The 57,671-nt window shown below is 53.7% G+C and carries 48 protein-coding genes, 4 tRNA genes, 3 rRNA genes and 1 riboswitch (2 of these 56 running past the window's edge); of the genes, 24 read left to right on the top strand and 31 right to left on the bottom strand.

What is annotated here, in order from left to right:
- The 5 genes from ilvD to ilvL form a co-directional block, all read right to left on the bottom strand.
- Positions 1 to 1,552, bottom strand: partial view of a dihydroxy-acid dehydratase gene (ilvD, locus tag GJ746_RS00815; RefSeq protein WP_154678517.1) — the 5' portion only. It extends 299 nt beyond the left edge of the window; 1,552 of the gene's 1,851 nt are visible here — the first part of the coding sequence; its start codon is at positions 1,550 to 1,552; the stop codon falls past the left edge of the window.
- 61 nt (positions 1,553 to 1,613) lie between these two features.
- A complete protein-coding gene (locus GJ746_RS00810; RefSeq protein WP_154678516.1) occupies positions 1,614 to 2,543 on the bottom strand; it encodes a branched-chain amino acid transaminase in 930 nt (309 codons plus the stop codon).
- Positions 2,544 to 2,559: 16 nt separating this feature from the next.
- Positions 2,560 to 2,817 carry an acetolactate synthase 2 small subunit gene (ilvM, locus tag GJ746_RS00805; protein WP_154678515.1) on the bottom strand — a complete coding sequence of 86 codons (258 nt, stop codon included), beginning with the start codon at positions 2,815 to 2,817 and terminating at the stop codon, positions 2,560 to 2,562.
- A complete protein-coding gene (gene ilvG / locus GJ746_RS00800) occupies positions 2,814 to 4,460 on the bottom strand; it encodes an acetolactate synthase 2 catalytic subunit (RefSeq protein ID WP_154678514.1) in 1,647 nt (548 codons plus the stop codon). The genes ilvM and ilvG overlap by 4 nt, the downstream gene beginning before the upstream one ends.
- Positions 4,461 to 4,599: 139 nt before the next feature.
- Positions 4,600 to 4,698, bottom strand: coding sequence for an ilv operon leader peptide (gene ilvL, locus GJ746_RS00795; protein WP_001311244.1), 99 nt, complete (start codon positions 4,696 to 4,698; stop codon positions 4,600 to 4,602).
- A gap of 350 nt (positions 4,699 to 5,048) precedes the next feature.
- Here ilvL and GJ746_RS00790 point away from each other — a divergent pair, with 350 nt between their 5' ends.
- Positions 5,049 to 6,569, top strand: a complete 1,521-nt coding sequence (locus GJ746_RS00790) for a YifB family Mg chelatase-like AAA ATPase (protein ID WP_154678513.1) — start codon at positions 5,049 to 5,051, stop codon at positions 6,567 to 6,569.
- Positions 6,570 to 6,592: 23 nt separating this feature from the next.
- On the opposite strand, the gene GJ746_RS00785 is transcribed toward GJ746_RS00790, so the two are convergent.
- On the bottom strand, positions 6,593 to 6,931 hold the full coding sequence (locus GJ746_RS00785) for a DUF413 domain-containing protein (protein WP_004097464.1): 339 nt from the start codon (positions 6,929 to 6,931) through the stop codon (positions 6,593 to 6,595).
- A 118-nt stretch (positions 6,932 to 7,049) separates the two neighbouring features.
- Here GJ746_RS00785 and hdfR point away from each other — a divergent pair, with 118 nt between their 5' ends.
- Complete coding sequence (gene hdfR, locus GJ746_RS00780; protein WP_154678512.1) at positions 7,050 to 7,871, top strand: HTH-type transcriptional regulator HdfR; 822 nt, start codon at positions 7,050 to 7,052, stop codon at positions 7,869 to 7,871.
- A gap of 87 nt (positions 7,872 to 7,958) precedes the next feature.
- On the opposite strand, the gene GJ746_RS00775 is transcribed toward hdfR, so the two are convergent.
- From GJ746_RS00775 to btuB, 9 genes are all read right to left on the bottom strand, one after another.
- Positions 7,959 to 8,034, bottom strand: a tRNA-Trp gene (locus tag GJ746_RS00775).
- A gap of 53 nt (positions 8,035 to 8,087) precedes the next feature.
- A tRNA-Asp gene (locus tag GJ746_RS00770) sits at positions 8,088 to 8,164 on the bottom strand.
- A 55-nt stretch (positions 8,165 to 8,219) separates the two neighbouring features.
- Positions 8,220 to 8,335, bottom strand: a 5S ribosomal RNA gene (gene rrf, locus GJ746_RS00765).
- A 190-nt stretch (positions 8,336 to 8,525) separates the two neighbouring features.
- Positions 8,526 to 11,425: ribosomal RNA gene (locus GJ746_RS00760) — 23S ribosomal RNA — on the bottom strand.
- Positions 11,426 to 11,595: 170 nt separating this feature from the next.
- Positions 11,596 to 11,671, bottom strand: a tRNA-Ala gene (locus GJ746_RS00755).
- 108 nt (positions 11,672 to 11,779) lie between these two features.
- A tRNA-Ile gene (locus tag GJ746_RS00750) sits at positions 11,780 to 11,856 on the bottom strand.
- Positions 11,857 to 11,928: 72 nt separating this feature from the next.
- Positions 11,929 to 13,467: ribosomal RNA gene (locus GJ746_RS00745) — 16S ribosomal RNA — on the bottom strand.
- The 16S, 23S and 5S rRNA genes sit together here with 4 tRNA genes alongside, the layout of an rRNA operon.
- Before the next feature lie 379 nt (positions 13,468 to 13,846).
- Positions 13,847 to 14,701, bottom strand: a complete 855-nt coding sequence (gene murI, locus GJ746_RS00740) for a glutamate racemase (protein WP_154678511.1) — start codon at positions 14,699 to 14,701, stop codon at positions 13,847 to 13,849.
- Positions 14,646 to 16,502 (bottom strand): TonB-dependent vitamin B12 receptor BtuB, encoded by a 1,857-nt coding sequence (btuB, locus tag GJ746_RS00735; protein WP_154678510.1) that lies wholly within the window; start codon positions 16,500 to 16,502, stop codon positions 14,646 to 14,648. The genes murI and btuB overlap by 56 nt, the downstream gene beginning before the upstream one ends.
- Positions 16,503 to 16,566: 64 nt before the next feature.
- A riboswitch (cobalamin riboswitch) is annotated at positions 16,567 to 16,748 on the bottom strand.
- A gap of 116 nt (positions 16,749 to 16,864) precedes the next feature.
- On the opposite strand from btuB, the gene trmA reads away from it, so the two are divergent.
- Positions 16,865 to 17,965, top strand: a complete 1,101-nt coding sequence (gene trmA / locus GJ746_RS00730) for a tRNA (uridine(54)-C5)-methyltransferase TrmA (RefSeq protein WP_154678509.1) — start codon at positions 16,865 to 16,867, stop codon at positions 17,963 to 17,965.
- Positions 17,966 to 18,011: 46 nt separating this feature from the next.
- Here trmA and GJ746_RS00725 read toward each other — a convergent pair whose 3' ends face one another.
- Together GJ746_RS00725 and fabR are read right to left on the bottom strand one after the other, a co-directional pair.
- Positions 18,012 to 18,371 (bottom strand): YijD family membrane protein, encoded by a 360-nt coding sequence (locus tag GJ746_RS00725; protein ID WP_154678508.1) that lies wholly within the window; start codon positions 18,369 to 18,371, stop codon positions 18,012 to 18,014.
- A 15-nt stretch (positions 18,372 to 18,386) separates the two neighbouring features.
- Positions 18,387 to 19,022: an HTH-type transcriptional repressor FabR gene (gene fabR / locus GJ746_RS00720; protein WP_154678507.1), complete on the bottom strand. Its 636-nt coding sequence runs from the start codon at positions 19,020 to 19,022 to the stop codon at positions 18,387 to 18,389.
- Between the two features lie 196 nt (positions 19,023 to 19,218).
- On the opposite strand from fabR, the gene sthA reads away from it, so the two are divergent.
- Positions 19,219 to 20,619 (top strand): Si-specific NAD(P)(+) transhydrogenase, encoded by a 1,401-nt coding sequence (sthA, locus tag GJ746_RS00715; protein ID WP_154678506.1) that lies wholly within the window; start codon positions 19,219 to 19,221, stop codon positions 20,617 to 20,619.
- Here the strand turns inward: sthA and oxyR are convergent.
- The 4 genes from oxyR to argC form a co-directional block, all read right to left on the bottom strand.
- Entirely contained in the window at positions 20,602 to 21,519 is a 918-nt protein-coding gene (gene oxyR / locus GJ746_RS00710; protein ID WP_154678505.1) for a DNA-binding transcriptional regulator OxyR, read from the bottom strand. The two genes, sthA and oxyR, sit on opposite strands and share 18 nt — an antisense overlap.
- Positions 21,520 to 21,787: 268 nt before the next feature.
- Positions 21,788 to 23,161, bottom strand: coding sequence for an argininosuccinate lyase (gene argH, locus GJ746_RS00705; protein ID WP_154678504.1), 1,374 nt, complete (start codon positions 23,159 to 23,161; stop codon positions 21,788 to 21,790).
- Positions 23,162 to 23,237: 76 nt separating this feature from the next.
- Complete coding sequence (argB, locus tag GJ746_RS00700) at positions 23,238 to 24,014, bottom strand: acetylglutamate kinase (protein ID WP_154678503.1); 777 nt, start codon at positions 24,012 to 24,014, stop codon at positions 23,238 to 23,240.
- A 6-nt stretch (positions 24,015 to 24,020) separates the two neighbouring features.
- Entirely contained in the window at positions 24,021 to 25,025 is a 1,005-nt protein-coding gene (gene argC / locus GJ746_RS00695; RefSeq protein ID WP_154678502.1) for an N-acetyl-gamma-glutamyl-phosphate reductase, read from the bottom strand.
- A 184-nt stretch (positions 25,026 to 25,209) separates the two neighbouring features.
- Between argC and argE the strand changes: the two genes are divergently transcribed.
- Together argE and ppc are read left to right on the top strand one after the other, a co-directional pair.
- Complete coding sequence (gene argE, locus GJ746_RS00690; protein WP_154678501.1) at positions 25,210 to 26,361, top strand: acetylornithine deacetylase; 1,152 nt, start codon at positions 25,210 to 25,212, stop codon at positions 26,359 to 26,361.
- 255 nt (positions 26,362 to 26,616) lie between these two features.
- Complete coding sequence (ppc, locus tag GJ746_RS00685) at positions 26,617 to 29,268, top strand: phosphoenolpyruvate carboxylase (RefSeq protein ID WP_154678500.1); 2,652 nt, start codon at positions 26,617 to 26,619, stop codon at positions 29,266 to 29,268.
- 90 nt (positions 29,269 to 29,358) lie between these two features.
- Here the strand turns inward: ppc and zinT are convergent, their stop codons facing one another.
- Positions 29,359 to 30,006, bottom strand: coding sequence for a metal-binding protein ZinT (zinT, locus tag GJ746_RS00680; RefSeq protein ID WP_154678499.1), 648 nt, complete (start codon positions 30,004 to 30,006; stop codon positions 29,359 to 29,361).
- A 650-nt stretch (positions 30,007 to 30,656) separates the two neighbouring features.
- Here zinT and GJ746_RS00675 point away from each other — a divergent pair.
- From GJ746_RS00675 to GJ746_RS00655, 5 genes are all read left to right on the top strand, one after another.
- On the top strand, positions 30,657 to 31,064 hold the full coding sequence (locus GJ746_RS00675) for a DUF1090 domain-containing protein (protein WP_154678498.1): 408 nt from the start codon (positions 30,657 to 30,659) through the stop codon (positions 31,062 to 31,064).
- Positions 31,065 to 31,367: 303 nt separating this feature from the next.
- Complete coding sequence (locus GJ746_RS00670) at positions 31,368 to 32,231, top strand: helix-turn-helix transcriptional regulator (protein WP_154678497.1); 864 nt, start codon at positions 31,368 to 31,370, stop codon at positions 32,229 to 32,231.
- Positions 32,232 to 32,436: 205 nt separating this feature from the next.
- Positions 32,437 to 33,099 carry a fructose-6-phosphate aldolase gene (gene fsa / locus GJ746_RS00665; protein WP_154678496.1) on the top strand — a complete coding sequence of 221 codons (663 nt, stop codon included), beginning with the start codon at positions 32,437 to 32,439 and terminating at the stop codon, positions 33,097 to 33,099.
- 56 nt (positions 33,100 to 33,155) lie between these two features.
- A complete protein-coding gene (gene gldA / locus GJ746_RS00660; protein ID WP_154678495.1) occupies positions 33,156 to 34,259 on the top strand; it encodes a bifunctional L-1,2-propanediol dehydrogenase/glycerol dehydrogenase in 1,104 nt (367 codons plus the stop codon).
- A gap of 106 nt (positions 34,260 to 34,365) precedes the next feature.
- Entirely contained in the window at positions 34,366 to 34,521 is a 156-nt protein-coding gene (locus GJ746_RS00655) for a DeoR family transcriptional regulator (RefSeq protein WP_227852731.1), read from the top strand.
- A 90-nt stretch (positions 34,522 to 34,611) separates the two neighbouring features.
- Here the strand turns inward: GJ746_RS00655 and GJ746_RS00650 are convergent, their stop codons facing one another.
- Together GJ746_RS00650 and metF are read right to left on the bottom strand one after the other, a co-directional pair.
- Complete coding sequence (locus GJ746_RS00650) at positions 34,612 to 35,499, bottom strand: DMT family transporter (protein ID WP_195908834.1); 888 nt, start codon at positions 35,497 to 35,499, stop codon at positions 34,612 to 34,614.
- A gap of 135 nt (positions 35,500 to 35,634) precedes the next feature.
- Positions 35,635 to 36,522, bottom strand: a complete 888-nt coding sequence (gene metF, locus GJ746_RS00645) for a methylenetetrahydrofolate reductase (RefSeq protein WP_154678494.1) — start codon at positions 36,520 to 36,522, stop codon at positions 35,635 to 35,637.
- 383 nt (positions 36,523 to 36,905) lie between these two features.
- Between metF and GJ746_RS00640 the strand changes: the two genes are divergently transcribed.
- Both GJ746_RS00640 and malI read left to right on the top strand, forming a co-directional pair.
- The gene (locus GJ746_RS00640) at positions 36,906 to 38,405 is read left to right on the top strand and encodes a PTS transporter subunit EIIC (protein ID WP_154678493.1); all 1,500 of its coding nucleotides are present in this window, start codon (positions 36,906 to 36,908) and stop codon (positions 38,403 to 38,405) included.
- A 91-nt stretch (positions 38,406 to 38,496) separates the two neighbouring features.
- The gene (malI, locus tag GJ746_RS00635) at positions 38,497 to 39,507 is read left to right on the top strand and encodes a Mal regulon transcriptional regulator MalI (RefSeq protein ID WP_154678492.1); all 1,011 of its coding nucleotides are present in this window, start codon (positions 38,497 to 38,499) and stop codon (positions 39,505 to 39,507) included.
- Here malI and GJ746_RS00630 read toward each other — a convergent pair.
- The gene (locus GJ746_RS00630) at positions 39,484 to 40,404 is read right to left on the bottom strand and encodes a LysR family transcriptional regulator (protein ID WP_154678491.1); all 921 of its coding nucleotides are present in this window, start codon (positions 40,402 to 40,404) and stop codon (positions 39,484 to 39,486) included. The two genes, malI and GJ746_RS00630, sit on opposite strands and share 24 nt — an antisense overlap.
- 91 nt (positions 40,405 to 40,495) lie before the next feature.
- Between GJ746_RS00630 and GJ746_RS00625 the strand changes: the two genes are divergently transcribed.
- Positions 40,496 to 40,867 carry a carboxymuconolactone decarboxylase family protein gene (locus GJ746_RS00625; protein WP_154678490.1) on the top strand — a complete coding sequence of 124 codons (372 nt, stop codon included), beginning with the start codon at positions 40,496 to 40,498 and terminating at the stop codon, positions 40,865 to 40,867.
- A 39-nt stretch (positions 40,868 to 40,906) separates the two neighbouring features.
- Here GJ746_RS00625 and GJ746_RS00620 read toward each other — a convergent pair whose 3' ends face one another.
- Together GJ746_RS00620 and metB are read right to left on the bottom strand one after the other, a co-directional pair.
- Positions 40,907 to 43,339 (bottom strand): bifunctional aspartate kinase/homoserine dehydrogenase II, encoded by a 2,433-nt coding sequence (locus tag GJ746_RS00620; RefSeq protein ID WP_154678489.1) that lies wholly within the window; start codon positions 43,337 to 43,339, stop codon positions 40,907 to 40,909.
- Positions 43,340 to 43,341: 2 nt separating this feature from the next.
- Positions 43,342 to 44,502 (bottom strand): cystathionine gamma-synthase, encoded by a 1,161-nt coding sequence (gene metB, locus GJ746_RS00615; RefSeq protein ID WP_154678488.1) that lies wholly within the window; start codon positions 44,500 to 44,502, stop codon positions 43,342 to 43,344.
- A 390-nt stretch (positions 44,503 to 44,892) separates the two neighbouring features.
- On the opposite strand from metB, the gene metJ reads away from it, so the two are divergent.
- Positions 44,893 to 45,210: a met regulon transcriptional regulator MetJ gene (gene metJ / locus GJ746_RS00610; protein WP_004107547.1), complete on the top strand. Its 318-nt coding sequence runs from the start codon at positions 44,893 to 44,895 to the stop codon at positions 45,208 to 45,210.
- Positions 45,211 to 45,308: 98 nt separating this feature from the next.
- Here metJ and rpmE read toward each other — a convergent pair whose 3' ends face one another.
- Positions 45,309 to 45,524 (bottom strand): 50S ribosomal protein L31, encoded by a 216-nt coding sequence (gene rpmE / locus GJ746_RS00605; protein ID WP_004107543.1) that lies wholly within the window; start codon positions 45,522 to 45,524, stop codon positions 45,309 to 45,311.
- A gap of 223 nt (positions 45,525 to 45,747) precedes the next feature.
- Here rpmE and priA point away from each other — a divergent pair, with 223 nt between their 5' ends.
- The 7 genes from priA to rraA all read left to right on the top strand — a co-directional run bounded on the left by priA (position 45,748) and on the right by rraA (position 53,850).
- Complete coding sequence (gene priA / locus GJ746_RS00600) at positions 45,748 to 47,943, top strand: primosomal protein N' (RefSeq protein ID WP_154678487.1); 2,196 nt, start codon at positions 45,748 to 45,750, stop codon at positions 47,941 to 47,943.
- 150 nt (positions 47,944 to 48,093) lie between these two features.
- Positions 48,094 to 49,122 (top strand): DNA-binding transcriptional regulator CytR, encoded by a 1,029-nt coding sequence (cytR, locus tag GJ746_RS00595; protein WP_154678486.1) that lies wholly within the window; start codon positions 48,094 to 48,096, stop codon positions 49,120 to 49,122.
- A gap of 90 nt (positions 49,123 to 49,212) precedes the next feature.
- Entirely contained in the window at positions 49,213 to 50,187 is a 975-nt protein-coding gene (gene ftsN, locus GJ746_RS00590) for a cell division protein FtsN (protein ID WP_154678485.1), read from the top strand.
- 90 nt (positions 50,188 to 50,277) lie between these two features.
- The gene (gene hslV / locus GJ746_RS00585; RefSeq protein ID WP_139537292.1) at positions 50,278 to 50,808 is read left to right on the top strand and encodes an ATP-dependent protease subunit HslV; all 531 of its coding nucleotides are present in this window, start codon (positions 50,278 to 50,280) and stop codon (positions 50,806 to 50,808) included.
- Between the two features lie 9 nt (positions 50,809 to 50,817).
- Positions 50,818 to 52,152: an HslU--HslV peptidase ATPase subunit gene (gene hslU, locus GJ746_RS00580; protein WP_004107529.1), complete on the top strand. Its 1,335-nt coding sequence runs from the start codon at positions 50,818 to 50,820 to the stop codon at positions 52,150 to 52,152.
- A 193-nt stretch (positions 52,153 to 52,345) separates the two neighbouring features.
- Complete coding sequence (gene menA, locus GJ746_RS00575; RefSeq protein WP_154678484.1) at positions 52,346 to 53,272, top strand: 1,4-dihydroxy-2-naphthoate polyprenyltransferase; 927 nt, start codon at positions 52,346 to 52,348, stop codon at positions 53,270 to 53,272.
- Positions 53,273 to 53,364: 92 nt separating this feature from the next.
- Positions 53,365 to 53,850 carry a ribonuclease E activity regulator RraA gene (gene rraA, locus GJ746_RS00570; RefSeq protein ID WP_154678483.1) on the top strand — a complete coding sequence of 162 codons (486 nt, stop codon included), beginning with the start codon at positions 53,365 to 53,367 and terminating at the stop codon, positions 53,848 to 53,850.
- 58 nt (positions 53,851 to 53,908) lie between these two features.
- Here rraA and pfkA read toward each other — a convergent pair whose 3' ends face one another.
- The 3 genes from pfkA to cpxP form a co-directional block, all read right to left on the bottom strand.
- Positions 53,909 to 54,871 (bottom strand): 6-phosphofructokinase, encoded by a 963-nt coding sequence (gene pfkA / locus GJ746_RS00565; RefSeq protein WP_154678482.1) that lies wholly within the window; start codon positions 54,869 to 54,871, stop codon positions 53,909 to 53,911.
- A gap of 202 nt (positions 54,872 to 55,073) precedes the next feature.
- Positions 55,074 to 55,970 carry a CDF family cation-efflux transporter FieF gene (gene fieF, locus GJ746_RS00560; protein ID WP_154678481.1) on the bottom strand — a complete coding sequence of 299 codons (897 nt, stop codon included), beginning with the start codon at positions 55,968 to 55,970 and terminating at the stop codon, positions 55,074 to 55,076.
- A gap of 150 nt (positions 55,971 to 56,120) precedes the next feature.
- Positions 56,121 to 56,624, bottom strand: coding sequence for a cell-envelope stress modulator CpxP (gene cpxP, locus GJ746_RS00555; RefSeq protein ID WP_154678480.1), 504 nt, complete (start codon positions 56,622 to 56,624; stop codon positions 56,121 to 56,123).
- Positions 56,625 to 56,773: 149 nt separating this feature from the next.
- Between cpxP and cpxR the strand changes: the two genes are divergently transcribed.
- Entirely contained in the window at positions 56,774 to 57,472 is a 699-nt protein-coding gene (cpxR, locus tag GJ746_RS00550) for an envelope stress response regulator transcription factor CpxR (protein WP_139537287.1), read from the top strand.
- A protein-coding gene (gene cpxA, locus GJ746_RS00545) for an envelope stress sensor histidine kinase CpxA (protein ID WP_154678479.1) crosses the window boundary here: on the top strand, positions 57,469 to 57,671 show its beginning. 1,171 nt of this gene lie beyond the right edge of the window; 203 of the gene's 1,374 nt are visible here — the first part of the coding sequence; it begins with the start codon at positions 57,469 to 57,471; its stop codon lies beyond the right edge, outside the window. Before cpxR ends, cpxA begins: the two co-directional genes overlap by 4 nt.

Here is a 57,671-nt window from a genome sequence, read left to right as displayed (position 1 = left end):
CGGAGAAACGACCGTCGGTAATCAACGCGCAGGCTTTACCCAGGCCCATAGATTTCAGGAAAGTCGTCGGGTAGAGCATCTCCTGCATACCCGGACCACCTTTCGGCCCTTCGTAACGAATGACCACTACGTCACCCGCAACCACTTTACCGCCGAGGATCGCATCCACGGCCGCTTCCTGGCTTTCGTATACCTTAGCCGGACCGGTAAATTTCAGGATGCTGTCATCCACACCCGCCGTTTTCACGATGCAGCCATTCTCGGCAAAGTTGCCGTACAGAACGGCCAGGCCGCCGTCTTTGCTGTAAGCGTGTTCCAGCGAGCGGATACAGCCTTCTGCGCGATCGTCATCCAGCGTATCCCAACGGCAATCCTGAGAGAAAGCCTGCGTCGTGCGGATACCCGCTGGCCCCGCGCGGAACATCTTTTTCACCGCTTCGTCCTGCGTAACGGTGATATCGTACTGCTCCAGCGTCTGCGGCAGGCTCAAGCCAAGTACGTTTTTCACATCGCGGTTCAGCAGCCCGGCACGATCCAGCTCGCCTAAAATGCCCAACACGCCGCCCGCACGATGAACATCTTCCATATGATATTTCTGCGTGCTTGGGGCGACCTTACACAGCTGCGGCACTTTGCGGGAAAGTTTATCGATATCGCTCATGGTGAAGTCGATTTCAGCTTCCTGCGCCGCCGCCAGCAGATGCAGCACGGTATTAGTGGAACCGCCCATAGCGATATCCAGCGTCATAGCGTTTTCGAACGCCGCTTTGTTAGCGATATTACGCGGCAGCGCAGAGGCATCGTCCTGCTCGTAATAGCGTTTAGTCAGCTCAACGATACGTGAACCCGCATTGAGGAACAGCTGCTTACGATCGGCGTGAGTCGCCAGCAGCGAGCCGTTACCTGGCTGCGACAGGCCCAGCGCTTCGGTCAGACAGTTCATGGAGTTGGCGGTGAACATCCCGGAGCATGAGCCACAGGTTGGACAGGCGGAGCGTTCAACCTGATCGCTTTGGTCATCAGAAACCTTCGGGTCAGCGCCCTGGATCATCGCATCGACCAGGTCGAGCTTGATAATTTGATCGGAGAGTTTAGTTTTCCCGGCTTCCATCGGACCGCCGGAAACAAAAATAACCGGAATATTCAGGCGCAGAGACGCCATCAACATCCCTGGGGTGATTTTGTCGCAGTTGGAGATACAGACCATCGCATCAGCACAGTGAGCGTTAACCATGTACTCCACCGAGTCGGCGATCAGTTCGCGGGATGGCAGTGAATAAAGCATACCCCCGTGCCCCATGGCGATCCCGTCATCCACCGCAATGGTGTTGAATTCTTTGGCGACGCCGCCAGCAGCTTCGATTTGTTCGGCAACCAGCTTACCGAGATCGCGCAGGTGAACGTGGCCCGGCACGAACTGGGTGAAAGAGTTCACCACGGCGATAATCGGCTTACCAAAATCATCGTCGGTCATTCCAGTGGCGCGCCACAGCGCGCGGGCCCCCGCCATATTACGGCCATGAGTGGTTGTGGCGGAACGGTACTTAGGCATGCTTTAGTTACTCCCAGTTTTTGTTAAATGGGGCGCTGCGTGTCGCCCCATCTTTATATGCTTAGTTATTAACCTGATCCAACCAGCCCCATTTATCCTCGGTTTCACCGGTGAAGAGGCCAAAGAATGCTTGCTGAATACGTTTGGTGACCGGGCCGCAGCGGCCTTCACCAACCTGAATGCCATCAACGCTGCGTACTGGAGTGATTTCTGCGGCAGTCCCGGACATAAAGACTTCGTCAGCCAGGTACAGCGACTCGCGGGACAATACCTGTTCGCGTACTTCCAGACCCAGATCTTTCGCTAGCTTGATGATTGCATCACGGGTGATCCCCGGCAGCGCGGAAGAAGTGAACGGCGGAGTAAACAGCACGCCATCCTTCACTTCAAACAGGTTTTCACCGGCGCCTTCAGAGATATAGCCGTTAACGTCCAGCGCGATACCTTCCTGATAACCATGACGGCGCGCCTCGCTGCCGACCAGCAGAGAAGAAAGATAGTTACCGCCAGCTTTAGCCGCGGTGGGAATCGTGTTCGGCGCTGCGCGATTCCAGGAAGAAACCATCGCATCGATCCCCTGGTCCAGAGCTTCGGCACCCAGGTAGGCTCCCCACGGGAACGCCGCGATGATCACGTCAGTGTTGTAACCCGGAGGCGGGTTGACGCCCATGCCAACGTCGCCAACGAACACTAACGGACGAATATAGGCGCTGGTCAGATTGTTTTTACGGATAACTGCGCGGCAGGCTTCCATCAGCTCATCAACGCTTTGTGAAACCGGAAAACGGTAGATTTTGGCTGAGTCATGCAGACGCTGCATATGTTCGCGATGGCGGAACACGACCGGCCCCTTGTGAGAGTCGTAGCAACGGATGCCTTCAAAGACGGAAGTCCCGTAGTGCAGCGCATGGGACATCACGTGAACTTTCGCCTCACCCCACGGAACCATCTCGCCATTGAACCAAATGTAATCAGCTTTTTTCGTCGTCATTGTTCTTCCTTTGCGCTCAGGCGCGAATTTGTTGTGATGTAGGTTGCTGGATCTCGACGCGGGCGACGTCCACCAGTTTGCTTAATTGACTAAACAGTAATTCGACGGGCCGTTGGCTGGCAACGGTCAGTTCAATATTAATATTTCGCGCATCTGCAGCGGTTTCCATATTCATCGCGCAAATCTGGAATCCGCGGTGGCGCACAACGCGCAACACACGTTCTAACGTTTCCGGATTAAAGCGAGCCTGCAAGGCGACCTGATGTTGCATCATGATAATTTCTCCAGCATTTCTGCATTACTGGCGCCAGGCGGCACCAACGGCCAGACATTCTCAAGTTCGTCTATTGAGACATGAAGCAGATAGGGCCCCTGGCTCGAAAGCATGGTGTCGAGTGCCGCTTCAACCTGGTCTTTACGGGTGATGTGTTGACCAGGGATGCCGAAGGCGCTGGCCAGAGTAAGAAAATCGGGATTATCGGTAAGGGTGGTTTCGCTATAACGTTCCTGGAAAAACAGCTGCTGCCATTGACGAACCATTCCTAAGCGCTGATTGTCCAGTAAGACGATCTTCAACGGCAGCTGCTTGCGTTTTACGGTGCCCAGCTCCTGCACGTTCATCATGAAGGAGCCGTCACCGGAGATACAGATAACCGTATCATCAGGGCGGGCCACCTGTGCGCCTACCGCTGCGGGCAAGCCGAATCCCATGGTTCCTAATCCGCTGGAAGTGATGAAATTCTCCGGACGCGTATAGGTCATATGCTGGGCGGACCACATCTGATGCTGGCCCACATCGGTCGTCACAACGCAATTTGCTGGTTTGCGCTCGGAAAGCTGCTTCAGCAACAGAGGTGCATAGATAGCGTCACCCGGATGATCGTAGCGCCAGGCATGCTCCGCGCGCAGTTCAGCATTACGTTGACGCCAGACGTCGATTGCTAACGGTTGCTGCAGCGCCGGCAGCAAAACATTCATATCGCCCGTCAGGGCGATATGCGCCTGGCGGAGTTTGTTCAGTTCGGCCGGGTCGATATCCATATGAATAACTTTGGCATGCGGGGCGAAAGTATTCAGTTTACCGGTCACACGGTCGTCAAAACGGGCCCCTACCGCGATGAGCAGGTCGCATTCTTGTACCGCCAGGTTAGCAGCTTTTGTCCCGTGCATCCCCAGCATACCCAGATAGTAAGGATAATCCGCTTCCACCACGCCCAGCCCTTTCAGGGTGGAAGTGACAGGCATTTGCGTTACCGCAAGAAATTCCCGCAGTGCTGGTACCGCCTGCGCCATACCCACGCCGCCGCCAACGTATAACATTGGCTTCTGTGACTCAGCCAGCATCTGCAAAGCGTATTCGATATCCGCATATGGGAAAGCAACGTCATCAGCTACCATGGAAAAATGCGGGTCGAGCTCGCCCTGAGCCAGCTGGATGTCTTTAGGGATATCGACCAGCACAGGTCCAGGACGCCCTGAGTTCGCCACATGGAAAGCTTCGGCAATGATGCGCGGCAGTTCCTCCAGCGACTGCACCAGGAAACTATGCTTGGTGCATGCCAGCGATAGTCCAAGGACATCCACCTCCTGAAATGCATCGGTGCCGATGAACGGGGCGGCAACCTGGCCGGTGATGGCCACAACGGGAACGGAATCGAGCAGTGCGTCGGCGAGACCAGTGATCAGGTTCGTAGCGCCGGGTCCCGAAGTGGCAATACACACGCCGGTTTTTCCTGTCGCTCTGGCATAGCCGATAGCCGCCATAGCCGCGCCTTGTTCATGCCGGCACAGTAAGTGTTCCACGCCACCGTCATACAATGCATCGTAAACCGGCATAATTGCGCCACCCGGGTAGCCAAAAACAGTATCAACTCCCTGTGCTCGCAAAGCATGTACTACCCACCGCGCCCCATTCATAGTTACTTCCCCGTTGTAGATCGAGAGAAACAGAATTTTATGCTACTAACCATCGCCTGCTCCTCTTTTCTGTTTTAAAGTTATAAAAAAACCCCCGGACCTTTCGGTGCGGGGGTCTTAGTTCGTTAAGGCTTGTTTTTTAAGCCTTTCCTCGTCCAAGTGCAGCCCCGCACGGTGGGATAATAATCACCACCACGCTAATCACGACCAGGCTAATCACTCGTAGAAGGGCTGTCATTTTATGTTCTTTCTGGCTTCATGTTCGAAGGAATACCTAAAGAGGTACCACAGACATTGCATCAAATACAAGATTTTTTTATGACCACATTTCTTATCATGCTAACCATTTAAGAAAAAACAATTGTTTTTAATAGAAAAAATATGAAATGAAAATATTTCAATTTGTGGTGCACTCCACAGCGTTTTTTCATACCTCTGGCTAACAGCAGTCATCTGCGAATCAGCATCCAAAACGAATGCAACGTGAAACTCGTCAGAAAATTTGCTGGAAGCAAGCATCTGAAATCCCAAGTTGCTGCATTACTCAACAAAAAATACACGACATAATCCCGGACCTCAGGAGGTTTTATGTCACTCGCCATCGTTTATACCCGCGCCGCTCTCGGGATCGGCGCTCCGCTTGTCACGATTGAGGTTCATATCAGTAACGGACTCCCTGGCCTGACAATGGTGGGGCTTCCTGAAACAACGGTTCGAGAAGCTCGTGACCGGGTACGAAGTGCGATTATCAACAGCGGCTACGCTTATCCGGCGAAAAAAATCACTATCAATCTGGCGCCAGCCGATCTGCCAAAAGAAGGCGGAAGATATGATTTACCTATCGCTATCGCGCTTCTGGTGGCGTCAGAACAGCTAAATGCAGCCAGGCTGAATCAATATGAGTTTGTCGGTGAATTGGCGCTTACAGGTGCTTTACGCGGCGTTCCTGGTGCCATTTCCAGCGCGATGGAGGCTATAAAGGCAGGTCGAAAAATTATTGTCGCGGATGAGAACGCTATGGAAGTGGGCTTGATCGACGGTAAAGAGTGTCTTATCGCAGGGCACCTGCAGGAGGTATGTGCTTTTCTCGAAGGAAAAAACCATCTCGATCATCCCCCACCAGAGGGGGTGTATTCGGATGAGTCACAGGCTGACTTGCGTGATGTGATTGGCCAGCGGCAGGGGAAGCGAGCGCTGGAGATTATTGCTGCCGGTGGACATAATTTGCTCATGATAGGCCCGCCCGGCACGGGCAAAACGATGCTCGCCAGTCGTCTACCGGGACTTCTACCACCGTTAAGCAACCAGGAGGCTCTGGAAAGCGCGGCGATACTTAGTCTGCTCAATTCCAGCCAGGCAACAAAAAATTGGCGTCGCAGGCCGTTCCGCGCTCCGCACCATAGCGCTTCCCTGACGGCCATGGTGGGTGGCGGCGCAATCCCGGCTCCTGGAGAGATCTCCCTTGCCCATAATGGTGTCCTGTTCCTTGATGAGCTGCCTGAATTCGAACGCAGGGTACTGGATGCGTTACGAGAACCGATTGAATCTGGAGTCATTCACATCTCTCGTACGCGTGCCAAAATCGATTATCCAGCCCGTTTTCAGCTTATTGCAGCAATGAATCCCAGCCCGACGGGGCATTATCAGGGCCGGCACAATCGCACATCCCCAGAACAGACGCTACGTTATCTGGGTCGTTTATCTGGCCCATTTCTTGACCGATTCGATCTGTCTCTGGAGATTCCACTCCCACCGCCGGGAGTGCTAAGCCAGGGAACAAACGAAGAAGAGAGCAGCGCCTGCATACGCCAACGCGTTTTGGCCGCACGCGAAAAGCAACTATCGCGACAGAGTAAACTCAATGCTCATCTGGGTAATGACGAGATGAAAATCTGGTGTCAACTGCGTGAAGATGATGCTATCTGGCTGGAAGAGACTTTAACGCAGCTAGGGCTTTCAATTCGCGCCTGGCAACGCCTGCTTAAAGTTTCCCGAACCATTGCCGATATCGAGGGTGTCGATCGCATTCAACGCCATCATCTACAGGAGGCTCTCGGTTATCGGGCAATTGACAGAATGCTGAGCCATCTACAAAAAATGATGGCGTAAAAAAAGGGCTTACGCCCTTTTTCTTAATCATCGCTTTCTGTGTAATCTTCCGTACCTTCCACCTGCGGCTTACCGCCGGAAAGCGTATGGAAGCGCTTCGGACGCTTAATACGAGCCATATACTTAATCCAGACGCGTTCTGCTTCCGTTGCAGGCTCACGTTCACCACGGCATACCGATACAAACTGTTTTTCATCGTCGGTGACAGGTTCGCGTTTACCTAGTTCGAGTTCATTAAAGGCATAACCATGACGTTCCAGCAGTTGCGCCTCTTTGATGGTGAAATCTCCATGACGGGAAAACCCGCGCGGATAATTTTTATTGTCGAAAAAACGATTAGTTGTCGTAAAGCTTTCCGCCATCCTACACGCTCCTGATTCTTTGGCCGAGCTATTTATGGCGCGGAGTATTAGTTACGCTTGACAGAGCGTCAAACAAAACATTTAAATCATCACGACAAATAATTTTGCGGAGAAGAGTGTGGATACGGAATTGCTGAAGACTTTCCTTGAGGTGAGCAGAACTCGCCACTTTGGCCGAGCCGCAGAGGCGCTTTATCTGACCCAGTCAGCAGTTAGCTTTCGTATTCGTCAGCTGGAGAACCAGCTGGGGGTGAATCTTTTTACCCGCCATCGTAATAATATCCGTCTGACTTCAGCCGGAGAGAAACTACTGCCCTATGCCGAAACGCTGATGAATACCTGGCAAGCTGCGCGCAAGGAGGTTGCGAATGCTTCCCGGCATAACGAATTTTCGATCGGGGCCAGCGCTTCACTATGGGAATGCCTGCTAAACGAATGGCTAGGGAAGCTCTATACAGAACCCTATAATCTTCAGTTTGAGGCGCGGATCTCACAGAGGCAATCGCTGGTCAAGCAGCTGCACGAACGTCAGCTTGATCTACTGATCACGACAGAATCGCCGAAGATGGATGAATTAAGCAGCCAGTTACTGGGTAATTTTATGCTAGCGCTTTACTGTGCATCACCGGCTAAAAACACAAATGAATTGAATTATTTGCGCCTGGAATGGGGGCCTGATTTCCAACAAAATGAAGCTGGATTGATCGGAAATGACGATATTCCTCTGCTAACAACCAGTTCTGCCGAATTAGCATATCGACAGCTAAGCGCGCTTAAGGGCTGTACATGGTTACCTGTACTTTGGGCTCAGGGGAAACAGAACCTGCATACGGTGACTGACAGCGCAACGCTTTCAAGGCCTCTCTATGCGATTTGGCTACAAAACAGCGATAAACAAGCGCAGATTCGTGAGATCCTGAAGAATAATATATTGGGATAAGGTCAATCCTCCAGGGATGGGGGAATGATTTCAGGAGAGGAAATTAGAAGCAAAAAAAATCCTTTGCCTGAGCAAAGGATTATTATATGGCAGGGGCGGAGAGACTCGAACTCGCGACACCCGGTTTTGGAGACCGGTGCTCTACCAACTGAGCTACGCCCCTAAAGTTTCTTATCATTAAGCCTGCTTAATCAGCAGGCTTAACTTTCTAATAAGTGGCGGAACGGACGGGACTCGAACCCGCGACCCCCTGCGTGACAGGCAGGTATTCTAACCGACTGAACTACCGCTCCACCGAATACTTCTGTAACCACCGGATTTACGCACCGGCTTACTACTTAATTTGATGCCTGGCAGTTCCCTACTCTCACATGGGGAGACCCCACACTACCATCGGCGCTACGGCGTTTCACTTCTGAGTTCGGCATGGGGTCAGGTGGGACCACCGCGCTGTTGCCGCCAGGCAAATTCTTTGTGCTCGTCCTGTGTCTTTTACGCTCATACTGCGTTGGCTGCTCTCGCGAATGTCAGTCACATACTTCAGTATGCTCCTTCCATCGCTTCGCTTGCCGCCTTGTCTCAGCGTAAAATCCTTCGGACTCTGAATCAGAGCTGAAAATCGTCTCAAATCCGCCAAAACATCTTCGGCGTTGTAAGGTTAAGCCTCACGGTTCATTAGTACCGGTTAGCTCAACGCATCGCTGCGCTTACACACCCGGCCTATCAACGTCGTCGTCTTCAACGTTCCTTCAGGACTCTCAAGGAGTCAGGGAGAACTCATCTCGGGGCAAGTTTCGTGCTTAGATGCTTTCAGCACTTATCTCTTCCGCATTTAGCTACCGGGCAATGCCATTGGCATGACAACCCGAACACCAGTGATGCGTCCACTCCGGTCCTCTCGTACTAGGAGCAGCCCCCCTCAATTCTCCAGCGCCCACGGCAGATAGGGACCGAACTGTCTCACGACGTTCTAAACCCAGCTCGCGTACCACTTTAAATGGCGAACAGCCATACCCTTGGGACCTACTTCAGCCCCAGGATGTGATGAGCCGACATCGAGGTGCCAAACACCGCCGTCGATATGAACTCTTGGGCGGTATCAGCCTGTTATCCCCGGAGTACCTTTTATCCGTTGAGCGATGGCCCTTCCATTCAGAACCACCGGATCACTATGACCTGCTTTCGCACCTGCTCGCGCCGTCACGCTCGCAGTCAAGCCAGCTTATGCCATTGCACTAACCTCCTGATGTCCGACCAGGATTAGCTGACCTTCGTGCTCCTCCGTTACGCTTTGGGAGGAGACCGCCCCAGTCAAAACTACCCACCAGACACTGTCCGCAACCCGGATTACGGGCCCACGTTAGAACACCAGCCATTAAAGGTGGTATTTCAAGGATGGCTCCATGCAGACTGGCGTCCACACTTCAAAGCCTCCCACCTATCCTACACATCAAGGACCAGTGTTCAGTGTCAAGCTATAGTAAAGGTTCACGGGGTCTTTCCGTCTTGCCGCGGGTACACTGCATCTTCACAGCGAGTTCAATTTCACTGAGTCTCGGGTGGAGACAGCCTGGCCATCATTACGCCATTCGTGCAGGTCGGAACTTACCCGACAAGGAATTTCGCTACCTTAGGACCGTTATAGTTACGGCCGCCGTTTACCGGGGCTTCCGATCAAGAGCTTCTCCGCGAGGATAACCCATCAATTAACCTTCCGCACCGGGCAGGCGTCACACCGTATACGTCCACTTTCGTGTTTGCACAGTGCTGTGTTTTAATAAACAGTTGCAGCCAGCTGGTATCTTCGACTGAGTTCAGCTCCATGAGCAAGTCACTTCACCTACCATCAGCGTGCCTTCTCCCGAAGTTACGGCACCATTTGCCTAGTTCCTTCACCCGAGTTCTCTCAAGCGCCCTGGGTATTCTCTACCTGACCACCTGTGTCGGTTGGGTACGATTTTCGTGTTACCTGATGCTTAGAGCTTTTCCTGGAAGCAGGGCATTTGTCACTTCAGCACCGTAGTGCCTCGTCATCACACCTCAGCGTTTAATTAAGGTTCCGGATTACCTGGAGCCTCCGCCTACATGCTTAAACCGGGACAACCGTCGCCCGGCCAACATAGCCTTCTCCGTCCCCCCTTCGCAGTAACACCAAGTACAGGAATATTAACCTGTTTCCCATCGACTACGCCTTTCGGCCTCGCCTTAGGGGTCGACTCACCCTGCCCCGATTAACGTTGGACAGGAACCCTTGGTCTTCCGGCGTGCGGGTTTTTCACCCGCATTATCGTTACTTATGTCAGCATTCGCACTTCTGATACCTCCAGCAGCCCTCACAGGCCACCTTCAACGGCTTACAGAACGCTCCCCTACCCAACAACACATCGTGTCGCTGCCGCAGCTTCGGTGCATGGTTAGCCCCGTTACATCTTCCGCGCAGGCCGACTCGACCAGTGAGCTATTACGCTTTCTTTAAATGATGGCTGCTTCTAAGCCAACATCCTGGCTGTCTGGGCCTTCCCACATCGTTTCCCACTTAACCATGACTTTGGGACCTTAGCTGGCGGTCTGGGTTGTTTCCCTCTTCACGACGACGTTAGCACCCGCCGTGTGTCTCCCGTGATAACATTCTTCGGTATTCGTAGTTTGCATCGGGTTGGTAAGTCGGGATGACCCCCTAGCCGAAAACAGTGCTCTACCCCCGAAGATGAGTTCACGAGGCGCTACCTAAATAGCTTTCGGGAGAACCAGCTATCTCCCGGTTTGATTGGCCTTTCACCCCCAGCCACAAGTCATCCGCTAATTTTTCAACATTAGTCGGTTCGGTCCTCCAGTTAGTGTTACCCAACCTTCAACCTGCCCATGGCTAGATCACCGGGTTTCGGGTCTATACCCTGCAACTTAACGCCCAGTTAAGACTCGGTTTCCCTGCGGCTCCCCTATACGGTTAACCTTGCTACAGAATATAAGTCGCTGACCCATTATACAAAAGGTACGCAGTCACCCCACATGGAGGCTCCTACTGCTTGTACGTACACGGTTTCAGGTTCTTTTTCACTCCCCTCGCCGGGGTTCTTTTCGCCTTTCCCTCACGGTACTGGTTCACTATCGGTCAGTCAGGAGTATTTAGCCTTGGAGGATGGTCCCCCCATATTCAGACAGGATACCACGTGTCCCGCCCTACTCTTCGAGTTCACAGCATGTGCATTTTGGTGTACGGGACTATCACCCTGTACCGTCGGACTTTCCAGACCGTTCCACTAACACACACGCTGATTCAGACTCCGGGCTGCTCCCCGTTCGCTCGCCGCTACTGGGGGAATCTCGGTTGATTTCTTTTCCTCGGGGTACTTAGATGTTTCAGTTCCCCGGTTCGCCTCGTTTGACTATGTATTCATCAAACGATAGTGCAACGAATTGCACTGGGTTTCCCCATTCGGACATCGCCGGTTATAACGGTTCATATCACCTTACCGACGCTTTTCGCAGATTAGCACGTCCTTCATCGCCTCTGACTGCCAGGGCATCCACCGTGTACGCTTAGTCGCTTAACCTCACAACCCGAAGATGTTTCACTTCTGATTGCGAAAATTTGAGAGACTCGAACACACTTTAACTGTGTGTCGTTTCAATTTTCAGCTTGATCCAGATTTTTAAAGAGCAAAACTTCGCAGTGAACCTTTTCAGGTACACTCTGAAGTTTTCTTGTTTTTTGCAGTAATGATGGTGGAGCTATGCGGGATCGAACCGCAGACCTCCTGCGTGCAAAGCAGGCGCTCTCCCAGCTGAGCTATAGCCCCATCGTAGTTAAAATCTCATCAACCTTAATTCGTTTTCGGGCGCGGCGTGGTGAAGCGAAGCATACTGAAGTATGCGAGCTTTGCCACAACAAAGCACGGAGACGAATTTGGTAGGCCTGAGTGGACTTGAACCACCGACCTCACCCTTATCAGGGGTGCGCTCTAACCACCTGAGCTACAAGCCTGCAGAGATTTTCTTACTGCTTATTTTTCATCAGACAATCTGTGTGAGCACTACAAAGGCAGGTTCTTTCAGGTAAGGAGGTGATCCAACCGCAGGTTCCCCTACGGTTACCTTGTTACGACTTCACCCCAGTCATGAATCACAAAGTGGTAAGCGCCCTCCCGAAGGTTAAGCTACCTACTTCTTTTGCAACCCACTCCCATGGTGTGACGGGCGGTGTGTACAAGGCCCGGGAACGTATTCACCGTGGCATTCTGATCCACGATTACTAGCGATTCCGACTTCATGGAGTCGAGTTGCAGACTCCAATCCGGACTACGACATACTTTATGAGGTCGCTTGCTCTCGCGAGGTCGCTTCTCTTTGTATATGCCATTGTAGCACGTGTGTAGCCCTGGTCGTAAGGGCCATGATGACTTGACGTCATCCCACCTTCCTCCAGTTTATCACTGGCAGTCCTCCTTTGAGTTCCCGGCCGGACCGCTGGCAACAAAGGATAAGGGTTGCGCTCGTTGCGGGACTTAACCCAACATTTCACAACACGAGCTGACGACAGCCATGCAGCACCTGTCTCACAGTTCCCGAAGGCACGTTCTCATCTCTGAAAACTTCTGTGGATGTCAAGACCAGGTAAGGTTCTTCGCGTTGCATCGAATTAAACCACATGCTCCACCGCTTGTGCGGGCCCCCGTCAATTCATTTGAGTTTTAACCTTGCGGCCGTACTCCCCAGGCGGTCGACTTAACGCGTTAGCTCCGGAAGCCACTCCTCAAGGGAACAACCTCCAAGTCGACATCGTTTACAGCGTGGACTACCAGGGTATCTAATCCTGTTTGCTCCCCACGCTTTCGCACCTGAGCGTCAGTCTTTGTCCAGGGGGCCGCCTTCGCCACCGGTATTCCTCCAGATCTCTACGCATTTCACCGCTACACCTGGAATTCTACCCCCCTCTACAAGACTCCAGCCTGCCAGTTTCGAATGCAGTTCCCAGGTTGAGCCCGGGGATTTCACATCCGACTTGACAGACCGCCTGCGTGCGCTTTACGCCCAGTAATTCCGATTAACGCTTGCACCCTCCGTATTACCGCGGCTGCTGGCACGGAGTTAGCCGGTGCTTCTTCTGCGGGTAACGTCAATTGCTGCGGTTATTAACCACAACACCTTCCTCCCCGCTGAAAGTACTTTACAACCCGAAGGCCTTCTTCATACACGCGGCATGGCTGCATCAGGCTTGCGCCCATTGTGCAATATTCCCCACTGCTGCCTCCCGTAGGAGTCTGGACCGTGTCTCAGTTCCAGTGTGGCTGGTCATCCTCTCAGACCAGCTAGGGATCGTCGCCTAGGTGAGCCGTTACCTCACCTACTAGCTAATCCCATCTGGGCACATCTGATGGCAAGAGGCCCGAAGGTCCCCCTCTTTGGTCTTGCGACGTTATGCGGTATTAGCTACCGTTTCCAGTAGTTATCCCCCTCCATCAGGCAGTTTCCCAGACATTACTCACCCGTCCGCCACTCGTCACCCGAGAGCAAGCTCTCTGTGCTACCGTTCGACTTGCATGTGTTAGGCCTGCCGCCAGCGTTCAATCTGAGCCATGATCAAACTCTTCAATTTAAGTTTGATGCTCACAGAATTAAACTTCGTAATGAATTACGTGTTCACTCTTTGAGACTTGGTATTCATTTTTCGTCCGAAGACGTTAAGAATCCATGTCACTTTGAGTGCCCACACAGATTGTCTGATAAATTGTTAAAGAGCAGTGCAACGCGGCTTTCGCTCACCGTTGCGAGGTCCCGTATAATACGGTTTCCTCATGCAGAGTCAAGCGTTTAATTTCGCTTTTCTCTGCCGGCATTCATCGCTGAATCCCGCTGACCCGGCGGCTTGCGTGCCGTTGTTCCGTGTCAGTGGAGGCGCATTATAGGGAGTTCTGAGACGTTGACAAGCCCTGTTTTCAAAAAATCTTTCAACCGTCTCTTTTTTGTGCAAAACGCTATGAAAGCGGTAATTTTTCCAGCGATTCGAAGCCGTAGCGCCGCAAAACGTCCAAAAGCTGTTCAGTTTCAGCCGTCAGCGCCATGCAGTATGCAATATTGGCATCACTCGATTTTGCATCAGGCGCTTCATGTTCTAATAGCCAGGCTGTTCGACGCGCAATCGCCGCCCCGGAGTCGATCATTCTCGTCCCTTCCGGCAGAACCTGCTGCAATTCCTCTTGTAGTAGAGGGAAATGCGTACAACCCAGCACAACCGTATCGGGCGGTTCCTGCATTCGCAGCCAGGGACGCAGGATACGTTGCAGCTCCTCCAGCGGAACCGGTTCGCCGTGCAGCTTGGCTTCTGCCAGCTCCACCAGCTCTGCTGACCCGAGCATCTCTATTTTGCATTCATTCGCAAAACGAGCGATCAGTTCGCGCGTATAGGGACGTTTGACCGTCCCGCGCGTCGCCAGCAGGCCAACAACGCCATTCGCTGTTAAGCGTGCTGCGGGTTTTATCGCAGGAACAACGCCGACAACCGGGAAGGCAAATTTGTCGCGCAATGCGGGGAGGGAAACGGTACTTGCGGTATTACAGGCAATGACGGCCAGCGCCAGAGGATAACGCTGCTGAACTGCGGTAACAATCTCGAGGACGCGCTCAACAATAAACTCTTCGCTCTTCTCGCCGTAGGGGAAAGCGACGTTGTCGAAAGCGTAGATATAATGCAGATTCGGCAGCAGTTGCCGAATCTCATTGTAAACCGACAGCCCACCGACGCCGGAATCAAACACCAGCACGGTGGGACGTGGATCAGAAGGTGTAGCTGCCAGACAAGTAGTATTCTCGTCCTGCAGTTTGGTAGCCATAAGCTGTCTCGTAATCTTTATCGAACAGGTTAGCTATTTTACCACGAACTGTCAGATGTGAGGTGACCGGATAAGACAAACCGACATCCCAAAGACTGACTCCCCCCATTTTTACATCACGAGAGTTATCGTAGTCATTATCATAACGCTCGCCGATATATTGATAGGCAACATTCCAGCCAAGATCGTAAACCCGCCCGCTTAACTCGTACTTCACCTGCTGTTTTGCTCGCCGGTAGAGAACTTTGTCGGTTTGATCATCACGAGGGTCAACATATTGCAAAGTCAGACGATGCTCAACCAGCCCCGTGGTGACATTTCCCGTCCATTCCAGGCCCTTAATTGTCGCCGACTTCACGTTGACATACTGATTGTTTTTGTAGCTGATCAGATTTTGAATCTCGTAACGATATGCCGAGAGACGCCAATCCAGCAGCCCCGTTAATCCTTCGAGCCCAACTTCCCACTGTTTAGACTCTTCCGGCTTCAGGTTCGGATTAGCAGAAATGCCAGGCCCAAAAGATGAAGCAAAGCGCGTTGCCCCATATTGCTGGCCAAGCGATGGTGCCAGAAAACCAGTACCATAGGAGAGAATAGCCCGATAACCATCAACAAACTCCCAGCCTGCAGCAGTTTGCCAGGTACCATGCCAGCCAAACTGCTCATCATGATCTTCTCGACCCGAGGCTTCCAGGGTTACAGTATCAATTTGCTGTTGCCCGGTTAGATAAAGCCCGGTGGTATCACGCTTGTAACTGTCTGATAATGAGGTGCTTTTTGATTTCAGCTTTTCCTGTTTCCAGTCAATCCCGGCACTAATCGCCCCATGGCCAACCTCTACGTTATTACCCCACTGGATATAACGCTGCTCCATGTTATCCAGTGTGGCGTCTCCAGCATAACGGCCAAGATCGCTACTGTAGTTATAGTTTTTAAGATGCTGGTAATTAGCAAGCAGCTGAGAGGAATAGATACCGGAGCTATAACGCAAACCGGTATCCCAAGACTGAGTATAATTCTGCGCTTCGTCATTACCACCAGCATAACCATACGAGCCCTGATCGTAATCATTATTCGCGGTATACCCATAACCACGAAAGAAACCGGAAAAGTTATTGTCAAATTTATGTTGCACTCCTCCCCAAAAAAGCTTGTTGCGATAGCCGTCGCGATCCTGGTCATCGCGATAGGGGGAGTCAGGCTGGACATTAAAGCCTTTTGTGGTCTGGTAAGCGCCAGCAGCCGTTAACAGCGTGTCGCCAAAGCGTTTATTCACCGCTCCATCGTAGGTCTGATAGCCATTTGTTCCTACCCCGGCATTAACCTGCGCACGCTCGTCGTCGCTCATTGTAATGATATTGACTACACCACCAATTGCGCCGGAGCCATAAACAGCCGATCGTGGGCCGCGGATATATTCGACACGCTGCACCAGGGATACCGGAATCTGACCAACATCAATGGAATTACTAATACCAGCGCGTGCCATCGGAATACCGTCAATCAGCACCAGAACATGGCGAGATTCGGTTCCACGAATGTGCATCGAAGAAGTCTGCCCAATTCCCCCATATTGTGAAATATCCACACCTGGTAATCGGCGCATCACATCATTCAAATCTTTCGCCTGCCAGCGCTCGATATCTTCCCGCGTAACAACATCGGCTGGCGCAAGAACCGTATTGACCGGCTGTTGAAAACGGTTTGCTGTGACCACTAACGTATCTGAATTGCTGTCCTGCGCCCAGCCGGAAAATGCCGTGACGGAGAGCGCCGTCATCAGCGAAGCTTTTTTAATCATTTTAAAGCATCCGTAATAAATAAAGGATGCCGCCGGCTCTATCAGTAGCACGCGATGATAGAAACCAAATGCGACGTATTCCGGCAGGTCTTCGGGCTTGGGGTGTTTAATGAATGAGGACTTCCCGCGAAAAACCGCAGTGTCTGCACAAGGCGCTCATCCCACTTTTCCTTACCGCTGCGCGTCAGCTCCAGATTTTCACTGGATTCCCTATTAACTCATAGGACCGGTGGCACGATGCTATAATCAGAACCATATAGATGTCCAGACTTCTATCGTTATATTTCCTTATATCATCAGGGCTGGACATCCCCGACGCTTTCCCTACAATCCCCGCGTACTTATTTTATTCAGGATACATCATGACCCCCGAACACCTTCCTACCGAACAATATGAAGCGCAGCTGGCAGAGAAAGTCGTCCGTTTGCAGAAAATGATGGCGCCTTTCAGCGCTCCGGTTCCGGAAGTGTTTCGTTCGCCGGTCAGCCACTATCGCATGCGCGCAGAGTTTCGCCTGTGGCACGATGGCGATGACCTGTACCACATTATGTTTGATCAGCAGACCAAATCCCGCATTCGCGTCGATACCTTTCCGGCCGCCAGCGAGCTGATTAATCAGCTGATGACCGCCGTGATTGAGGGCGTCCGCACTAATCCGGTGCTGCGCCATAAGCTGTTTCAGGTCGATTATCTGACCACGCTGAGCAATCAGGCCGTTATATCGCTGCTGTACCATAAAAAGCTCGACGACGAATGGCGTCAGCAGGCGGAGCTTTTCCGCGATGCGCTGCGGGCGCAAAACCTCAATGTGCATCTGATTGGCCGCGCAACAAAGACTAAAATCGAGCTGGATCAGGACTATATCGATGAGCGCCTGCCGGTAGGCGGGCGTGAAATGATCTATCGCCAGGTTGAAAATAGCTTCACCCAGCCAAACGCAGCGATGAACATTCAGATGCTGGAGTGGGCTATCGATGCCACGAAAGGCGCAACCGGCGATTTGCTTGAGCTGTACTGCGGTAACGGCAACTTTTCGCTGGCGCTGGCGCGTAATTTCGATCGCGTGCTGGCAACGGAGATAGCCAAACCGTCCGTAGCGGCGGCGCAATACAATATTGCCGCGAATCACATAGATAACGTGCAGATTATCCGCATGTCGGCGGAAGAGTTTACCCAGGCGATGAACGGCGTGCGGGAGTTTAACCGGCTACAGGGAATCGACCTGAAGAGCTACCGGTGCGAGACGATTTTTGTCGATCCACCGCGCAGCGGTCTGGATAGCGAAACAGAGAAAATGGTGCAGGCCTATCCGCATATTCTGTATATCTCCTGCAATCCGGAGACCTTATGCCAGAATCTGGAAACGCTCAGTGAGACGCATGAAGTGACGCGACTGGCGCTGTTCGACCAGTTCCCGTATACCCATCATATGGAGTGCGGCGTGCTGTTAACGAAGAAGTAAAACGTTGGCAGGAAACCCGGCAACAGCGCTGTTGCCGGGCGATACATTATTCAGAAGCCGTATTCTTACGATTACGTACCTTGCAGCCAATCCAGAACACCATAATCACCGAAAGCACCGCCGGGAAGAAGTTAGAGCCGATGTCCGGATACTCCGCGCGTACAACGGTGCTATAAACCAGCACGCCCAGGATAAAACAGCCAGCGGCAAGTCCCGGTAAACCCACGGGCATACTACGATTCTGATAGCGCTGATGCAGACAGTAAACCGTCAGCACCAGCGACAAAATAGGGAAGATGGAAAAAGGGACAATTGAGCTGAACAGCGCAGCAAAGGTTCCATTAATGGATAGACCCGCGATCAGTGCCAGCAGTAGCGTACCTCTATCTTGTTCTGAATGTTTCATTGCTCGTCCTTCACGTTATTCGGAATGATTTGATATTTTTTCTTGTTCACGGCGATACCAGTAATATGCGCCTTTCGAGATCATTCTAAGCTGCAGCACCAGGCGTTCTTCCAGCTGTCGACGCTGCTCAAGACTCACATCCAGGGCCTCGGCGCCAGCGTTAAAAACGATGGTGACCATAGCTTCAGCCTGCGCTTCGGTAAAGGCGCGCGGCATATGATTTTCGATTTCTAAATAGTCGGCAAGTTCCGCGATGAAATGCTGAATTTCACGCGCCACGGCGGCACGAAACGCCGCAGAAGTCCCCGACCGTTCACGCAGCAACAGTCGGAAGGCGTTCGGGTTATTACCAATGAATTCCATAAAGGTGGAAACAGAGGTGCGAATGACGCTGCCGCCTTTCGCGATACGCTGACGCGCCTGACGCATCAGCTGACGGAGCATGAGCCCGCTTTCATCAACCATGGTCAAACCAAGTTCATCAACATCACGAAAATGTCGATAGAAGGACGTTGGGGCAATCCCCGCTTCCCGCGCAACCTCACGCAGGCTTAAGCTGGCAAAACTCCGTTCAGCACTTAGCTGACTAAATGCTGCTTCCACCAGCGAACGCCGGGTTTTTTCTTTTTGTTGCGCTCTTACGCCCATCACGATGTCTGAATCCTTCCATAAGCTCTTCCGGCACTATACCAGAGATTAGAACTAATCGGTTTACACTGGATTGTGAATGATTGTTTACGAGCCGTTTCTGCTTTTATGCCGCAAAAAAGCACAACGATAATTGGGTTAAAGCGCGCCGAATGTTATCATCGTGTTTATTTTATGTATAAAACAGGTGAGTAATGCCATGTCACACTCTTGGGATTATGATGCAATTGTGATTGGTTCCGGTCCTGGCGGAGAAGGTGCCGCCATGGGGCTGGTGAAACAGGGAGCACGCGTTGCCGTCATTGAGCGCTACCATAACGTCGGCGGCGGTTGTACCCATTGGGGTACCATCCCGTCAAAAGCCCTCCGCCATGCCGTCAGCCGTATTATCGAGTTTAACCAAAACCCTCTCTACAGCGACCATTCCCGTCTTCTTCGTTCCTCCTTCGCCGACATCCTGAACCATGCCGACAGCGTCATTAACCAGCAAACCCATATGCGTCAGGGTTTCTATGAGCGTAACCACTGCGAAATCCTGCAGGGCAATGCCCATTTTGTTGATGAACACACGATCGCGCTGGAATGCCACGACGGTACTGTGGAAACGATCACGGCGGAAAAATTTGTGATTGCCTGTGGTTCGCGCCCGTACCATCCGGCAGACGTGGATTTCCACCACCCGCGTATTTATGACAGCGACTCGATTCTTAGCCTGCATCATGAACCGCGCCACGTGATTATCTACGGCGCCGGGGTGATCGGCTGTGAATATGCGTCGATCTTCCGCGGGATGGAGGTCAAGGTTGATCTGATCAACACCCGCGATCGTCTGCTGGCGTTCCTCGATCAGGAGATGTCCGACTCGCTCTCCTATCACTTCTGGAACAGCGGCGTGGTCATCCGCCACAATGAAGAATACGAAAAGATTGAAGGCGTTGATGACGGCGTCATCATGCATCTGAAATCCGGCAAAAAGCTCAAAGCGGACTGCCTGCTGTACGCCAACGGCCGCACCGGGAATACAGATTCTCTGGCGCTGGAAAATATTGGCCTGCAGACCGATAGCCGCGGTCAGCTAAAGGTCAACAGCATGTACCAGACCGCCCTGCCGCATATTTATGCCGTCGGCGATGTCATTGGCTATCCAAGCCTGGCCTCTGCTGCCTACGATCAAGGGCGCATTGCGGCCCAGGCGTTGGTGAAAGGCGAAGCATCTGCGCATCTGATTGAGGATATTCCTACCGGGATTTACACCATTCCGGAAATTAGCTCCGTCGGTAAAACCGAGCAGCAGCTGACGGCAATGAAAGTGCCTTATGAGGTAGGACGCGCGCAGTTCAAACATCTGGCACGAGCGCAGATTGTTGGGATGAGCGTCGGTACGCTGAAGATCCTGTTTCATCGCGAAACCAAAGAGATCCTCGGGATTCATTGCTTTGGCGAGCGCGCGGCCGAGATCATTCATATCGGCCAGGCGATCATGGAGCAGAAAGGCGGCGGTAACACCATTGAGTACTTCGTTAACACCACCTTTAACTACCCGACCATGGCGGAAGCCTATCGGGTAGCGGCGTTAAATGGCTTAAACCGCCTGTTTTAACGCGGCGTCGAAATGGCCATCCATCTTACCGCGGATGGCCTCCGCCAGATGCTCATAACGGCTACGCAGCGGGGAGCCCGGACGATAAACCAGCCCAACGGTACGTCTGGGTTCCGGCTTGATGCAGGGCACATAGACCACGCCATCGCGCTTTCTCTCCTGCGGCACGGCTAAGGCCGGTAGTAGAGTAATGCCGCTGCCGGCAGCCACCATGTTACGCAGCGTTTCGAGGCTGGTCGCGCGAAAGTGGGTATCCTCATCGGCACCAGCTTCAAAGCAGAAGCCCATCGCCTGATCGCGCAGGCAGTGGCCATCTTCCAGCATCAGCAGCTTTTCACCCGCCAGGTCCGACATCGGTACGCACTCGCGGTTAGCCCATGGATGATCTTCGTAAACAGCCAGCATCATTGGCTCATCAAACAGCGGCACTTCAATAAAAGCTTCGCTCTCTTTAACCAGCGCCAGAATCGCGCAGTCGAGCTTACCGCTATCTAGCTGCGCCAGCAGCTGATGGGTCTGTGCTTCATGCAGATACATTTCCAGCTTAGGAAAGGTCTGGTGCAGCATTGGGATAATCAACGGCAACAGATAAGGGCCAATAGTCGGGATCAGTCCGATATGCAGCGGCCCTGACATCGTCTCTCCCTGCTGGCTTGCCATTTCCTTAAGCACTTTGACTTCGCGTAACACGGTACGCGCTTGATCCACCAGCAGCAGCCCTGCCTGGGTGAACAGAACCTTACGGCTGGTGCGCTCCAGCAACATCACGCCGAGTTCATCCTCCAGCTTGCGGATTTGTCCGCTGAGCGTAGGTTGGCTGACGTGACAAGAATCCGCCGCGCGGCGGAAGTGGCGGTGTTCGGCTAGCGCTACCAGATATTCAAGATCGCGAATATTCATTATTCATCCTCCATCGCCACGATAGTCCATGGCGATAGATAGAATAGCAACGAACGATTATCCCTATCAAGACTTCTGTTCAATAATAAACCCATAAATGAGGAAAACTTCATAAAATCATCGAGGTTCCTCATCAATATCTCTACCCGGATAACTAAAGCCAACGTGAACTTTTGCGGACCTTGTGTCCGCTTTTTTTTGCATAAAAAAGCCCGGGGATTGCCCGAGCTTCATTGATTAACCGCCCTGAAGGCGGAACGGCTAAGATTTAGACCAGACGCTGTTTGGCCTCAGCAATTGCGCGGGCAACCTGCTGCGGAGAAACGCCACCTTTAGCCGCACGCTTATCCAGACACGACTGCAGCGACAGGATTGGATAGACGTCATCAGCAATAACGCTGCTAAACTTCTGCAAATCGGTCAGCGGCAGTTCTTCCAGCGGCTTGCCCTGGGCTATGGCCTCAACCACCGCTTCGCCGACAATATGGTGCGCTTCACGGAACGGCACGCCTTTAGCTACCAGATAATCCGCCAGCTCGGTCGCATTCGCGTAGCCCTGCTGCGCCGCCTCTTCACAACGCGGGCGTTTTACCTGAATACCGTCAAGCACCAGAGCCGCCATATGCAGGCAGTCGAGCCAGGTATCAAGCGCGTCAAACAGCCCTTCTTTATCTTCCTGCATATCTTTGTTGTAGGCCAGAGGCAGCCCCTTGAGGGTCATCATCATGCCGGTAAGCGCGCCCTGTACGCGACCGCATTTACCGCGGATCAGCTCCAGCGCATCCGGGTTTTTCTTCTGCGGCATCAGGGATGAGCCGGAGGTTACGCGGTCAGAAAGCTCAATAAAGCCCGCTTCACCGGTATTAAAGAAGATCAGATCTTCGGCAAAGCGCGACAGGTGGACCATGCCGATTGAAGCATCGGACAGCAGTTCGAGCACGTGATCGCGATCGGACACGCTGTCCAGGCTATTGCGGGTAGCCGAAGCGAATCCCAGCCAGCCGGCAAGCTGTTCACGATCGATTTCATAGGCGGTACCCGCCAGCGCGCCGCAGCCCAGCGGGCTGACGTCCAGACGCTTCAACGCATCCTGCAGACGGCTTTCATCACGCGCCAGCATTTCGACATAGGCCAGACACCAGTGGGCAAATGTTACCGGCTGCGCGCGCTGCAGGTGGGTATAGCCCGGCATCACCGCGTCCTGATTAGCCTCCGCCGTCTCAACCAGCGCGCTTTGCAACTGGCGATTCGCCGACAGCAGCTCCACCACGGTGTCTTTGCACCATAGCTTCAGATCTGTCGCGACCTGGTCATTACGGCTACGCCCGGTATGCAGCTTTTTCCCCAGCTGGCCGACCTTGTCGATCAGTTTACCTTCCACCCAGCTGTGAATATCTTCCGCATCGCTTTCGAGGATCTGCTGCGGATTCGCCCGCACCTCTTCCAGCAGAATATTCAGCGCCTCTTCCAGCTGCAGTTGTTCATCAGCGGTCAAAACGCCAACCGTCACCAGCGCTTTGGACCAGGCAACAGAGCCAACGATATCCTGCTCCGCCAGGCGATAATCAAAGCGCAAAGAGTCGTTGAACTGTTTGAACCGCTGATCCGCTGCCTGAGTAAAACGCCCACCCCAAAGTGCCATAACATGCTTCCTTAATATCTTTGAATTTTATTGCCCGGTGCGCTGCACCTACCGGGCCGACAAAATGATTATTTGATTATGCCAGAATACGCGTGCCGATCGGCGTACCGTTAAACAGCGCAGGCAGCTGTTCCGCGTGGCGCCAGGAGGCGATATCCACCGGACGACCTAATGTCCGCGCCGCGTCCAGAGCCGCATTCACCTTGACGATCATTCCGTCGGTAATGATGCCCTGTTCAATCAGCTGCTCAGCCTTCGCCGCGGTCATTTCAGCAATACGCTGGCCTTTGCCATCGAGAATACCGCTTACGTCAGACAGCAGAATCAGATCGGCACCGAGCGTTGCCGCCAGCGCGGTGGCCGCCTGGTCGGCGTTAACGTTCATCAACTGGCCCTCATCGGTGACGCCGATAGAGCTCACGACCGGCAGATAGCCACCCGCCAGCAGCGTGTTAATCAACGCCGGAGAACCTGGCTGAGCGAATCCGACATGACCAAGCTCTTCATCTAGCTGCGTCACTTTGACGCTATCGCCATCGCCGAGGAATAGCCCAACGGAAGCCAGGCCGTGCTTTTTCGCCCAGGCCAGCAGCGTTTTATTGGCGGTACCCGCCAGCGCGCCGGTAATAATATCGATCTGATCCGCCGGCGTGACCCGCAGACCATTTTTCTTTTTCACCGGCAGGTTGAGCTGCTTCATGAGTTCATCCACCACGCAGCCGCCGCCGTGCACAATAATCAGCGGGCGCTGATGCGACTCGCGGTAGTTCACCAGCGCCGTAAACAGGCGCTCCAGCGCTTCTTCGCTATCCAGCAGGACGCCGCCGAGTTTGATAATTAAAGGATTCATCATCACACCTTAAATAAGAGACTGCGTCTCAGCGAAGCCGAAACGAATATTAGCGCACTGAACGGCCTGCGCGGCCGCGCCTTTCAGCAGGTTATCTTCCGCCGCCACCACGATGATATGTTCATCCTGGACCGCAAAACCGATATCACAGAATGGCAGACCGACCACATTTTTCAATGCAGGGACGCCTTTGTCGTATAAACGTACCAGCGGTTTATCCGCGTAGGCCTGCTGGAATACCGCCGCAACCTGCTCTTTGCTAACGCCTGGCTTCAGACGGCAGGTGATGGTTTCCAGAATCCCACGTTTAAAATTGCCCAGATGCGGGGTAAAAATAACCTCCGCGCCCAGGTGGGTTGAAATTTCCGGGTGATGACGATGGTTGAAAACGCCATAGGGTTGCAGGCTAACTTCGCAGAAGCTATTACCGATAGAGGCTTTACGCCCGGCGCCGCTGACTCCACTGGTGGCGTTGATCACCGGCCACTGGCTAAGATCTAATAACCCCGCGTCGATCAGCGGTTTTAACGACAGCTGGGCCGCCGTCGGATAGCAGCCCGGTACGGCGATCAGATTCGCCTCTTTCAGTTTATCGACGCTCCACTCGGCCAGGCCGTAAACCGCCTGCTCCAGCAGCTCAGGGTGCTGATGAGTAAAACCGTAATATTTTTCATAGAAGGCGCCGTCATTCACGCGAAACGCCCCGGAGAGATCGAACACCACGCAGCCTGCGGCAAGAAACTGTGGTGCAAGGTCATGGCTAACCTCATGCGCGGTGGCGAGAAAAACCACGTCCACTCCGGCGCTAAACTCGCTGATATCGGACATCGGCTGCAGCGGCAGATCGACAATGCCTTTCAGCTGCGGATGCAAATCGGAAACTAATTTTCCCGCATCATTGCTTTGCGCGGAGACCGTCAAAGCGGTTATGGTCATATGAGGATGGCGATTTACATAGGCCACTAGCTCTGCGCCGGCATAGCCGCTGGCGCCCACAATCAGCGTGTTCAACATTGGGGCTCTTCACCTTCTTGCTTACGTATATTTGCCCTGGAAGACCGTGGCCTTCCCCACCCTGTTGAGCCGTAAGAGCATCATCCTTACATTCGATGGGTTTTCTTACGCTCAACGATAATGTATTTTTATTCACAAATAATGCATGAATATTGATACTATCATGACCCGAGGTGTGTCAACAATGAAAAACAATTTACCGCCCTTTATCGAGATTTACCGCGCGTTGATCGCCACACCTTCCATCAGCGCGACCGAAGAGGCGCTGGATCAAAGCAATGAGTCTTTAATCAATTTATTGGCAGGCTGGTTCCGCGATATTGGCTTTAACGTTGAAGTTCAGCCGGTACCGGACACGCGGAACAAATTCAATCTGCTGGCCAGCACTGGTCACGACGCGGGCGGCCTGCTGCTCGCCGGACATACCGATACCGTGCCGTTTGATGATGGCCGCTGGACCCGCGATCCTTTTACCCTGACCGAGCACGACAATAAGCTATACGGCCTTGGCACCGCCGATATGAAAGGCTTCTTCGCTTTCATTCTCGACGCCCTGCGTGACGTTGATGTCACTAAACTGAAAAAGCCGCTCTATATTCTGGCAACGGCCGATGAAGAAACCAGTATGGCCGGCGCCCGCTATTTCGCCGAAACAACCCAGCTACGACCAGACTGCGCCATTATCGGCGAACCGACTTCGCTGCAGCCGGTGCGCGCACACAAAGGTCATATATCCACCGCGGTTCGCGTCCTGGGGCAGTCTGGCCACTCCAGCGACCCGGCGCGCGGCGTCAACGCCATTGAGCTGATGCACGATGCCATCGGCCGCATCATGCAGCTGCGCGATGACCTGAAAGAGCGTTATCACTACGCCGCGTTTACCGTCCCGTATCCCACGCTTAACCTCGGGGCAATTCACGGCGGCGATGCCTCCAACCGCATTTGCGCCTGCTGTGAACTGCACATGGATATTCGCCCACTGCCCGGCATGACGCTCAACGATCTTAACGGGCTGCTGAACGAGGCGCTGGCACCGGTGAGCGAACGCTGGCCCGGACGCCTGACCGTATCTGAACTGCATCCGCCGATCCCTGGCTACGAATGCCCACCGGACCATAAGCTGGTCGAGGTGGTCGAGAAACTACTCGGCGCGCAAACCGAAGTGGTGAACTACTGTACCGAAGCGCCGTTTATTCAGACCCTGTGTCCGACGCTGGTATTGGGTCCAGGCTCTATTAATCAGGCCCACCAGCCTGATGAGTACCTGGAAACGCGTTTTATTAAGCCAACTCGCGAGCTTATCACTCAGGTGGTCCATCATTTTTGTTGGCACTAAAACGCGCACCCTTCCGCTCAATTCTGCCTGTGTGGAAGGGTGGCACTTATCACATTTTCATAAGCAACACTTATCAAGCGACCTCTGATTTAAATTTGGCAAATTGCCGCGATTTATTCGTTTGCTGAACCGATTTCGCAACAATTGACGTGGGGGTTTTTACGTGGCTTTATAAAAGACGGTTGCTTATCCACCGCTCAAATTATCGAGCGCCGGATATAACAAAATAAAATGAGATGGGGTGTCTGGGGTAACATGAACGAACAATATTCCGCTTTGCGTAGTAATGTCAGTATGCTCGGTAAGGTGCTGGGCGACACCATCAAGGATGCGCTAGGAGAGAACATTCTTGATCGTGTCGAAACTATCCGTAAGTTGTCCAAATCTTCTCGCGCCGGCAATGAAGCCAATCGCCAGGAGCTGCTCACCACGCTGCAAAACCTGTCTAACGACGAGCTGCTGCCGGTGGCGCGCGCTTTTAGCCAGTTTCTGAACCTGGCGAATACCGCTGAGCAATACCACAGCATTTCGCCCAAAGGCGAAGCGGCCAGTAATCCTGAAGTGATTGCCCGCACCCTGAGAAAGCTCAAAGACCAACCCAATCTCAACGAAACAATTATTAAACAAGCAGTTGAATCTCTGTCGCTGGAACTAGTTCTCACCGCGCACCCGACCGAAATCACGCGTCGTACGCTGATCCACAAGATGGGTGAAATCAATAACTGCCTGAAACAGCTCGATAACAACGATATTGCTGACTATGAGCGTCATCAGGTTATGCGCCGTCTGCGCCAGCTGATCGCCCAGTCCTGGCATACCGATGAAATCCGCAAGCATCGCCCAACCCCGGTAGATGAAGCCAAATGGGGCTTTGCAGTAGTCGAAAATAGCCTGTGGGAAGGCGTACCAAACTATCTGCGCGAGCTGAATGAACAGCTGGAAGAAAACCTGAACTATCGACTGCCGGTCGATTTTGTGCCGGTTCGCTTTACTTCCTGGATGGGCGGCGACCGCGACGGTAACCCAAACGTGACCGCAGACATCACCCGCCACGTCCTGCTGCTCAGCCGCTGGAAAGCAACCGATCTGTTCCTGAAAGACGTGCAGCTGCTGATTTCCGAACTGTCGATGGTCGAGTGCACCGACGAGCTGCGCGAACTGGCTGGCGCGGAAGGCGCTCAGGAACCCTATCGCTACCTGATGAAAAAACTGCGTTCGCAGCTGATGGAGACTCAAGCCTGGCTGGAAGCGCGTTTGAAAGGGCAGAAACTGCCAAAACCTGCGGGCCTTATCACGCAAAATGAGCAGCTGTGGGAACCGCTCTATGCCTGTTATCAGTCGCTACAGGCCTGCGGAATGGGCATTATCGCCAACGGCGAGCTGCTGGATACCCTGCGTCGCGTAAAAGCCTTTGGCGTACCGCTGGTACGTATCGATATCCGCCAGGAGAGCACCCGCCACACTGAAGCGCTGGGCGAGATGACCCGCTATCTCGGCATCGGCGACTACGAAAGCTGGTCAGAAGCCGATAAACAGGCTTTCCTGATCCGCGAACTGAACTCCAAACGTCCTCTGCTGCCGCGCCAGTGGGAACCGAGCGAAGAAACCCGCGAAGTGCTTGAGACCTGTAAAGTCATCTCCGAAGCGCCACGCGGCTCTATTGCGGCTTACGTCATTTCGATGGCCAAAACGCCGTCAGACGTGCTGGCTGTACATTTGTTGCTGAAAGAGGCCGGTATCGGCTTCGCGCTGCCGGTCGCCCCGCTGTTCGAAACCCTTGACGATCTGAATAACGCCGACGACGTGATGACCCAGTTGCTGAATATCGACTGGTATCGCGGCTTTATCCAGGGCAAGCAGATGGTCATGATTGGCTATTCTGACTCGGCAAAAGACGCAGGCGTCATGGCCGCCTCCTGGGCGCAGTATCAGGCTCAGGACGCATTAATTAAGACTTGTGAAAAAGCCGGTATCGAGCTGACTCTGTTCCACGGTCGCGGTGGTTCTATCGGTCGCGGCGGCGCGCCGGCGCACGCGGCTCTGCTCTCTCAGCCTCCGGGAAGCCTGAAAGGCGGCCTGCGCGTCACCGAACAGGGCGAGATGATCCGCTTTAAATACGGCCTGCCGGAAGTCACCATCAGCAGCCTGTCGCTCTACACCAGCGCGATTCTGGAAGCCAACCTGCTGCCGCCGCCGGAGCCAAAAGCGCAATGGCGCGACATCATGGCCGAGCTGTCCGACGTCTCCTGCGAGATGTACCGCGGCTACGTGCGTGAAAATAAAGATTTCGTTCCTTACTTCCGTTCCGCTACGCCGGAGCAGGAGCTGGGTAAACTGCCGCTGGGCTCGCGCCCGGCCAAACGTCGCCCCACCGGCGGCGTCGAGTCGCTGCGCGCCATTCCGTGGATCTTCGCCTGGACGCAAAACCGCCTGATGCTGCCAGCCTGGCTGGGTGCCGGCGCCGCGCTGCAAAAAGTCGTCGAAGGCGGCAAGCAGAGCGAGCTGGAAAGCATGTGCCGCGACTGGCCGTTCTTCTCTACCCGCCTCGGCATGCTGGAGATGGTCTATTCAAAAGCCGACCTGTGGCTGGCGGAATATTACGATCAGCGCCTGGTGAAACCTGAACTGTGGAAATTGGGTGAAGAGCTGCGCGAACTGCTGTCTGCCGATATCAACGTGGTGCTGGCCATCGCCAACGACTCCCACCTGATGGCTGACCTGCCATGGATCGCGGAGTCCATCCAGCTGCGTAATATCTATACCGACCCGCTGAACGTACTCCAGGCTGAGCTGCTGCATCGTTCACGCCTGGCGGAAGAGAAAGGCGAAAAACCGGATCCGCGCGTTGAACAAGCGCTGATGGTCACCATCGCAGGCGTTGCGGCAGGTATGCGTAACACCGGCTAGTTCGCCTTGAGAAACCTGTTGCCCGGCTAAGCGTAGTGCGCCGGGTTAAAATCTCCAGCTCCGCTAAGCATCACGCTTAGCGGAACTTTTTTAGTGGTGCAGCATTTCGTCGACAATCTGCTCTTTATGCAGCGCGTAAGGGTAGTAGGTCGGCCAGTTATCCATCTCTTTCAGCAACGCTTCCTGCGACTCATTGCCCATAAAGATATGGAAATGTTGGGATTTGCGCGGCGCAATAGTGTGATCGCTAAACTGGACGAACTTTGGCGCTTTTGAATCCGCCTGCTGGCATTCAAACAGGTAGCGCACGCCTTTTTTACCGGATGCGTAGGTCAGGATTTTGTAACCGGAATAGGCGTACTTACAGGCATACACGGTTTTTCCGATGTGAAACTCCATGACGTTATCTTCGATACCAATCTGCTCCACATCGGTGGCATAGCCCTTTTTATAGTACTCCCGATATTTCGCCACGCTTTTACCGGCTTTTTTGGCCTTCTGCTCCAGCACGGCATCTAAATCGCCGTTCAGTAGATAGGGATTTACCGACTGCCAGATACCGTCCCAGTCGCTCAGCTCCCTGCCCTTAACATCCTGGTCGGCAAAAATGCCTTCACTCGCCTTTTGTTCCGCGTCGGTCAGCGCCGGGCCATGACTATGGTGACCGTGGGCAACAGCCTGACCATTCGCCAGTACCAGACTAATACTAAGCGCAAACGCCGAAATCTTTATGGTCATCACTCTCTCCTGAGCTTATGCTTGCAATTAAATGTTACGATATAACATATCAAACGTGTTATGCAACACCCTTTCTGCCTTTTCCTTTTACGATACCCAATACGCAAAAGGGAAAGCCGGATTGGAGAAACTGGTCCCGGAAATCTTATTTAGTGAACAGGTTTTCTCGGTACTGAAAAAAGGCCATATCTTGATATAATAGATGAAAAGTATCCCTGGAGTTCATTTATTCATCGATAGTGGTGCGGAATGTACCCTGAGGGAAATAAATCATCCACCAAACAAATAAAACATCATAGATGTTCGCTTGATCGGTAAAAAATAAATAATAGTTTTTGTTAAAAAATAATCTTTTAAAATATTTATATTTTCCGCGATGATGGTACGACACCCTCATCGGAAATCGTATCGCATAGGATTTTTCCTGATGATTCAGTCTGTTGATAGTGGTTTTTACCTTGCAAACTGCAGGCGGATATTATTTTTTTATGAAAAATAACAGCCTGAAATTAGCAGCAAAAAAACCAGAATAATTATAAGACTAATCTTACCGAACGGTTATTGACTACGCACCACCTCTCAAATAACATTAAAAATTAAATAACTACAAACCGCTCTGCTTTAATGTTTAAATTGATAAAGGATTTATCATGAAGTATATAATAAAACCACTTGCCTGCCTTATATTCCTGAGCCCTTTATTTTCTGGCATAGCCACTGCATCTAATAAATGGTCTGGCTGCGCAGAAAAAGAATATCACATCCAAAAACAGCTGGAGTATGCCAAAGCGTACGGAAATATACATCGAGTCAGAGGGCTGGAAAGAGCACTGACAAAAGTACAACTCTACTGTACGGACGGTAAAATCACCTCTGACTGGCAGGAGAAAGTTGCAGACAAAGAGAGAAAGGTCCGTGAACGAGTAGTAGAACTACAGCATGCACAGGCTTCAGGCGATCCTGAAAAAATCAGAAAGAAAGAAAAGAAACTACAGGAAGCCAAAAATGAGCTTATGGAAGCGCAGTCTGGTCTCAATCTGTCGCTGACCAGGCAATAAAGAAAAGAGACTGGACTAACCATCGTGGTTAAGCCAGCTCTCTTTCCGGAACCCTTTTCCGATAAGCTATTCCCTTCACTCACGCCCCAGCTTCATTATAGAAAAATCATGGTATGTAATATCACTAAAAGCCCCCAGCCGTGTGTAGAAATAACTGGTAAAAGCGTGATTGTGAAAATATAAAATCAGCGCGGGTCGACGAATAATCCAGCTACGATAACGTATCGCATACAGCACTCTGGTATTCTGACTTTCCCACGATGTTCGGTATGATGCAGATAAAACATGTTTTGCGGAGCAATTATGGATAACAGCATCAATCAGGTTATTGATTCTTTTATTAAAGGTCAGGCGGTTATTGGTAGGGTTCGCTTTTCCACAGAGTCCAGACCAGCATCTGAGAAAGCCGTCAGCGTCGATTTTCCGCGCCTCGAAATAATGCTTGAAGGACAACTTCGCGATCCGGCGATTAAGTCCGAATATGCCCAGCTCACGCCGCACGATGTGTTGTATATTCCCGCTGGCGGATGGAACGACCCACAGTGGCTGATGCCCTCCACTCTGCTAACCATCTTATTTGATAAGCAACAGCTGGAATTCGTCCTGTGCCATTGGGACGGCAACGCGCTTAACGTGCTGGACAAACAACAGGTTCCCCGCCGTGGCCCGCGGGTAGGTTCTTTCCTGCTGCAGGCGCTTAACGAAATGCAAATGCAGCCGCAGGAGCAGCACACGGCCCGCTGTATTGTCACCAGTCTGCTCAGCCACTGTGCCGATCTGCTGGGCAGCCAGGCGCAAACGTCATCGCGCAGCCAGGCGCTTTTTGAAGCTATTCGTAAGCATATTGACGCCCATTTTGCCGAGCCCTTAACCCGAGAGTCAGTGGCGCAGGCGTTCTATCTTTCGCCAAACTATCTTTCTCATCTGTTTCAGAAATGCGGACCGATGGGTTTTAACGAATATCTGAATCACATCCGTCTGGAGCAGGCCAGAATGATGCTAAAAGGCCACGATATGAAAGTTAAGGATATCGCCTACGCCTGCGGTTTCGCCGACAGTAACTACTTCTGCCGCCTGTTTCGCAAAAACACCGAACGTTCGCCGTCGGAATACCGTCGTCAGTATCATAGCCAGCTGACGGAAAAAACATCGTCGGCAAAGAACTAGATTTTTGTGTGTTAAGCCTGACTTTTGTGTGCCCCCTGCTCCCTTCTCTACGCCCGACTCTGGGATAAACGTGATCTAAATCACTCTTAATCATAATGCGTACATTTATCCAGTTTTTGGCAAATTTGTCATCTGGCGACCTTTCAAGTGAAAGCCGTATTCTTACCTCAACAACACTACCGAATTAAGCACTGAGGAAAGCATCATGGAACTCTACCTGGACACCGCAAACGTAGCAGAAGTTGAACGCCTGGCACGTATCTATCCGCTGGCTGGAGTCACCACCAACCCCAGCATTATCGCCGCGGGTAAAACTCCAGTTTGGGAGGTTCTACCACGTCTGCAAAAAGCCGTCGGCCCGGAAGGCATTTTATTCGCCCAAACCATGAGCCGCGACGCGCAGGGCATGGTTGAAGAAGCCAAACGCCTGAGCAATGCCGTACCCGGTATTGTGGTAAAAATTCCGGTGACGGCTGAAGGTCTTGCCGCCATCAAGCTGTTGAAAAAAGAAGGTATCCCGACACTTGGCACGGCAGTCTACAGCGCCTCTCAGGGTCTGCTGGCCGCGCTCGCTGGGGCAAAATACGTTGCGCCTTACGTGAACCGCGTTGACGCCCAGGGCGGTGACGGTATCCGTATGGTCCAGGAACTGCAATCCCTGCTGGAACTGCATGCGCCGGAAAGCAAAGTGCTGGCCGCCAGCTTTAAGACGCCTCGTCAGGCTCTGGACTGCCTGTTAGCCGGTTGCGAAGCTATTACCCTTCCGTTAGACGTAGCGCAACAAATGCTCGGTACCCCTGCGGTAGAGTCTGCCATTGAGAAGTTTGAGCAGGACTGGAATAACGCTTTTGGAACTCTGAACCTGTAACCCGATCGGCGAGCCGTTCAAAGGGGCGGCAGCACGGTCATCCAGGAGGAATAGAAATGGATCGCATTATTCAATCACCCGGTAAGTACATTCAGGGCGCGGACGCAATTTCTCGCCTTGGCGGCTATCTCAATCCGTTGGCTGAACGCTGGCTCATCGTTGGCGATAAATTTGTCCTCGGTTTTGCCGAAGAAAAACTGCGCAAAAGCCTGGCGGATGCCGGTCTGGTCGGCGAAATCGCGCCGTTTGGCGGTGAATGCTCACATAATGAAATCAACCGCTTGCGCGATATTGCCGGTTCTGCCAAATGCACCGCGGTGTTGGGTATCGGCGGCGGTAAGACGCTGGATACCGCAAAAGCATTAGCACACTTTATGAATCTGCCAGTGGTTATTGCTCCGACAATTGCCTCTACCGATGCGCCGTGCAGCGCGCTTTCGGTCATCTATACCGATGACGGTGAGTTTGATAGTTACTTGATGCTGCCGCGCAACCCGAACATGGTCATCGTCGATACGCAAATCGTTGCCGGAGCACCGGCACGCCTGCTGGCTGCGGGCATCGGTGATGCGCTGGCGACGTGGTTTGAAGCCCGCGCCTGTTCCCGCAGCGGCGCGACTACCATGGCGGGCGGCAAATGTACTCAGGCGGCGCTGGCGTTAGCTGAACTATGCTACAACACGCTGATTGAAGAAGGCGAAAAAGCCATGCTGGCGGCAGAACAGCATGTTGTCACTCCGGCCCTGGAACGCGTCATTGAAGCCAATACCTATCTGAGCGGCGTCGGCTTTGAAAGCGGCGGCCTGGCGGCTGCGCACGCTATCCACAACGGTCTGACCGCGATTCCGGATGCTCATCATTACTACCATGGTGAAAAAGTCGCTTTCGGCACGCTCACCCAGCTGGTACTGGAAAACGCGCCGGTGGAAGAGATCGAAACCGTGGCTGCGCTATGCCATAGCGTCGGGCTGCCTATCACTCTGGCGCAGCTGGATATTAAAGCTGATATTCCGGCCAAAATGCGTACCGTGGCGGAAGCCGCCTGCGCGGAAGGCGAAACCATCCACAATATGCCCGGCGGCGCCACGCCGGATCAGGTTTATGCCGCGCTTCTGGTAGCCGACCAGTACGGTCAACGCTTCCTGCAAGAGTGGGAATAACCCCTCCCTGCACGCCCGCCCTTCGGCGGGCGTGTTCTTTTTAGCCCCACTGTTCACCCAAAAGATGTGCCTAATGGTGCGGCTGTCCCTGGAATGACTTGTAGGCATGCAATCATCAGTTCGAAGAATGAGCATTTACGCTATTCTGCAACAGGACAAAAAAGTCGTCGTCAATAAACTCGCCCAAAAGTTAGTAGTGACCAAAATGACCATCCGGCGGGGCGTATTTGCTAAGCAGTGCCGGCATCGAACCCAGCCTTAAGCCGAAACCAATGCAAAATTTTGATAAATAATCAAAATTTTCAGCGAGCACTGGCTAAAAAACCCCGCGCTAAAACAAACACCCCCTACCCTAATTCCGAACTTCACGCTTCTTCAGGCTGATTATCGTCAACGCCAGAACGATCAGCACAATGCCGACGCCTTCAACCATGCCCGGATTTTCCCCCAGTAACCACCAGGAAAACAGGACTCCGCAGACCGGCACCGCCAGGGTACTCAGTCCCGCCACGCTGGCGGGTAAATTACGCAACACAAAAAGCCAGAGACACCAGGCCAGCGCGGTAGCCAGAATCGCGCTATATCCCAGCGCCCAAAAAACCCCGGGCTGCCAGTCAATGCTGCGCTGCGGCACCAGCCACGCCACTGCGCTCATCACTATCGCGCCATACAGCATTTGCCAGGTGGTCAAGCCCAGTAAATCAACGCCTGGATAGCGAGCGTACATCCGTTTCACCACAATCGCACTGGCCCCCCAGCTTATCCCGGAGAGGATCGCCAGCAGCGCGCTTTTCATCGATGAAAAATCGAGCTGCCACGGTTGCAGTACCAGCAATAAACCGCAAGCCGCTACCCCGATGGCGGCATACTGTAACCGCCTCATGCGCTCGCCTAAAAATAGCGCCGCCATAATCACCACCCAAAACGGCATGGTATAGCTCAGAATAGCCACCTTTCCGGCTCCGCCGCTGACCAACGCCCACTGGGCAAGCCCAACCATTCCGCAGGTCTGCAGTAAGGCAATCGCCAGCGTGTAGCCGAACGGCGTTGGCCACATTCCGCGCCCGCGTAACAGCAACACGATTAGCAGCAAAGCTGCGCCAAAAATACAGCGCAGTGCGGTGAAATCGAACGCGCCGATATAGAGCGTTACCTGCTTCATCGCAATCCAGCTGTAGCTCCAGATAAGGGTCAGTACAATCAGGCCGCCGAAGGCCAAGGGGCTGTTTTTCCCTGCCATAGTTATCATCAAATCCATCATGAATATTTTGCGGGCACTATACTCGCTTTGCGGACAGGACGATAAACCAAAAGAAGCGGCGCCGAATGAGTTTTCGCCGCCGCAGAGAAAAAGAGAGGAAAATCTGAGGATTACTTACGCCGGACGCACGCCTAAAGTATGGCAAATCGCGTAGCTCATTTCCGCACGGTTAAGGGTATAGAAGTGGAAATCCTTCACCCCTTCGCGGCTTAAAATCTTCACCATATCCATCGCGATGTTCGCGCCCACCAGCTGCCGGGTTTCGGCGTCATTGTCCAGGCCTTCAAACATTTTTGCCATCCACGTCGGGATACGCACGTTGGTCATATCGGCAAATTTTTTCGCCTGCTTAAAATTAGAGACCGGCAGAATGCCCGGAATAATTTCGACGTCGATGCCGGCGGAGACGCAGCGGTCACGGAAACGCAGATAGCTTTCCACATCAAAGAAAAACTGAGTAATCGCGCGATTGGCCCCGGCTTCAACTTTACGCTTCAGGTTTAGCAGGTCAGCCTGTGCGCTTTTGGCCTCAGGATGAACTTCCGGATAAGCGGCGACGGATATATCAAAATCCCCGACCTCTTTCAGCAAAGTCACCAGGTCAGCTGCATACATGTCCGGTTTGCCGCTGCCCGGCGGCAGGTCACCCCGCAGCGCAACGATATGACGAATCCCGCTATCCCAGTAATCTTTGGCGATAGTACGCAGCTCGTCACGGCTGGCGTCAATACAGGTCAGATGCGGCGCAGCTTCCAGACCCGTGCGGTCCTTAATACCTTTGATAATGCTATGGGTGCGGTCACGTTCACCGGAATTAGCACCGTAGGTCACGGAGACAAACTTCGGCTTCAGGCTGCTCAGGCGATCGATGGATTTCCAGAGGGTTTGCTCCATTTCACTGGTGCGCGGCGGAAAGAATTCAAAGGATACATTAATCTGGCCCTGTACTTCCGCCAGGCTCTGATTCAGGGCTTCCCGCTGATTGGCGTGAAAAAAGCTCATACCTTACCTCATCAATCGCATTTTATTGTTTGTTGTATTGCGAACTTCTATACGTTTAGACGTCCAGATGTAAAAATGACGGAAAAGAGCACTGACGTCAATAGAAAAATCTGCGTAAAGAGTGAGGAATACTCAAACAAGATGAAAAAAATTCATCCAGAGTTCGCTCCCACCGCAGCATTCTCGACAAACGTTAGCAAAACCCGCCAGAACTCTCCGCACAAATTTGAAGCACTTCAAATAATCACAATTTCCTCTATCGGGTGGTGAAAATGAGGTTGCGCGTCTCTCAGGCATGTCTCACGATAAGTAGAACGTTCTACTACAACGTTCTACCTAACAAAAAATGACGCAATGTTGCGTTTTATTCGGGGGAAGTCAGCATGAGTCTGATATCAGGGTTCATTAAATCATTATCAAAGCTGTCGATGATTGGACGAGCATTAATGCTGCCAATTTCACTCCTGCCCGCGGCAGGCTTGCTGCTGGCTTTCGGCGATAAATTCCATCTACCGCTGATGATGAACGCCGGGGGGATTATCTTTGATAACCTGCCGATGTTATTCGCTATCGGTTCTGCTGTAGGTCTGGCATCGGAATCCGGCATCGCCGCGCTTTCCGCAGCCGTATCCGTTTTCGTCACTAATATCACCATCGGTACGGTGCTAAGCATTACGCCGGAAATGGCATCCCAGGGCGGAAAATACGCCATGGTGGTGGGTATTCCAACGCTCCAGATGGGGGTCTTTGGCGGGTTAATTTGCGGTATTCTCGCCGCCTGGTGCTATAACCGCTTTCACGCTATGCAATTGCCGGAATTCCTCGGCTTCTTTTCCGGTAAACGTTTCGTGGCAATCGCGACGGCCTTCCTGTCATTTATCCTCGGCCTGCTGCTACCGTATGTCTGGCAACATATTCAGTCGGGAATCGATACTTTATCGGTAATTATTAATGGCGATAACCAGGCCGTTTCGACCTTTATCTTCGGCCTTGTTGAACGTGCGTTAATTCCGCTGGGGCTGCACCATATCTGGTATCCCTCTTTCTGGTACTCTTTCGGCGACTTTACCACCCAGAGCGGTCAGGTGATCCACGGCGATCAGACTATCTGGTTCAAAATGCTGGAAGAAGGCGTGAAATCATTTAGCAGCAATAGCTATCAAAACGCTGGTAAATTCATGCAGGGCGAATTCCCGCTGATGCTGTTCGCATTGCCGGCGGCCTGCCTTGCGATGTATCACGAAGCCTATACTAAAAATAAGAAAATCGCGGCCGGTATTCTCTTCTCCGCCGCTCTGACCTGCTTCCTGACGGGGATTACTGAACCGGTAGAATTTACCTTTATCTTCGTCGCGCCGATTCTCTATGTTTTCAACGCTATCATGGCAGGCCTGTCCTATATGGCCATGTATCTGCTGCACGCCCATATTGCCAAGTCGTTTTCCGCAGGGCTTATCGACTATATTTCCTTTGGCATCCTGCCATCCATGAACGGCTATCAAACCAACTTCCTGAGCGCGGTGTTTGTTGGCGTGCCAATGGCGCTGATTTATTATTTCACCTTCCGTTTCGTCATCCGCCGCTTTGATGTTAAAACACCGGGCCGAACGGAAGTGACCGTCACCGCTGATGATAAAACCGATACCGAACTGGCGACTGAGATCATCAGCCTGCTTGGCGGCACCAGAAATATTGATTCCGTCGGCTCCTGCATCACCCGTCTGCGCCTGGAAGTTGCCCGGCGGGATGCTGTCGACAAAGATGGTCTGAACGGTATCGGCGCACGCGGAGTAGTCTTTGTCGGCGACCACGGTATCCAGATTATTTTTGGCGCCAGGGCACAATTTATTGCCCAAACCATGTCGGGGATGATTGGCAAATAAGCAGAAGCTGTTATCGTGAGGAAGATCGCTGGTCTCTGCAGGCGATCTTCTTCTATCTGACTGCCATAAAAGAATTTTTCAGGGAGAGATTTTGAAGAAAGTCAGCATCATTGATGTCGCTAAAATGGCAGGTGTTTCCGTCTCCACGGTCTCGCTGGTACTCCGCCAGAAAGGAAAGATTTCCGAAGCCACCATTGAAAAAGTCAATGCTGCTATTAATGAGCTTGGCTACGTTCATAACGTTGCCGCCGCTAACCTGCGTTCGAATACGTCCAATCTTATTGGCCTGATATTGCGCGATTTTAGCGACAGTTTCTCCATCAAAGTGATGGCCAGCATCGTGCAGGAGCTGGAAACGCAAGGCTACATGGTTTTCCTCGGCCAGCCGCGCGACGACGGCGAATATCTTGAGCGCTGTTTACTCTCCTTCAAACAGCAGGGCGTCGCGGGAGTGATTTATCTGGCCTCCGACGTCGCCACATTACCCGGCCCGCTGCTTGAGTATCCGCTTCCCCTGGTTATTGTTTCCCAGACGCCGCTGGTGGAAAGCTGCAACCAGGTTATCCGTGATAACCGCCAGGCGGCCAGCCTCGCCACCCGCTACTTAATCGAGCGCGGCCATCGCTATATTGCCTATATCGGTGGTCAGGCAAACGATCTTATTCGCCAGCAGCGCCTCCTGGGCTTTCGCTCCGCGCTCGAGAAATACGGTCTGACAATGCGCGAGGAGTTTATACCCGCCTGCAGTGATGATACCCAGGCCGCCAGCGTTGCAACCCGCCAGCTACTGGAGAAAAACAACGCCATCACCGCGCTGCTCTGCCACTCCCCGGATGCGATGATCGGCTGCCTGAGCGGGATTAATCAGGTGGGGAGGACCGTTGGTAAAGACGTCTTTCTTACCCAGCAGGTGGCGCTGGTCGGTTTTGAAGACATGATGCACGTAAATCTGACTTCCCCATCCTTTACCTACGTCTCTTCCGCGAGCGAAGAAACCGGGCGCCAGGCCGCCACTCTGATAACGCGCAAGATAAAAGAGCCAACCCAGCAAACGCAGTGTATTACCCTTTCCGGTCAGCTAGTCGCCAGAGAGTCCGCCTGACGCCAGCGAATCCAGCAGAGGAAGCCATTTTTGCACGGATTCAGCATGGTGAGACGCATATATGACGCCGATGCTTAGAGGCATTCTGGCTCCTTCGCGCAACGGACAGAAAACCACCCCCTGACGCTGGATAGCGGAAAATGATGCCGGCAGTAAGATCATTCCTTCCCCGCGCGCAATCCGCGCCAGCAGAACATCATGCTCTGCTGGCTCCTCTACGTAGGCCGGCATATATCCGGCCCGATCAAAAATGCGTCGCGTATAGTCAAAAAAATCCGGATTACGCTCGCGTTTAAACCAAAACAGCGGCCGATGATTGAGCGCGCTTAAGGTAAGCTCTGCCATGCCCGTCTCAGGCCAGGATGCAGGTAAGGCCGCAATTAGCGGCTCCTGATACGACAAAGGATACAGGTGAAGCCCTTCGGTATTAAGCGGCAGCGCGACCAGCGCCGCATCAAGTTTGCCTTTTCGTACCAGCTGGGCCAACGCCGGTGATGAGTGGCGAGTGATAGACAAAGCGCGGGAATACTCATCCAGGGCAGACTCAACGGCAGCAAAAACGCCTTGTTCGAAAGCCGTCGTCAGGCCCAGGCGTAGAGGCTGCTGCGCGTTTTCAGAGAGCTGACTCAAGGTTGCCAGAGTGCGATCCTGAAATTCCAGCAGCGGCTGAATGATATCCAGAACCCGCCTGCCTTCGTCGGTAAGAATCAGGCCTTTGGTATGGCGCAAAAATAGCGTCACCCCCAGCTGCGTTTCCAGATGGCGGATATGACGGCTCAGCGGCGGCTGCGAAATAAATAGCCGCTGCGCCGCCCGGCTGATGTTATTTTCCTCCGCAACCACGGCAAAGTAGCGCAGCAGGCGAATATCCAGAGAGTGTAAACGTGAATTTGTCATACTGAAAAGGTATCACGAAAAGGGTATTACTCAAGCCCGGTAAACTTCCCTAACCTTCCTCATCACGCATCATCACACTGAGGAAAACACTATGACAAGCGTTCGTTTTACCACCGGACAGGAAATGCTGCAGCGCGTGGATGGCAAAGGCGGGGATGCCGTCGTCAACAGTCTGAAGGATATCGCTCCCGATTTTGCCCGCTATCTGATTGAGTTCCCCTTCGGCGATATTTACGCCAGGCCAGGGCTCGATTTACGCAGCCGTGAAATAGCCACTATCGCCGCACTCACGGCTATGGGCAACGCCGCGCCGCAGCTAAAGGTGCATATCGCCGCCGGATTAAATGTCGGTCTGACGCAAGAGGAAATTACCGAAGTGATTATGCAGATGGCGGTGTATGCCGGATTCCCGGCGGCGCTAAATGGCCTGTTTGCCGCCAAAGAGGTTTTCGCGGCGCACTGAGATGAAAAGACCAGGCAGCGCCTGGTCTTTCAGGTGTAGTTACAGCAGCTGCGCCAGGCGGTTGATATCCGACTGAATCGCCCCGGCGGTCACATCGCGACCGGCACCCGGACCGCGGATCACCAGCGGATTATCACGATACCAGCGGCTCTCAATGGCGAAGACGTTATCACACGGTAGCAGCGCCGCCAGCGGATGCTCTTCGCGCACGGCTTCAACGCCAACGCGAGCTTTACCGTTAGCGTCAAAACGCGCCACATAGCGCAGCACCAGGCCCATTTCGCGCGCCGCTTCCAGGCGCTGTAGCATTTGATCGTTCAGCTCTTCGCCGTTCTCAAAGAAGTGATCGACCGACCCTTCCTCACAATGGGCGGGCACCAGCGATTCAACGCGCACCTGGTCCGGCTCGATGTCGTAACCCGCCTCGCGGGCCAGGATCACCAGCTTACGCATGACGTCTTTCCCGGAAAGATCGACGCGCGGGTCCGGTTCAGTCAACCCCTGCTGCCAGGCCTGATCGACCAGGTCAGTAAACGGCACGGTGCCGTCAAACTGCAGGAACAGCCATGAGAGAGTGCCGGAGAAAATTCCGCTCAGCGCCAGAATGGTATCGCCGCTATCAATTAAATCGCGCACCGTATGGTTGACCGGCAAACCGGCGCCGACGGTAGCGTTGTACAGCCAGTGGCGTCCGGTCTTCTCGAACGCATCGTGGATCTGGCGATATTTACTGCTGCTGCTGGCGCCAGCCAGCTTATTCGCGCTGATCACGTGGAAGCCGTGGCTGGCGAAATCAAGGTACTGATCGGCCAGCTCCTCGCTGGCGGTCACGTCCAGCACCACTAAATCATCGTACGGATGCGCGCGCATCCACAGGAATAGCGACTCCTCATCCTGCTCAACGGCTTCATCATTAAAGAACGCCAGCGCGCGACTGGCATCAAGACCTGCATAATTGAGCAAGCTCCGGCGGCTATCCACAACGCCGGCAAGGATAAACTCAAACCCGGTACGGGCTGAGAGCGTAGTCTGCTCGCGCGCGAACAGCTCCAGCCAACGGGAACCGATATTACCTTTGCCAAAAAGCACCAGACCAATGCGTTTTTCCGCGCGGAACAGCGACTGATGCAGGCCCTGAATAAGGCTCTCTGTCGGCCCGGTGCGCAGTAGCGCCACCAGGCTAATGCCCTCTTCTGATTGCCAGGTAAACTCTACCGGCTGGCCTTTCAGCTGCTGCCAGAAGCGATGACAGTGCAGCGGATTACGCGTCACGCCGGCACCAACCATCGCCACCAGCGCCAGCTTCTCACGCAGGCGCAGCTCGCCCGGCAGCCCGGCTTCGTCCAGCAGCTTCAGCGCGCTGTCGGCCACTTCAGAGGTATAGCAGAACTGCAGCAGCTTACGGTCAGCGTGTACGCCAACCGCCAGCGGCCGCAGCTGAGCGCGTTTTAAAATAGCGTCCAGCTCTTTATGCGCCAGTTTGAAATCCTGACCGCCGGGCACCTGGAACTCAATCAGGCAAACATCGTCATGGCTGGTGACAATGCGCGCACCGGTACCGGAAGCCAGCACGCGTTCGATGCGCGTCGAGCCCTGATCCGGGGTATAGCTACAGCGTAATTGCAAATCGATATCGCTGCCGGAGACCGGCTGCAGCGTGCGAGCATGCAGCACCGGCGCCGCCAGACGGGCCAGTTCGCTGGCTTCATCAAGACGCAACAGCGGCAGCAGACAGGCGTCTTTTACTTTACGCGGATCCGCGCTGTAAACCCCGGCTACGTCACTCCAGATAGTGACGCGAGACGCTCCGGCCAGCGCGCCAATTTGGGTCGCGGAATAGTCGGAACCGTTACGCCCCAGCAGGACGGTTTCCCCGGCGTTATTGCGCGAGATAAACCCGGTCACCACCAGCCGTTTGTTCGGATGCTGCGCTATCAGCTGCTGTAGAAGCGGATACGAAAGGCCCTCATCCACCTGCGGCTGCGCGGAGCGCTCAGCGCGTAAGAAGCTACGCGCATCGAGCCAGGCGGCTTCTACGCCAAGATGATTCAGCACCGCCGCCATCAGGCGGGCTGACCAGACTTCACCGTGGCCGACGACTTCGGCGTATACCGCATCCGACACGCCGCCGTCCAGCAGTCCGGCCAGGCGTTCGAGATCCTGGATAAATAAGGCGATAAGCGTATCGGCAGCGTCGGGCGACAGCAGCCCGGAAATCAGCTCCATCTGATAACGACGAAGCGACTGTTGCACCTGATGCGCAGAAAGGCGATCGGTCTGACTGAGCTTCAGCCAGTTGATCAACTGATTGGTGGTACTGCCTGCGGCAGAGACGACCATCATGTCGCCCGCCTGCGAATACTCCGTCATGATCCCCGCGACGCGCAGGTAACATTTCGCATCCGCTAAACTACTCCCACCAAATTTGTGCAGCTGACGACCCTTCGCCCCTGCCTGCGCAATCACACTCATGTTTATTCCTCGTTTGCTGCCCGGAAGCCATTTTCCAGGTCGGCAATTAAATCTTCACCATCTTCAATACCGGTCGAAATACGCAGAAGGGTCTCTGAGATCCCGGCTGCCGCACGCGCTTCGGGTAACATGCCCGCATGGGTCATCGTGGCGGCATGGGAAATCAGACTTTCAACGCCCCCCAGCGATTCCGCCAGCGTAAACAGCGATAGCCCACTCAGGAAGCGACGCAGCGTCTGCTCATCGCCATCCAGCTCGAAGCTTAGCATCGCCCCAAAACCTTTTTGCTGACGTGCCGCAATCTCATGCCCCTGGTTTTCCGGCAGAGACGGATGGTACAGTTTTTTCACCAGCGGCTGAGTCTTCAGATAGTCGACAATCGCCAGCGCGTTGCGCTGAGCCACTTCCATACGCGGTGAAAGCGTACGCAGGCCGCGTAGCAGCAGATAGCTATCAAACGCCCCGCCGGTGACGCCGATATTATTCGCCCACCATGCCAGTTCGGTGACAGTCGCCGGATCTTTGGCAATAACCGCCCCGGCCACCACATCAGAATGACCGTTCAAATATTTAGTGCATGAATGCAACACCAGATCGGCTCCCAGCGCCAGTGGATTCTGCAAAGCCGGGCTCAGAAAGGTGTTATCGACCACGCTGACCGCTCCAGCCTCACGTGCCAGACGGCAGATTTTCGCAATATCCACAACTCTCAGCAATGGATTACTTGGGCTTTCGACCAGAACCAGCTTTGGTTTTTCCGCCAGCGCGGCGCTCAGCGCCTGCTCATCGCTCTGATCGACAAACAGCACGCGATAGCAGCCGCGCTTCGCCAGGCTATCAAACAGGCGGTAGCTGCCGCCGTAGCAATCGTGCGGCGCCACCAGCAGATCGCCCGGTTTCAGGAATACGGTAGTGACCAGCAAAATTGCCGACATGCCGGTATTGGTCAGAACCGCCCCCGCGCCGCCCTCCAGCTCAGCCAGCGCACGCTGCACGACATCACGAGTCGGGTTACCGCGGCGAGAGTAGTCGTGGGCGCGTGGTTCGTTAAATCCGGTGAAGTTATAGGTGCTGGAGAGATGTATTGGCGGGACAACGCAACCGTACTGCTCGTCGTCATTTAAACCGCTACGCACTGCGATGGTGGCCTGTTTACGCGTCATGTTGGGGAGTTCCTGGGCTCAATCAGTGAAAAGTCTGACGTCAGAGTAAACATTGTCACAATAGACGTCAATACATCTGGACATCTAAACTTCTTTGCGTATAGATTGAGCAAACTGAAAATAGCCGTTAAAATTATATGCATTAGCGCGCATCCGTAGCGGCTTATATTCTAAATAATTCGAGTTGCAGACAGGCGGCAAAGGAGTGAAATTCCAGGAGCTAAAAGCAATAGCGATCGGGGTGAACCAGTGCAGCCAACGCTCATGCAGCTTATGAAGTATGACGAGTATCTGATGTCAGATGCGCCCCTCTACGGTAAACTACGCGCAATTATGGCCGGGACCCACGTTCAGGCTCTTAACTAATGAACAGAGGATTAAAGGTAACTCATGGCTGAATGGAGCGGCGAATATATCAGCCCATACGCTGAGCACGGTAAGAAGAGTGAGCAAGTAAAAAAAATTACGGTTTCCATTCCTCTGAAGGTGTTAAAAATCCTCACCGATGAACGCACGCGTCGTCAGGTGAACAACCTGCGTCACGCAACCAACAGCGAGCTGCTGTGCGAAGCGTTCCTGCACGCCTTTACCGGTCAACCGTTGCCTAACGATGAAGACCTGCGTAAAGAGCGCAGCGATGAAATCCCGGAAGCGGCAAAAGAAATTATGCGCGAGCTGGGCATCGACCCGGATACCTGGGAATACTAAGACCATAAAAAAGGGCAGAAGAAATCTTCTGCCCTTTTTTCCCCGCGTTGAGCGCGAGAGAAACAAAAAAGCCGCCCTGAGGCGGCTTCTTCAGCAAATTACTTGCTGGTACCCGGTACGCTGAAGCGCTTGTTGAAGCGGTCAACACGACCACCGGTAGCAACATCACGCTGTTTGCCAGTGTAGAACGGGTGGCATTTACCGCACACGTCGAGGTTCAGGTCGTGACCTACGGTAGAACGGATTTTCATGACGTTACCGCAAGAGCAGGAAGCAGTAACTTCTTCGTATTTCGGATGAATATCTTTTTTCATGGGAGAACCTCAGTTAAGGCCGCGTCGCTCTTCCAGCCCTAACGCCAGACACCACGCGATGTTAATAATTCCCGGGAATTCCCGGGTAATAGATTTTGATGCAGCACAAAGCGCATCAAAGGCGGCGAATCATACAGAATTTGACCAGCATATGCAAACTGATCCGCGAGCCCTTATCACAATGTGTATACTAACCCGCCAGATTTCAAGTCAGGAAGATTAAATGCCCGTCGCTCACGTTGCCCTGCCCGTTCCGCTGCCCCGAACTTTTGACTATGTGCTGCCTGCGGGCATGTCGGTCAAAGCGGGCTGCCGCGTGCGCGTTCCGTTCGGCAAACAGGAGCGGATAGGCATAGTGGTATCGGTCAGCGAGCACAGCGAACTGCCGCTCGACGAGCTCAAACCGGTTGCGGAAGCTCTCGACGCTGAACCCGTTTTTTCCTCTTCGGTCTGGCGGCTGCTGCTATGGGCGGCGGACTACTACCATCATCCCATCGGCGATGTGCTGTTTCACGCGCTGCCGATAATGTTACGCCAGGGGAAACCCGCCAGCGCGGCGCCAATGTGGTACTGGTTTGCCACTGAACAAGGGCAAGCGGTTGATATCAACAGCCTTAAGCGCTCCCCCAAACAACAGCAGGCGCTGGCGGCCCTGCGCCAGGGAAAAATATGGCGTCATCAGGTTGCCGAACTGGAATTTAACGACGCCGCTCTACAGGCACTGCGCGGTAAAGGTCTCGCCGAACTGGCCAGCGAGGCGCCCACGATCGCCGACTGGCGTACAGGCTTCTCGGTGCCCGTCGAGCGCCTGCGGCTTAATACTGAACAGGCGACCGCAGTTGGCGCGATTCACAGCGCCTCGGACAGTTTTTCCGCCTGGCTGCTGGCCGGGATCACCGGCTCCGGGAAAACGGAAGTTTACCTCAGCGTTCTGGAAAACGTGCTGGCGCAGGGCCGTCAGGCGCTGGTGATGGTGCCGGAAATCGGCCTGACTCCGCAGACTATCGCCCGTTTTCGCCACCGTTTTAACGCCCCGGTAGAAGTGCTGCACTCCGGACTGAACGACAGCGAACGCCTCTCGGCGTGGCTTAAAGCCAAAAATGGCGAAGCGGCAATTGTGATCGGTACCCGCTCATCGCTGTTTACCCCGTTTAAAGACCTCGGTGTGATCGTTATCGACGAAGAGCACGACAGCTCCTACAAACAGCAGGAAGGATGGCGCTATCACGCCCGCGACCTGGCGGTCTGGCGCGCCCATAGCGAGCAAATCCCGATCATTCTCGGCTCGGCGACTCCGGCGCTGGAGACGCTGCATAACGTACGTCAGGGCAAGTATCGCCAGCTGAAGCTGACTAAACGGGCGGGCAATGCGCGTCCGGCTCAGCAGCATGTTCTGGATTTAAAAGGCCAACAGCTGCAGGCCGGACTTTCACCGGCGCTGATTGGCCGCATGCGCCAGCATCTGCAGGCCGACAATCAGGTGATCCTGTTTCTGAACCGCCGCGGCTTTGCGCCGGCCCTGCTGTGTCATGACTGCGGCTGGATAGCGGAATGTCCACGCTGCGACAGCTACTACACGCTGCATCAGGCTCAGCACCATTTGCGCTGCCACCACTGCGACAGCCAGCGCCCGATTCCGCGCCAGTGCCCTTCGTGCGGATCGACGCATCTGGTGCCGGTCGGTTTGGGAACTGAACAGCTTGAGCAAGCGCTGGGACCGCTGTTTCCCGGTATTCCTATTTCCCGTATCGACAGAGACACGACCAGCCGCAAAGGCGCGCTTGAGCAATATCTTGCTGACGTCAACCGCGGCGGCGCGCGCATTCTGATCGGCACCCAAATGCTGGCGAAGGGGCACCACTTTCCGGATGTCACTCTGGTTTCGCTACTGGACGTTGACGGCGCGCTGTTTTCCGCCGATTTTCGCTCAGCGGAACGCTTCGCCCAGCTCTACACGCAGGTTTCTGGCCGCGCGGGCCGCGCGGGCAAACAGGGCGAGGTGATCCTGCAGACCCACCATCCTGAGCACCCGCTACTGCAAACATTGCTCTATAAAGGATACGACGCGTTTGCCGAGCAGGCGCTGGCTGAGCGGCAAAGCATGCAGTTACCGCCGTGGACCAGCCACGTGCTGATCCGCGCCGAAGATCATAACAACCAGCAGGCGCCGCTCTTTTTACAGCAGCTGCGTAATCTACTACAGGCCAGCCCGCTGGCTGACAATAAGCTCTGGGTTCTCGGCCCGGTCCCGGCACTAGCGCCAAAGCGCGGGGGCCGCTGGCGCTGGCAAATACTCCTGCAGCATCCGTCGCGCATTCAGCTACAGCACATCGTCAGCGCAACGCTGGCGTTGATTAACACGCTGCCGGAAGCGCGAAAAGTGAAGTGGGTTCTGGATGTCGATCCTATTGAAGGTTAAGGCTTCTCTTGCGAGGCGGATCGAAAAATTCAACCGTCATCACGTTTTTCATGAAAATTCTGTAACTCTCTGGATGTACTATCTGTTAAAAATGTTGCTGATGTCAGAACGCCAGGGATGTGTCTGCGCCAGTCAGCGAGGAGAAATCAGGTGAAGCCCAAAAAACAGGTCGTTGCCGCCACTATGAAAGACGTTGCCGAAAAGGCAAACGTTTCTACGGCAACCGTATCCCGAGCGTTAATGAACCCCGATAAGGTTTCGCAGAGTACCCGTAACCGGGTTGAGCAGGCCGCGCTTGAAGTCGGCTATTTGCCGCAATCGCTCGGACGCAACATGAAACGCAACGAGTCGCGCACCATTCTGGTCATTGTCCCGGATATCTGCGACCCCTTCTTCAGCGAGATTATTCGTGGTATTGAAGTCACCGCGGCGGAGCAGGAATATCTGGTGCTGATAGGCGATTGCGCCCACCAGAACCGTCAGGAAAAGACCTTCATTGACCTTATCATCACCAAGCAGATCGACGGCATGCTGCTGCTGGGCTCCCGTTTACCTTTCGATGCGGGCGTGGAAGAGCAGCGCAATCTCCCGCCAATGGTCATGGCCAATGAATTCGCTCCTGAACTTGAGCTGCCGACGGTGCATATCGATAACCTTACCGCCGCATTTAACGCCGTTAACTATCTGCACGAGCTTGGGCACCGGCGTATCGGCTGTATTGCAGGCCCGGAAGAGATGCCGCTGTGCCATTACCGCCTGCAGGGCTATGTCCAGGCGCTACGTCGTAGCGGGATAACCGTCGAACCGAACTATATCGCCCGCGGCAATTTTACCTACGAGGCCGGCGCCAACGCGCTGGAACAGCTTCTGGCGCTACCGGTACCTCCGACGGCGGTTTTCTGTCACAGCGATATCATGGCGCTGGGCGCATTATCGCTGGCGAAGCGTCGCGGCCTGAAAGTTCCTGAAGATCTGTCTATTATTGGTTTTGATAACATCTCTTTGTCTGAATTTTGCGATCCGCCATTGACGACCGTCGCGCAACCACGTTTTGATATTGGCCGCGAAGCAATGCTGCTTTTGCTGGATCAACTGCAAGGTCAAAACGTCAGCAGCGGGTCACGATTACTCGACTGTGAGCTTATCGTTCGTGGCAGTACGCGCAAAATCCGAACATAACCATCAGGCTTTCGGGCCTGCTCTTCTGGTCAAAGCCCCGCCGCTTAAGTAACATGGCGGGCTGAAAACGAATAAGACAGCGAAACGATAGTGGCACAACGAGATTATGTACGCCGCAGCCAACCGGCTTCTTCGCGGCGCAAAAAGAGCAATACCCGAAGCTCAAGGAACAAGCAAGGCGGCCTTTCGGCGGTCTCACCTGCTATGGTTGCGATCGCAGCGGCAGTGCTGGTGGCCTTTATCGGTGGGCTGTACTTCATTACGCACCACAAGAAAGAAGAAGCTGAAGCGCTGCAAAACCGCCAGGTCGCGGGCAACGGTCTGCCGCCGAAGCCGGAAGAGCGCTGGCGCTATATTAAAGAGCTGGAAAGCCGCCAGCCAGGCGTACGCGCGCCTACTGAACCCACAGCAGGCGGCGAGGTCATGAAGCCGGAACAGCTGACGGACGAGCAGCGCCAGCTGCTGGCGCAAATGCAGGCAGATATGCGTCAGCAGCCCACGCAGCTGACCGAAGTGCCGTGGAATGAACAAACTCCGGCTCAACGCCAGCAGACATTACAACGTCAGCGGTTAGCTCAACAGCAGGTGCAGCAGCAACAGTTAGCCCAGGCCCAGCAGCAGACGCAGGTACAGCAACCGCGAACCCAACCTCGAGCCGCGGAGCAACCTAAACCGGCGCCGCAGCAGCCAAAGCAAACGGCTTCGAATCAGCAGCCGTATCAGGATCTGCTGCAAACGCCTGCGCATAACAATACCGCGCAGCCTAAAACCCAGGCCGCCGCGCCGGTAGCCCGCGTTGAAGAAGCGCCAAAAACCGCCGCGGCGGAGAAAAAAGACGATCGCAGCTGGATGATCCAGTGTGGCTCCTTTAAAGGCGCTGAGCAGGCAGAGACCGTTCGTGCGCAGCTGGCGTTTGAAGGCTTTGCCTCGCATATCACCACCAATAACGGCTGGAATCGCGTAGTCATTGGGCCGCTCAAAGGCAAAGAAAACGCCAGCAATATGATTGAACGGCTGAAGATGGCCGGGCACGCAAACTGCATCCGTCTCGCCGCCAGGGGTTGAAACCCTTAAAATCCCCCCCATTTATAATTGCATTCTGCCCCGCGTACAGCGCGGGGCCTCTATTCCGCTTTGCAACCAAGGGGTCTGCTCGTGACTACAATTGTAAGTGTTCGCCGTAACGGCCATGTCGTTATTGCCGGTGATGGCCAGGCCACGCTGGGCAATACCGTAATGAAAGGCAACGTGAAAAAAGTGCGCCGCCTGTACAACGACAAAGTGATCGCAGGCTTTGCGGGCGGTACTGCCGACGCCTTCACGCTGTTCGAACTGTTTGAACGCAAGCTGGAAATGCACCAGGGCCACCTGGTGAAAGCCGCCGTTGAGCTGGCGAAAGACTGGCGTACCGACCGCATGCTGCGCAAGCTGGAAGCCTTGCTGGCCGTGGCTGATGAAAATGCATCGCTTATCATTACCGGTAACGGCGACGTGGTGCAGCCAGAAAATGATTTGATTGCTATCGGCTCCGGCGGTCCTTACGCCCAGGCAGCGGCTCGCGCCCTGCTGGAAAATACCGATATGGGCGCACGCGATATCGCAGAGAAAGCGTTGAATATTGCAGGTGATATCTGCATATATACCAACCATTTCCATACCATCGAAGAATTGACCTCCAAAGCGTAAGGATCTCCTATGTCTGAAATGACCCCACGCGAAATTGTCAGCGAACTGGACAAACATATTATCGGCCAGGACGCAGCCAAGCGCTCCGTCGCCATCGCTCTGCGTAACCGCTGGCGTCGTATGCAGCTCAACGAAGAGCTGCGTCATGAAGTTACGCCAAAAAACATTCTGATGATCGGCCCGACCGGCGTCGGTAAAACGGAAATCGCGCGTCGTCTGGCCAAGCTCGCCAACGCGCCGTTCATCAAGGTCGAAGCGACTAAGTTCACCGAAGTGGGCTATGTTGGTAAGGAAGTGGATTCGATTATCCGCGATCTGACCGATGCAGCGATCAAAATGGTGCGCATGCAGTCCATTGACAAAAACCGCTATCGCGCGGAAGAGCTGGCGGAAGAGCGCATTCTCGACGTGCTGATCCCACCGGCGAAAAACAACTGGGGCCAGGCTGAACAGCCTCAGGAACCGTCCGCCGCGCGCCAGTCTTTCCGTAAAAAACTGCGCGAAGGCCAGCTCGACGACAAAGAGATTGAGATCGATCTCGCTGCTGCGCCGATGGGCGTTGAAATCATGTCCCCTCCGGGCATGGAAGAGATGACCAGCCAGCTGCAGTCTATGTTCCAGAATCTGGGCGGGCAGAAGCAAAAACCGCGTAAGCTGAAAATCAAAGACGCGATGAAGCTGCTGATTGAAGAAGAAGCGGCGAAGCTGGTCAACCCGGAAGAGCTTAAGCAGGACGCCATCGACGCCGTTGAGCAGCACGGTATCGTGTTTATCGACGAAATCGACAAAATCTGTAAGCGCGGCGGCAACTCCTCCGGCCCTGATGTCTCGCGTGAAGGCGTACAGCGCGACCTGCTGCCGCTGGTTGAAGGCTGCACTGTCTCTACCAAGCACGGCATGGTGAAAACCGATCACATTCTGTTTATCGCCTCCGGCGCGTTCCAGGTAGCCAGCCCGTCCGACCTGATCCCGGAACTGCAGGGTCGTCTGCCGATTCGCGTTGAGCTGAAAGCGCTGACTACCCACGACTTTGAGCGCATCCTGACCGAGCCGAACGCTTCTATTACCGTGCAGTATAAAGCGCTGATGGCCACCGAAGGCGTGAATATCGAGTTCACGGATGACGGTATCAAGCGCATCGCTCAGGCCGCATGGCAGGTCAACGAAACGACCGAAAACATTGGTGCGCGTCGTTTACACACCGTACTGGAGCGTCTGATCGAAGACATCTCCTACGATGCCAGCGAAATGAACGGCCAAACCGTTACCATCGATGCAGAATATGTTGGTAAACATCTGGATGTGCTGGTGGCAGATGAAGATCTGAGCCGTTTTATCTTATAATCCGGTTAAATATATTTTCATCACTATAGATGGGGCTATAGATACACGAAATCATTCAAGCTGCATCAAGGTGGCAAGCCTTAGAATCCCCGGGAGCTTACTGACGTAAGAGCCTGGGGTGAACAAGCGTAGCCAGCGCACCTGCAGCTTGATGTATGACGGGTATAGCTCCATTTTTTATTGGCCGGAACCCATGACTGAACACCCTATCACTCGCACTCAGGCCTGGCTGGAAAGCCTGCGCCCCAAAACGTTGCCTCTGGCCTTCGCCGCGATTATTGTCGGCTCCGCGCTCGCCTGGCATCAGGGCAGTTTCGATCCCTGGGTTGCCCTGCTGGCCATCATTACCGCCGGCTTACTACAAATCCTTTCCAATCTGGCCAACGATTACGGAGACGCGGTTAAAGGCAGCGACAAGCCTGACCGGATCGGTCCCCTGCGCGGTATGCAGAAAGGGGTTATCACTCAGGAGCAGATGAAGCGTGCGTTGATTCTGACCGTGGTGCTGATTTGCCTCTCCGGCCTGGCGCTGCTGTTCTCAGCCTGGCAAACCATGGCTGATTTTATCGGTTTCATGGTTCTCGGCGGGCTATCCATCTTTGCCGCTATTACCTATACCGTCGGTACCCGCCCTTACGGTTATATCGGCCTTGGCGATATCTCCGTGCTGATTTTCTTCGGCTGGCTTAGCGTCGTCGGAAGCTGGTATCTTCAGGCGCATAGCGTTGAAGCAGTCATTTTCTTACCCGCCACCGCCTGCGGCCTGCTGGCTACGGCAGTGCTGAATATTAACAACCTGCGCGATATTGACAGCGACCGTGAAAATGGCAAAAACACGCTGGCCGTGCGCCTGGGTCCGGTTAACGCTCGTCGTTACCATGCCTGCCTGCTGATCGGCGCTCTGCTTTGCCTGGCGCTGTTTAACCTTATTTCGCTGCATAATCCCTGGGGCTGGCTCTTCCTGCTGGCTACGCCGCTGCTGGTTAAGCAGGCGCGCTATGTTCTGCGTGAGCTCGACCCCGTCGCCATGCGGCCGATGCTGGAAAGAACGGTTAAAGGGGCGCTGTTAACCAACCTGCTGTTTGTTATCGGAATTATTTGCAGCGGGCTGGCTGGTTAACTGACAAATATCAATTAACAATTGATGATTTTGCCAACAGCACGATTCACGAGATATACTGAAAATTCTCGCAGCAACTAAACGTTAAGCCTATGAAATACGATACTTCCGAGCTTTGTGACATCTACCAGGAGGATGTCAACGTCGTGGAACCTCTGTTCTCCAACTTTGGAGGACGGTCGTCGTTTGGTGGACAAATCATTACGGTGAAATGTTTCGAGGATAACGGGTTGCTCTACGATATGCTCGAACAGAACGGCCGTGGTCATGTCCTGTTGGTTGACGGTGGTGGTTCAGTTCGACGTGCATTAATTGACGCTGACCTGGCGCGTCTGGCAGTACAAAACGAGTGGGAAGGTCTGGTCGTCTACGGCGCAGTGCGCCAGGTTGACGATCTGGAGGAGCTGGATATTGGCATCCAGGCGCTGGCGGCTATTCCTGTGGGGGCCACGGGTGAAGGTATCGGCGAAAGCGACGTGCGCGTCAACTTCGGCGGCGTCACCTTCTTTTCCGGCGACCATCTTTACGCCGATAATACCGGGATCATCCTTTCCGAGGACGCACTGGATATCGAGTAATCATCGCCAATAAAAAAGGCCTTCTCATAGAGAAGGCCTTTTTGTTTCTGCCAGAGGCTTAGTACAGCTTCTTGGCGCAATCCAGCCAGTCGCTTTTAAACGGACGCTTCATGTTTTCGATAGCGTCGATAATGTCGTGGTGCACCAGCTTCTCGTTCTGAATGCCGACGCAGCGGCCGCCGAATCCCTGCTGCAGCAGTTCAATCGCATATGCGCCCATGCGGGACGCCAGAATACGGTCATAAGGAACCGGAGAACCGCCGCGCTGAATGTGACCCAGTACGGTGGCACGAGTTTCACGGCCGGTCTCTTTCTCAATGTAGTGAGCCAGCTCATCGACGTCGCACATATGCTCGGTGATCGCCACAATTGCGTGTTTTTTGCCTTTGGCGATACCCGCTTTGATTTCAGCAACCAGATCATCACGCGTGTACTCAACCTCAGGAACCATGATGAATTCACAGCCGCCCGAGATAGCTGCCGCCAGAGTCAGGTCGCCGCAGTAACGGCCCATAACTTCGACGACGGAAATACGCTGGTGAGAAGAAGATGTATCGCGCAGGCGGTCAATTGCCTCTACAACGGTGCTCAGTGCGGTAAAGAAGCCGATGGTGTAATCGGTACCTTTAATATCGTTGTCGATAGTGCCCGGCAGGCCGATGCAAGGGAAGCCCATTTCAGTCAGGCGCACAGCACCCATATAGGAGCCGTCACCACCGATAACAACCAGCGCATCCAGGCCGCGCTTTCTCATGTTTTCAATAGCGACCGCGCGAATATGTTCTTCGCGGAATTCTGGAAAGCGCGCTGACCCGAGGAAGGTGCCGCCGCGGTTGATCATATCGGAAACGCTGTAGCGGTCGAGCTGAACCATACGATCTTCATACAGGCCGAGGTAACCGTCATAGATTCCAAAAACTTCCAGACCTTCCGTTAATGCCGCGCGCACAACGCCACGAATTGCTGCGTTCATGCCCGGGGCATCACCGCCACTTGTCAACACACCGATTTTCTTAATCATGACTACCTCTGAACTTAGGAAGCAAAAAATAATCCTGTTGCCTGAAGCGCCCCTCACCAGGAGTGCCCAACGATAATTGCAATAGTATATCAAACGCTTCTGGCTGAATTGATTCAGGTCAGACCAAATGGCGGTAATTTATACAAAAGATGCCGATCCGCCCCACAGTATTACATCGAGTTTACAGACTTTAACCTAAAGATCATAAAACTCCGTGCTGCGCTAACGGCACCACAGAGCATGGATCCTGATGGATAATCACATCGGACCCCGGGAAACGAAGCAACAGCGCCTGCTCCACCTGGTCAGCAATAACGTGAGCCTGAACCAGCGGGAGGTTATCTTCCATTTCCAAATGAATCTGAATAAAGCGAGTCGGCCCTGACTGCCGCGTCCGTAGATCGTGTGCCCCTCTGACTCCCGGCCATGCGGTCACGATATTGATAATTTCCTGGCGTTCCTCATCTGGAAGCGCGCGGTCTAACAGCGACTGAACGGCGTCGTAGCCCATGCGCAACGCGCTATATAAAATATAGACGCCAATACCTAATGCAAACAGAGCATCGGCGCGATGCCAGCCGTACCAGGAAAGGGCTAGCGCGATCAGAATCGCGCCGTTCATCATAACATCAGACTGATAATGAAGCATATCCGCCCGAACCGCCTGACTTTGCGTTTTTCTCACCACCCAGCGCTGGAACGTTACCAGTACCAGGGTGCTTATCAGCGCAATAAGCGTCACCACCATCCCGACGCCTGCCGCATTCATCGGCTCAGGACGCACGAGGTGCTGAATGCCGGTTAAGAACAGGAATAGTGCCGATCCGGAAATAAACATGCTTTGTGCCAGCGCGGCCAGCGATTCCGCCTTACCGTGGCCAAAGGTATGTTCCTCATCGGCGGGTTGCAGCGAATAACGCACCACCAGCAGATTGGTTAACGAAGCCGCAATATCCACCAGCGAATCAACCAGCGCCGCCAGAATACTCACCGAACCGGTATACCACCATGCAAAAATCTTAATCAAAAGTAACGCAGAGGCCATCACCGTCGCTGCAATTGCCGCGCGGCTCACCAGTTGCCCATAGGATTGACTCATAAACGCTCCTTACTTCGCGATGCGCTTAGTATAACCCGATCTTTTACCGGGGCGGCGAGCAAGGAAAGAGGTGAAGAACAGGCAAAAAAAACCCCCTCATCATGAGGGGGGAAGACAGGGATGGTGTCTATGGCAAGGAAAACAGGGTTGTTACTGGGGTTGCAGGGTATTGCTACTACTCGAAAGCATCATCGCTGAGCCTTTATGCATCCGTGCAACCTCACGCAACTGATCCATTCGTTGCTGGTGCTTAGCGTTTAAAACCGCTTGCTGCTCTGGCGTTAACAGGTGGTACATCTGGTTGCGGACTTTTGCCATTTCAACCTGGCGCGCAACCTGTTCCTGCGCCATCTTATCTGCCTGAGCGCGTACAGCGTTTTCATCAAAATTTTCTGCGGTGACAAGGCGATGCATTGTCTCCATTTCGCTAACATTAACAGGTGGCCTGTCGTGGCGGGCCCGTTGCATAAGATCTCGTAACTGTTGCCGTTGGTGTTCAGTTAAACTTATGCCGTCAAACATATGGCTCTGGCTGGTGCGCTGTACCCGTTCGTCTCCGGGAAGCCAGTTAACGCTGGTGACGACTTCAGCGGCTTGGCTATATGCACTTAGCGCCAGCGTTGAGGCCATTACGGCAGCGATAACATTGCGCATCACATACTCCCAAAACGTTTGTGTCGCGATTCAACGAGAGAGAGTTTACGATGCAGGCTGCAAACATGCGTCAGGGGGTGTAAAACAACGTAAAGTCATGGATTAGCGGGCCTTGATGACGTAATTTCTGCCTCGGAGGTATTTAAACGATGAATAAAATACTGTTAGTAGATGATGACCGGGAGCTCACCTCCCTGTTAAAAGAGCTGCTCGATATGGAAGGTTTTAATGTGCTCGTTGCCCATGATGGAGAACAGGCGCTGGCCCTTCTGGACGACAGCATCGATTTGCTTTTGCTTGATGTGATGATGCCTAAGAAAAACGGTATCGATACGCTCAAAGAGTTGCGTCAGACACACCAGACCCCGGTTATCATGCTAACGGCCCGCGGCAGCGAGCTGGATCGCGTTCTCGGCCTCGAGCTGGGCGCGGATGATTATTTGCCTAAGCCGTTCAACGATCGTGAACTGGTGGCGCGTATACGCGCTATTCTGCGACGTTCACACTGGAGCGAGCAGCAGCAAACGACCGAGGCTGGTTCACCGACGCTGGAAGTAGATGCGCTAAGCCTTAATCCGGGCCGCCAGGAAGCCAGTTTCGATGGCCAGACGCTGGAACTTACCGGCACCGAGTTCACCCTGCTCTATCTCCTGGCGCAGCATCTTGGTCAGGTGGTATCGCGTGAGCATCTTAGCCAGGAAGTCTTAGGTAAACGCCTGACGCCATTCGATCGCGCAATCGATATGCACATCTCCAACCTGCGGCGTAAGCTGCCGGAGCGCAAAGATGGCCACCCGTGGTTTAAAACCCTGCGTGGACGCGGCTATCTGATGGTATCGGCTTCATGATTGGAAGTTTAACCGCACGCATCTTCGCTATTTTCTGGCTCACGCTGGCACTGGTGTTGATGCTGGTTCTGATGCTGCCCAAGCTGGACTCGCGCCAGATGACCGAGCTGCTGGAGAGCGAGCAACGTCAGGGCATCATGATTGAACAACACGTCGAGGCCGAGCTGGCGAACGATCCGCCGAACGACCTGATGTGGTG

This window comes from Klebsiella oxytoca, assembly GCF_009707385.1.
In the GTDB taxonomy this organism is placed as follows: Bacteria; Pseudomonadota; Gammaproteobacteria; order Enterobacterales; family Enterobacteriaceae; genus Klebsiella; species Klebsiella oxytoca_C.
The sequence above is the reverse complement of the archived record's forward strand: the minus strand, read 5'-3'. Positions and strand labels throughout refer to the sequence as shown.

Bases quoted from the DNA above. Each gene is read 5' to 3' on its own strand.
- GJ746_RS00810 (WP_154678516.1), bottom strand. From the start codon at position 2,543: ATGACGACGAAAAAAGCTGATTACATTTGGTTCAATGGCGAGATGGTT.
- ilvM (WP_154678515.1), bottom strand. From the start codon at position 2,817: ATGATGCAACATCAGGTCGCCTTGCAGGCTCGCTTTAATCCGGAAACG.
- ilvG (WP_154678514.1), bottom strand. From the start codon at position 4,460: ATGAATGGGGCGCGGTGGGTAGTACATGCTTTGCGAGCACAGGGAGTT.
- ilvL (WP_001311244.1), bottom strand. From the start codon at position 4,698: ATGACAGCCCTTCTACGAGTGATTAGCCTGGTCGTGATTAGCGTGGTG.
- GJ746_RS00790 (WP_154678513.1), top strand. From the start codon at position 5,049: ATGTCACTCGCCATCGTTTATACCCGCGCCGCTCTCGGGATCGGCGCT.
- GJ746_RS00785 (WP_004097464.1), bottom strand. From the start codon at position 6,931: ATGGCGGAAAGCTTTACGACAACTAATCGTTTTTTCGACAATAAAAAT.
- murI (WP_154678511.1), bottom strand. From the start codon at position 14,701: ATGGCTACCAAACTGCAGGACGAGAATACTACTTGTCTGGCAGCTACA.
- btuB (WP_154678510.1), bottom strand. From the start codon at position 16,502: ATGATTAAAAAAGCTTCGCTGATGACGGCGCTCTCCGTCACGGCATTT.
- trmA (WP_154678509.1), top strand. From the start codon at position 16,865: ATGACCCCCGAACACCTTCCTACCGAACAATATGAAGCGCAGCTGGCA.
- GJ746_RS00725 (WP_154678508.1), bottom strand. From the start codon at position 18,371: ATGAAACATTCAGAACAAGATAGAGGTACGCTACTGCTGGCACTGATC.
- sthA (WP_154678506.1), top strand. From the start codon at position 19,219: ATGTCACACTCTTGGGATTATGATGCAATTGTGATTGGTTCCGGTCCT.
- oxyR (WP_154678505.1), bottom strand. From the start codon at position 21,519: ATGAATATTCGCGATCTTGAATATCTGGTAGCGCTAGCCGAACACCGC.
- argH (WP_154678504.1), bottom strand. From the start codon at position 23,161: ATGGCACTTTGGGGTGGGCGTTTTACTCAGGCAGCGGATCAGCGGTTC.
- argB (WP_154678503.1), bottom strand. From the start codon at position 24,014: ATGATGAATCCTTTAATTATCAAACTCGGCGGCGTCCTGCTGGATAGC.
- argC (WP_154678502.1), bottom strand. From the start codon at position 25,025: ATGTTGAACACGCTGATTGTGGGCGCCAGCGGCTATGCCGGCGCAGAG.
- argE (WP_154678501.1), top strand. From the start codon at position 25,210: ATGAAAAACAATTTACCGCCCTTTATCGAGATTTACCGCGCGTTGATC.
- ppc (WP_154678500.1), top strand. From the start codon at position 26,617: ATGAACGAACAATATTCCGCTTTGCGTAGTAATGTCAGTATGCTCGGT.
- zinT (WP_154678499.1), bottom strand. From the start codon at position 30,006: ATGACCATAAAGATTTCGGCGTTTGCGCTTAGTATTAGTCTGGTACTG.
- GJ746_RS00675 (WP_154678498.1), top strand. From the start codon at position 30,657: ATGAAGTATATAATAAAACCACTTGCCTGCCTTATATTCCTGAGCCCT.
- GJ746_RS00670 (WP_154678497.1), top strand. From the start codon at position 31,368: ATGGATAACAGCATCAATCAGGTTATTGATTCTTTTATTAAAGGTCAG.
- fsa (WP_154678496.1), top strand. From the start codon at position 32,437: ATGGAACTCTACCTGGACACCGCAAACGTAGCAGAAGTTGAACGCCTG.
- gldA (WP_154678495.1), top strand. From the start codon at position 33,156: ATGGATCGCATTATTCAATCACCCGGTAAGTACATTCAGGGCGCGGAC.
- GJ746_RS00655 (WP_227852731.1), top strand. From the start codon at position 34,366: ATGCAATCATCAGTTCGAAGAATGAGCATTTACGCTATTCTGCAACAG.
- GJ746_RS00650 (WP_195908834.1), bottom strand. From the start codon at position 35,499: ATGGCAGGGAAAAACAGCCCCTTGGCCTTCGGCGGCCTGATTGTACTG.
- metF (WP_154678494.1), bottom strand. From the start codon at position 36,522: ATGAGCTTTTTTCACGCCAATCAGCGGGAAGCCCTGAATCAGAGCCTG.
- GJ746_RS00640 (WP_154678493.1), top strand. From the start codon at position 36,906: ATGAGTCTGATATCAGGGTTCATTAAATCATTATCAAAGCTGTCGATG.
- GJ746_RS00630 (WP_154678491.1), bottom strand. From the start codon at position 40,404: ATGACAAATTCACGTTTACACTCTCTGGATATTCGCCTGCTGCGCTAC.
- GJ746_RS00625 (WP_154678490.1), top strand. From the start codon at position 40,496: ATGACAAGCGTTCGTTTTACCACCGGACAGGAAATGCTGCAGCGCGTG.
- GJ746_RS00620 (WP_154678489.1), bottom strand. From the start codon at position 43,339: ATGAGTGTGATTGCGCAGGCAGGGGCGAAGGGTCGTCAGCTGCACAAA.
- metB (WP_154678488.1), bottom strand. From the start codon at position 44,502: ATGACGCGTAAACAGGCCACCATCGCAGTGCGTAGCGGTTTAAATGAC.
- metJ (WP_004107547.1), top strand. From the start codon at position 44,893: ATGGCTGAATGGAGCGGCGAATATATCAGCCCATACGCTGAGCACGGT.
- rpmE (WP_004107543.1), bottom strand. From the start codon at position 45,524: ATGAAAAAAGATATTCATCCGAAATACGAAGAAGTTACTGCTTCCTGC.
- priA (WP_154678487.1), top strand. From the start codon at position 45,748: ATGCCCGTCGCTCACGTTGCCCTGCCCGTTCCGCTGCCCCGAACTTTT.
- hslU (WP_004107529.1), top strand. From the start codon at position 50,818: ATGTCTGAAATGACCCCACGCGAAATTGTCAGCGAACTGGACAAACAT.
- menA (WP_154678484.1), top strand. From the start codon at position 52,346: ATGACTGAACACCCTATCACTCGCACTCAGGCCTGGCTGGAAAGCCTG.
- rraA (WP_154678483.1), top strand. From the start codon at position 53,365: ATGAAATACGATACTTCCGAGCTTTGTGACATCTACCAGGAGGATGTC.
- pfkA (WP_154678482.1), bottom strand. From the start codon at position 54,871: ATGATTAAGAAAATCGGTGTGTTGACAAGTGGCGGTGATGCCCCGGGC.
- fieF (WP_154678481.1), bottom strand. From the start codon at position 55,970: ATGAGTCAATCCTATGGGCAACTGGTGAGCCGCGCGGCAATTGCAGCG.
- cpxP (WP_154678480.1), bottom strand. From the start codon at position 56,624: ATGCGCAATGTTATCGCTGCCGTAATGGCCTCAACGCTGGCGCTAAGT.
- cpxR (WP_139537287.1), top strand. From the start codon at position 56,774: ATGAATAAAATACTGTTAGTAGATGATGACCGGGAGCTCACCTCCCTG.